We start from the raw sequence: 57,671 nt of genomic DNA, 5'->3' as shown, positions 1-57,671 counted from the left end.
GAAGAAGAAGCTGACATAATTTTTATTGATCCTCCTTATCATGAAGATCTGTACGAGAGAACTTTAATGCAGCTTTCATCTATGGATTATGTTACTGAGCATACCATGATCATTTTGGAAAGCCCTCTTGAAATGGACTTTGATTTCGTAAATGATCTTGGTTTTGAAATCAGAAGAGTAAAAGAGTATAAAACAAATAAGCATGTGTTTATATATAGAAAGGCAGATTAAATGAAGACTGCATTATACCCAGGTAGTTTTGATCCAGTTACTTACGGACATTTGGACATTATAAGACGTGCATCCCGTATGTTTGATACAGTTATCGTGGCTGTCATGTGTAATTCCGCGAAAACTCCATTGTTTACGCTTGATGAACGTGTTAAAATGATAAGAGAGTCTGTAAAGGATCTTGATAATATCATTATTGAGTCTTTTGATGGACTACTTATTGATTATTGCAGGGAAAAGAATATTCATACAGTTGTAAGAGGCCTTCGCGCCATTACAGATTTTGAATATGAACTGCAGATAGCTCAGACTAACAGGGAATTATCCCATGGTGAAGTAGACACAGTTTTCCTTACAACTAATATCAAATATTCTTATCTTAGCAGCTCCGTTGTCAAGGAAGTTGCAAGCTATAATGGGGATATAACACCATGTGTTCCGGATTTTGTAGCAAATGCGCTATATAGTAAATTCGGATTTGACAGATAATTAAGAGACTAATTTAGGGGGATAATAGTATGACAAGTAGGATTGAGCAGCTGATTGATGAAATCGAAACCTATATCGATAACTGCAAGCCTCAGCCACTTTCACAGACGAAGATAATCGTCAACAAAGAAGAAATCGACGAACTTTTAAGAGAACTTAGAAGCAAAACTCCTGAAGAGATCAAAAGATATCAGAAGATCATCAGCAATAAGGAAGCCATTTTAAATGATGCAAGACAAAAGGCTCAGAACCTTATTGATGAGGCTACAGCTCATACTAATGAGCTTATCAACGAACATGAGATCATGCAGCAGGCCTATGCTCAGGCTAATGAGGTTGTATCTCAAGCCGCATCTCAGGCCAAGGAAATCCTTGATAGAGCCATGAATGAAGCCAATGACATGAAGGCTGCAGCTGTACAGTATACAGACCAGCTTCTTGCAGGTGTTGAGGATATTATTTCTCAGTCTATAGATGCAACAAGCAAAAATAACGATGATATTATAGCTAATATCAAACTTAACAGCGAAAATATGGTCAAATCAATCAACCAGAGTAATGACAGCATCCTGTCTGCTCTTACTCAGTACAGCGAAGTCATCAGATCCAACAGATCAGATCTTCGCCCGCCAGAGGTCGTTAAACAGGCTCCTGAGCAGGTTGCAGCTCCAGCTGAGGGTGGAAGCGAGGCTGTTTCCAATACAGCACCTTTAGATATCGATCTTCTTTAATGAGCAAAAGGCTGTCGCCATCGGCGGCAGCTTTTCTTAGATTATAGAAATTAGATTTTTGCTAGAATGATATTTTATAGGGGGATTTATGAAAAGATTTGTATCAGCTTTTTTCAGCTTTATTTGTGTTTTTATACTCGTTTTCTCTGGATATAGCACCACTAGTATTGCTGCTCCAAAGACCTACGTAATAGTTATAGATCCTGGCCATGGCGGAATTGGAGACAGAAATCTTGGAGCTCAGTATAACGGCTTTTCCGAAAAGGAATTAACCCTGATGGTTGCAAATGCCATGAAGGCAGAACTGGAAAAATATGACAATGTATCTGTATACCTTACCAGGGAAACAGACACTATTGTAGGTCTTGATACAAGAGCTGCAATAGCCAAGAATCTTGGCGCTGACTTTGTTTTCAGTATCCACTTCAACGCTTCTTCAGAGCATTTATACTACGGAAGTGAGATATGGACTTCTGCATTTGGCTCTTATTATCAAAAAGGCTATGATTTTGGCCAGATAGCAAGTAATGAACTGGCATCTCTTGGCTTATATCAAAAAGGTGTAAAGACTAAAATAGGAAATTCTGGGAAAGACTATTACGGAATTATCAGAAACTGTGTTGCGAGAGGAATCCCTTGTGATATAATTGAGCACTGCTATTTGGATCATGCTTATGATGTTCAGCACCTTAGTCAAAAGGATTTCTGCACTAAGCTTGGAGTATCAGATGCTACAGCAGTAGCTAAATATTTTAAATTAAAATCATCATCCACAGGGGTTGACTATTCAACCTTCTCTTATAAATCGGTTAAAAAGCCTACTAGTACTGTTTATCATGACACTACAGATCCTGATACATGCCAGATAAAGACTTTGGCCTATGACAGCACTAGCAGAAACGTCCTTGTAGAAATGACAACAAAAGACAAGCAAAGCCCCATAATTTATTTCTCTTATAGTTATGATGGTGGTACAACATTCTCATCTCTTCAAATGTGGGATAGGACCAAAGAGACTCAATCTTTTAACGTTAAGATTCCGGCTTCTGTAAAAACTTCTAAGATAGTATGCAGAGCTTATAATAGCTACGAACTGTTTACACAGAGTAATGAGGTAACAATTGAGACTAGATAAATTTTTAGGACTTATGGGCGTTGGTACCCGTAAGCAGATAAAAGAATATGTAAAAAACGGAAGATGTCAGGTAAATGGCATTGTAGTTTCCAAAGCTGACATCCATGTAAATGAGAATGAAGATGAAATAGCTTTTGACGGAAATGTCCTTGGGTATAGCAAGTACCATTACTTTATGCTGTACAAGCCTCAGGGAGTGGTATCAGCAACAACAGATGGAAGAAACACAACCGTTTTAGATCTTCTTGCAGAAGAAAATGTTAAGGGACTTAGTCCCGCAGGAAGGCTTGATATTGACACTGAAGGTCTTTTACTTTTGACAGATGATGGAGGTCTCATTCATAGGCTTCTTTCTCCAAAAAAGCACGTGGATAAGGTTTACGAGGTGCATCTAGCCAGCTCTTTATCAGAAGATGATATAGATAAGCTTCAGAAAGGTGTAGATATAGGAGATAAGAAAGATAACGGCGATATAGACTATACACTTCCAGCAAAGGTGATAGATAAAGGCCTGGATAGCGAAAATAGGCCCGTTGTGCATCTTATTATCCATGAAGGACGTTTTCACCAGGTTAAACGTATGATGGAAGCAGTGGGCAATGAAGTTCTTTTCCTAAAGCGTCTGTCAATGGGCCCACTTGTTCTTGATGAAAAATTAATGCCCGGAGAATACCGTAAACTAACAGATGAAGAACTTTCATCTCTCGGGGTAAAATAACTTGAAAGGTTTTGTTTTATGAAAAAGATTTATAAAGGGGATTTCGGATATATCAGATATAACAGGAAAAAAGCTATTATCAGGACAGCGATTTCCCTTGCGATTACACTACTTATCTTTGCAGCAGGTCTTATTATTTATCATTCTCAAAAAAGCGTATTTAGTATTATTGCAGCTCTAGGCTGCCTTCCTACAGGTTGGAGCGCAGTTAATATGATAATGCTCCTAAAGGCAAAGCCCTGTTCTGAAGAAGATCACAAGAAAATCTTAAAGCATTGCGGAGAACTGCTCATTCATTATGATCACGTGATCACATCCTATGACAAGAATTTTTACGTAAATGCTTCAACTGTTCTTGATAAAAATATTATTTGTTATACGGCTGATGAAGACATGGATATCGCTGACTGCGAGAAGCATATTAAAAAGATGATGGCCCCAAGCGGTTATTCAAGCTACAGCATTAAAATCTTCGACAATATAGATAAGTTCTGTGAAAGGCTTTCACAGCTTGAAAAGCTTAGAAGCGAAAAGGGCATAGACATGCAGAAGATTGAAGACTCCTGGCAACCTGGTACTGTACAGACGCCTGCGTCCATTCTTTTATCCATATCACTTTAATGGAGATAGCAGATCATGAAAGAAATCGTAATTGGGAATAATGAGGTAGAAAAGCGTTTAGACAGCTTTTTGAAATCATATCTTCCAAACGCATCCGCTGGCTTTATTTACAAGATGCTTCGCAAAAAGAATATTACTCTCAATGGCAAAAAAGCTGATGGCAAAGAAAAACTGTTAAAGGGCGATAAAATTGCAATCTTTTTTGCTGATGAGACCTTAGATAAATTCAGGGGCTCAAGTTCAAATACTAAAGAGTCTTCAAAAATTGCCTCAACAAGCGAATATAAAACTGCCTATGAAAAAATTGGAAATCTTCAGGTAGTATTTGAAAATGATCATGTTTTATTTGTAAATAAGCCTGCTGGAATATTAACCCAAAAGGCGCAAACAGGTGACCTTAGCCTTAATGAATGGCTAATTGGCTATATGCTTGAAAAGAAACAGATTTCTCAAGAGGAGCTTGAAATCTATAAGCCATCTGTCTGCAACAGGCTAGATAGAAATACAAGCGGCCTTGTTATTTGCGCAAAGTCTTTAAAGGGCGCAAGAGTTATGAATAAAATGCTAAAAGACAGAACTCTTGATAAGTATTATAGAACTATAGTTTCTGGGCATATTCAGGAAGGATCAAAGTTAAAAGGCTTTTTGTATAAGGACGAAACTCAAAATAAGGTCATTATCAAAAAAGATGATCCAGGGGATAATAAGTATTCCTATATAGAAACTGAATATATTCCTTTGAAATATCTTAAGGAACAGGATATGACTTATCTTGAAGTTAAACTAATTACTGGTAAACCGCATCAGATCAGGGCACATCTGCAGAGCCAAAATACTCCAATAATCGGGGATCATAAATATGGTGGCAAAAGTGTATATGGCCTTAAATTCCAGCTTCTTCACAGCTACAGACTTATTTTTCCAGATAAGATGGATGCTGAACTATCTGATCTATCTGGAAGAGAATTCATTGCAGAACTGCCAGATATATACGGCAGAATTCTAGAAAAGGGGTAATATGCCTACTTGGAAATCAAGAGGCCTTAGGGGGTCAACCTTAGAGGAACTAATAAACAGATCTAATGAGAGGTATCAAGAGCTATCTCTTGCACTTATCCAGAAGATTCCTACACCTATTACACCCATCAACATCGAAAAAGAAACACGCCACATCACTTTGGCATACTTCGACCAGAAGAGTACAGTTGATTATATCGGAGCTGTGCAGGGTATACCTGTTTGCTTCGATGCCAAGGAATGTGCATCTACAACTTTTACTCTTGAAAATATCCATCCTCATCAGGTCAGATTCATGGAAGACTTTGAAAAACAGGATGGAATCGCTTTTTTCTTAATATATTTCACTTCACTAAATGAATTTTATTATCTGCCCTTTAGACGCTTACTAGAGTTTTGGAAAAGAGCAGAAAACGGCGGCAGAAAGAGCTTTAGAAGGGACGAGCTTGATGACGGATATGTTATCAATTCTCCTGGGGAAAGCGGAATTCTAGTACCATATCTTGATCTTATCCAGAAAGATCTTGATGAAAGAGACTAATTACTTTTTTGTTGACATAGAACCAACCATCAGTTAAACTTTTTACTATGATAACATGCTAATGAATTAGCACTGTGCAGCGCTAAAGCGTTGTTTTTATAGAAAGAGGTGTTTATGACAAAAGTTCTTTTACATACTCCAGATGGCGTAAGAGATATCTATGGCAAGGAATGCAGCGATAGAAAGCTTATCTGTAACAGAATACATGACAAGATAAAAAGCTTTGGTTACAAGGACATAGAGACTCCGACCTTTGAATTTTTTGATGTATTTGCAGAAGAAATCAATGCTGCTGATACCAAGGAACTATACAAATTCTTTGACAAGGAAGGTAATACTCTTGTGCTTAGGCCGGACTTTACTCCTTCCATTGCCCGCTGCGCTTCCAAAGTAATGCTTGAGAATGGTAATCCTGTAAAGGTTGTTTACCAGGGCTCATCATTTCTTAATGTTTCAAACCTTCAGGGGAAGCTCAAGGAAAATTACAATATCGGCGTGGAGCTTATGAATGATCCTTCTGTCTATGCTGATGCTGAGGCCATAGCTCTTTTGATAGAAACTCTTAAATGCTCCGGACTTTCAGACTTTCAGGTCAGCATAGGAGATGCTGATTATTACAAGGGAATCTGTGAGGAAGCCGGCATTGACTCAGATACAGAAGAGGAGATCAGAGCCCAGATAATTGGTAAAAACTATTTTGCTGCCGAAGCTATCATGAGGGAAAAGAACGTTCCTAAGAAATATACCAAGCTTATCGTCAAGGTTTCAGAGTTTATAGGCTCAGACAGCGCTCTGGACAAGGCAATGGATGAAGCTTCTAATGAAAGATCTATATCTGCAGTTAAAAGATTAAAGGATCTCTATAAAGTACTTAGCTACTACGGCGTTGAGAAGTACGTATCCTTTGACCTTGGCATACTTTCAAGATTTAACTATTATACAGGCGTTATTTTTTCTGCCTACACTTACGGCGTTGGTGATGCAATAGCCAAGGGCGGCAGATACGACAATCTTCTTGGCAAATACGGAAAAGAAGTTCCATCTATAGGTTTTTCTATTGTAATAGATGACCTCATGTCAGCTCTTTACAGGCAGGGAATATCAGTAGAAAACAAGGAAGAAATACAAGTTTTAAAATATTCTCCTGATAATTTTAGAGAAGTCCTTGAAAAAGCCACAGAGCTTAGAAGAAGCGGACAAAACGTGAGCATGCAGATGGAATGATGGAGGCATAGGATTATGAGATATTTGACTTTTGCCCTTGGCAAGGGAAGACTAGTGGACTCCACAATGGAGCTTTTGAATAAATGCGGGATTACCTGTGATGAAATATTAGACAAAAAGACAAGAAAGCTTATTTTTACAAATGAGGAGCTAAAGCTTAAGTTTTTCCTTGCTAAGGGGCCAGATGTTCCAACTTATGTAGAATACGGCGCAGCAGATATCGGCATTGTAGGAGCAGATACAATTCTTGAAGAAAACAGAAGAGTATATGAAGTTTTAGATCTTGGCTTTGGAAAATGCAGAATGTGCGTCTGTGGCCCTCATGAAGCAAAAGAGCTTTTAGCCCATAGAGAGATGATACGAGTAGCCAGCAAATATCCTAATATTGCCAAGGATTATTTCTTTAATAAAAAGCATCAGACAGTAGATATCATCAAATTAAACGGATCAGTTGAACTAGGTCCAATAGTTAATCTTTCTGATGTTATCGTAGATATTGTTGAGACAGGCTCCACACTTCGTGAAAATGGCCTGGAAGTTCTTGAGGAAATCTGCCCATTATCTGCAAGAATGATTGTTAATCAGGTCAGTATGCAGATGGAAACAGAAAGAATCAGGAAACTAATAAATGATATGAAGGAGAAGTTAGATACATGAGAACTTTAAAACTTACAGAGGAGACAAAAAAAGAACTTCTCGGAAATCTTTTAAATAGAAATCCAGGAAGTTTTTCGGAATATGAGAATATTGTTAATGATATAATAGAAAATGTCAGAAATAATGGAGATAAAGCTCTTTTTGAGTATACTTCCAAATTTGACAAATGCCAGCTTGATAAGGATTCTGTTAAAGTAACTTCACAAGAAATAAAGGACGCATACAAAAAGCTAAATCCAGACCTTATAGAAGTAATGAAGAAAAGCGCTGAGAATATAAGAGTTTTTCACGAGAAGCAAAAGAGAAATTCCTGGATTGAAACCAGAGAAGATGGAAGTATTCTTGGAATGAGAATTATTCCAATCGAGATTTCAGGTGTATATGTACCAGGTGGAAAGGCAGCGTATCCATCAAGCGTTCTAATGAATGTTGTTCCAGCCAAGGTTGCAGGAGTTGAAAGAATTGTAATGTGCACACCTCCCGGACCAGACGGACTTGTTAATCCAGGAACCCTTGTTGCTGCTGATATTGCTGGGGTAACAGAAGTTTATAAAGTTGGCGGAGCGCAGGCAATAGCAGCTATGGCCTTTGGAACAGAGAGTATACCTAAGGTTGATAAGATAACAGGTCCTGGAAATATCTTCGTTGCCCTAGCCAAGAAAGCCTGCTTTGGACATGTTTCCATTGACTCTATAGCTGGACCAAGTGAGATTCTAGTTCTCGCAGATGAAACAGCAAATGCAAGATATGTAGCAGCAGATCTTTTATCACAGGCTGAACATGACGAGCTTGCAAGTGCGATTCTAGTTACAACTTCAGAAAAGCTTGCTGAAGATGTTTCAAAAGAAATAGATGAGTTTTTAAAGACTTTATTAAGGGCTGATATCATCAAAAAATCTCTTGATAACTATGGATATATTTTTGTTGCAAATAATAAAGAAGATGCCATAGATGCTGCTAATGCAGTAGCTTCAGAGCACCTTGAGATAATAACCAAAAATCCTTATGAGGATATGACAAAGATTAAGAATGCAGGAGCTATTTTCCTGGGAGAATATTCATCTGAGCCTCTAGGAGACTATTATGCAGGCCCAAATCACATCCTTCCAACAAATAGAACCTCTAGATTCTTTTCACCACTTAACGTAGATGATTTCCTCAAAAAGAGCAGCATTATATCCTACTCAAGGCAGGCCCTTTCAAAAGTACACCAGGATATAGAGCTCTTTGCCAAGGAAGAAGGACTTACAGCTCACGCCAATTCTATAGCTGTAAGATTTGAATGATTTACAACATTCATTAACCCAAATAGTCAACAATAAATTTGTTGACCGAGTTGGTTAATACGAATTTAGCTAAATGATAAACTGTTAAATAGCCTTAAATATTGCAAGTTAACTTTCTAAATAGAACATAAACTGCAAGTTATTTAATTTTAATAAATTAATTTAACAATATTTTGTGAAATTAATTTAAGGAGACACAATCTATGGAAAACCGAGAAGCGACAATTGCAAGAAAGACAAAAGAGACTGATATTTCCATTTCTCTTAATATTGATGGAAAAGGTAACAGCAATATTGAAACTGGCAATGGTTTCTTTGATCATATGCTGGATGGATTTGCAAGACATGGCTTTTTTGATCTTACAGTAAAAGCCCATGGAGATTTAAATGTGGATTGCCATCACACAGTGGAAGATACAGGAATAGTACTTGGCCAGGCTATTGCAAAGGCTATTGGTGATAAAAAAGGTATAAAGAGATACGGAAGTATGATCCTTCCAATGGATGAAACTCTTGTAATGTGCGCCATAGACCTTTCCGGAAGACCTTATTTTGTGATGGATGGCGAATTTACAGCGCCTATGGTGGGAGATTTTGATACTCAGATGGTCAGGGAATTCTTTTACGCCATATCCTATAGCGCTGGCATGAATCTCCACCTGCGCATCATAACTGGACAAAATGATCATCACAAAATTGAAGCTTTATTTAAGGCCTTTGCCAAGGCTCTGGATGAAGCCACTACTATAGACCCAAGAATAGAAAATGTACTCAGCACAAAAGGAGCGCTTTAATGTCAGAGTTTAAGAAAATTTATGCATCAATTTATCTGGAAAATGAAAAGGCCACAAAATCCCTCATAAGTTCGGACTATCTTGCCGAGTCTCCTGTTGAACTTGCAATTAGATATTCCAATGACAACGTAGATGGGATAATTGTTTTTGACAAGTCTCCTTCAGGTGATGACAAAGCCCACGAAAAAGCTCTCGATATTATAAAAGAGATCTGCAAAAACAGTGATGTTCCAGTCATAGGTGCTGGAAATGTAAAACGTATGGAGGACATAAAAAAGCTCCTCTACGCAGGCTGTAAAAAGGCTTGTCTTAATTTTTCCAAAGCCGGAAATATAGATATTCTCAAGGAAGTATCTGATAAATTCGGCAAAGATAAAATAGTTATCTGCTACAAGGATGAAGCTCAGATCATAGATAACAAAAGTGCTGTAAAAGAGTTTTCTAACGAGCTTATATATATATCACCTGGAAAGGCAGATACAACTATCAGTGATGAGATTGTCCTTCCTGTAATTGTTTTAAAAGATAACCATGAAGTTTCTCCTCTGGATATTTTTAAAGAAAATGATATAATCTTTGGAATTTCAGGAAATATAATAAACGACAATTCTAAAGACGTTTCAAGCATAAAAGCTGCCTGTCTTAAAGAAGGCCTTAATATGTTCAGATTTATTCCAAAATTTTCCTGGGAAAATCTTAAGAAAAACTCTGATGGAATGGTACCTGTCATTGTACAGGACTACCGCACAGATCAGGTTCTTATGTTGGCATATATGGACAAAGAGGCTTATAATAAAACTCTAAGTACAGGAAAAATGACATATTTTAGCCGCAGCAGAAATGAGCTTTGGATAAAGGGTGAGACAAGTGGCCACTATCAATTTGTTATGTCGCTTACAGCTGATTGCGATCTTGATACAATCCTTGCCAAGGTAAAACAGGTTGGAGCAGCCTGCCACACTGGCAGCTACTCATGCTTCTTTAACGAAATCGCTAAAAAGGATTATAGCGAAAAGAACCCTCAGAAGGTACTTGATAGTGTATTTGAAGTGATAAAAGACAGAAAGGCAAATCCAAGAGAAGGCTCCTATACCAATTATCTTTTTGATAAAGGGCTTGATAAAATCCTTAAAAAGGTAGGGGAAGAGGCCACAGAAATGGTAATTGCCGCTAAAAATGAGGGTTCAAACGAAATAGTTTACGAAATGTCTGATTTCCTGTATCATATGATGGTCCTCATGGCTGAGAAAAATGTCAGCTGGGAGGATGTAACAGACGAACTATCTAGACGATAAGGGAAAAATATGAATTATAATTTAGCACTTTCAGATGAGATACTTCTTAGCATCGAGAAGCCAGAAAGATACATTGGCAATGAGGTCAACAGTGTAGTAAAGGATAAATCCAAGGTTGATATCCGATTTGCCATGTGTTTTCCTGATGTATATGAGATTGGAATGTCTCATCTTGGAATCCAGATTCTTTATGGAATGTTTAATTCTTTTGATGATGTCTGGTGCGAGAGGGTTTATTCCCCTTGGACCGATATGGACAAACTCCTCAGGGAAAAAGACATTCCTCTTTTTGCGCTTGAATCTCAGGACCCTGTAAGGGACTTTGATTTCCTTGGCTTCACAATTCAGTATGAGATGTGTTACACCAACATTTTGCAGGTGCTTGATCTATCAAAGATTCCGCTTCTTTCCAAGGACAGAACCTGGGATGATCCAATTGTTGTCGGCGGCGGTCCATGCACCTATAATCCAGAGCCCATCACTGATTTCTTTGACTTTTTCTACATTGGAGAAGGCGAGACAAGATATAGAGAGATTTTCGAGCTTTATAAAAAAGCCAAAAAAGAAGGCTATTCCAGACAAGAATTCCTAAGAGAGGTATCCCATATTCCTGGAATGTATGTGCCTTCTCTTTATGACGTCAAATACAAGGAAGATGGAACAATCCTTTCCATGGACCCAATCTATGAAGATGTTCCTAAAACTATTTATAAAGAAATGTGCAGAGACCTCTCACATGAATTCTACCCAACAAAGCCTGTTGTGCCTTACATTAAGATCACACAGGACAGAGTTGTTCTGGAAGTTATGAGAGGTTGCATTAGAGGCTGCAGATTTTGTCAGGCTGGCCAGCTCTATAAGCCTCTTAGAGAAAAGGACGTCGATCACCTTAAGAAACTAGCAATTGAATCCCTGAAGAACACAGGTTATGAAGAAATTTCACTGAGCTCCTTAAGTTCTTCTGACTACAGCAAGCTTCCTGAGCTTTTGGATTTCCTTATAGAAGAATGTAATGACAAAAAGGTCAATATTTCTCTGCCTTCTCTTAGAATTGATGCATTTTCACTTGATGTAATGAGTAAGGTGCAGGATGTTAAAAAGAGCTCCCTCACCTTTGCTCCAGAAGCAGGAACTCAGCGAATGCGTAATGTTATAAATAAGGGCCTTACTGAGGAAGATATTCTTAGAGGCTCCCACGAGGCTTTTCTTGGCGGCTGGAATAAGGTTAAGCTTTACTTCATGCTGGGACTTCCTACAGAGACTGACGAGGATATTCTAGGAATTGGCGATATTGCCAATAAAGTTGCTGTTGAATATTTTGAGACTGTTCCCAAGGAAAAGAGAAACGGCAGAACTATAGACATCGTTGCCTCCACCTCTTTCTTTGTTCCAAAGCCCTTTACTCCTTTCCAGTGGGCTCCAATGAACACCAAGGAAGAGTTCCTTGAAAAAGCAAATAAGACAAGAAAAGGCATTATGTCTCAGCTTAATCAGAAGCATATCAAGTACAACTGGCATGAGGCAGATGCTAGTATGATGGAGGGTATCCTTGCCAGAGGCGACAGAAAGCTTAACGAGGTAATTTTAAAAGCCTATCAGAGAGGCTGTATTTACGATGCCTGGGGAGAATATTTCAAGTTTGATGTCTGGATGGATATCTTTAAAGAATGCGGAATCGATCCTTTCTTTTATACAACAAGGGAGCGTGCAGAGGATGAGATATTCCCTTGGGATATCTTAAACTGCGGAGTTACGAAGGCATTTCTTTTAAGAGAGTGGAAAAACGCCCTTGAAGGCAAGCCATCTACCAACTGTAGACAAAGCTGCCTTGGATGTGGAGCTACCTCCTATAAGGTTGGAGTATGTATGGAGGATAGAAATAATGCATAAACTTAGACTTAAATTTTCTAAAAACGGTCCAATCAAGTTCATAGGCCATCTGGATGTTATGCGTTATTTCCAAAAGGCCATAAGAAGGGCTGAAATTGATATTAAATATTCAGAAGGTTTTAGCCCTCACCAGGTTATCTCTTTTGCCCAGCCTCTTAGCGTTGGCGCTACAAGCGATGGCGAATATATGGATATGACCGTAAATACCATGGCTAGCTGCGAAGATATTATGAACAGATTAAATGCTGTCATGAATGAGGGAATTTCAATACTTGCTGTAGAGGAGCTTTCAGATTCCTCTGAAAAAGCCATGACCGCAGCATATGCAGCCAAATATATAATTAAGTTTAGAGAAAGTCTAAAGCCTGATTTTGACTGGATTGCTGACTTTAAAGCTTATTTGTCACAAGATAAGCTCCCAGCCATTAAGAAAACTAAAAGTGGTGAAAAAGAAATAGATATGAAGCCCATGATCTTTGATTATTCCTTTGATGAAGAGCATGAGTCTGTAACAATGCTCCTAAGTATGAGCAGCCTTGCCACTTTAAAGCCAGCACTTTTATTTGGTGGTTTTATGAAATCAAAGGGGCTTGAACTTGACAACAGTGCTCTTGACCTTCACAGAGCTGATATCTATAAACTGTGCGAAGATGGAGAAAAGAGCTATATTGAGCCATTTATAACTGACGATACTAGTAAGAGGTTTTATTTAAATGTCTGACGGACAGATAATTCTTTCAAAATATCATAATGCACCTGTTATAACAGGCTTTATTGATGGAAAAATGGAATTTCTTTCTTTTGACAGAAAAAGCCAGGTACACGAAGTATATCTTGGCAAGGTCGATCATATAGTCAAAAACCTGAACGCTGCTTTTATAAGATATGGTCAGGATAGTATCGGCTATTTGTCCCTTCAGAATATATCAAATGTTTGTGTAACTAACAGAAATATTGAAGAGAAAGCCGCCTTAAAAAGCGGAGACGAAGTTATAGTCCAGATTGAATCTGAGGCCATTAAGAGCAAAAAGTCCAAGCTCACAACCTCAATGTCTATATCTGGTAAATACTCTGTTATAACCCTCGGAAGAAGCGGTGTAGGTGCTTCTTTAAAGCTAAATGATGCTAAGAGAAAGGCCCTCATAGATATAACCAAGCCTGTTTTTGAATCTACGCTTGAAAGATTCCAAAGGGAAAAGAATTTATCTTTTAGCGCAGGACTTATTGTAAGAACAAATGCTGTAGATATTCCGGAGGAAAGCTACATATCCGCCATAACAGAAGATATTGCAGAATGTCTCATGCGCATAAGCTTAATACTTACAGAGGGCAGGAAAAGAACTATCTACAGCCTTCTGTATTCTCCTGAAAATTCAAGTCTTGATAAAGCCAGGGCATTTCTTAGAAACAGAGGTATAACTGACTTTGAAGTCATAGAAGATACTGGTATACATGGTATCAATTCTAAGATAGACAGCCTTCGCCAAAATAAGATCTGGCTTAAAAGCGGAGCATTTCTAATAATTGAGCAGCTTGAGAGCTTTAATGCAATAGATGTAAACACCGGAAAGGCCATAAAGGGCAAAAAAGACATATCTATGGCTGTAAATCTTGAGGCTGCAGATGAGATCATGCGACAGGTAAGACTACGTAATCTTACAGGTATGATTCTTATAGATTTCATAAACATGAAAGATGAAAAGAATTATGAAATCTTGATAGGGCATATGACTGAACTATGCAGAAAAGATCCCATACACACTAACTTTGTAGATGTGACGGGGCTTGGCATTATGGAGCTTACAAGAAATAAAAACGATAAATCATTAAAAGAAATTTTGCAAGAAGTTGAAAATGCTGTTGACAATAGATAAATACAGTGTTATATTATTATGGTATGCCGCTTAACTAGGCTTAAGTGAATCTTTTGATTCCGCCAAAGTTAGCGAGTTTTTTGAAGAAGGAGGTAACTTATGTACGCAATTATTGTAACTGGTGGTAAGCAGTACAAAGTTTCCGAGGGCGACGAGATCAGAGTAGAGAAGCTTGATGTCGAGTCTGGAAAAGAAGTAACATTTGATAATGTTATCGCAGTAAACGACGGAAAGGCACTTAAGGTAGCTGGCGATGTTAGCTCAGCTAAGGTTAGCGCAACAGTTGTTGAGCAGGGCCGTGCTAAGAAGGTTGTTGTTTACAAGTACAAGAGAAAGACTGGCTATCACAAGAAGAATGGTCACAGACAGCCTTTCACACTTGTTAAGATTGACAAGATCACACTGTAATTATTGAAAACGTCTAAATAGCATGACTACTATAACTATTACAAAAAAATCTGATGATACATTTAAGAGCATTGAATGCAATGGACACGCAGGTTACGCAGAGTATGGCGAAGATATTGTTTGTGCTGCAGTATCTGTTCTTACGATCAATCTTGTTAATTCCATCGATTCTTTGACGGAAGACAAGATCATAGTTGATCAAGACGAAGACCAGGGTCTTATCAGGATTAGATTTGAGAATGAGCCTTCTCATGATGCAGATCTTCTTCTTAAATCTTTCGAGTTAGGTGTAGACAGCATATTCAGACAGTATGGTAAGAAATTTTTGAACATTAAATTTAGGAGGGAATAAGTCATGATGAATATGAACCTTCAATTTTTTGCTCATAAGAAGGGTGTTGGATCTACTAAGAACGGTAGAGATTCAGAATCCAAGAGACTTGGAGCAAAAAGAGCTGACGGACAATTCGTAAAGGCCGGTAATATTTTATACAGACAGCGTGGAACACACATTCATCCTGGTGTAAATGTAGGCATCGGTAGCGATGATACATTATATGCACTTGTTGATGGTGTTCTTAGATTTGAGCGCAAGGGCAGAGATAAAAAGCAGGCTAGCGTTCATCCTGTAGAGAATAAGTAATTATTTTTGTTTAATCGGGCTTCAAACATGTTTGTTTGAAGCCCTTTTTCAAACTTTTGTGTTTCTATATAAAAAGGAGTAATATGCCTGTATTTGTAGATAAAGCAAAGATATTTATATCTAGCGGGAAAGGTGGCGATGGCCATATTTCCTTTAGAAGAGAAAAATTCGTAAATAACGGCGGCCCAGACGGCGGAGACGGCGGTAAAGGCGGCGATATTATATTTAAAGTCGATGAGGGTATCAACACTCTTGCCGATTTTCATTATGGTGGAAAATATAAGGCAGAGAATGGTCAGGATGGTAATAAGAGACGTTGCCATGGCAAAAATGGCCAGGATCTTGTCATTAAGGTTCCAGAGGGAACTGTAATAAAAGAAGCTAATAGCGGCCAGGTTATTGCCGATATGAGTGGTGATAACAAAGAAATGGTCATCTTAAAGGGTGGCAGAGGCGGAAATGGAAACATGCATTACGCAACCTCTACAATGCAGGCTCCTAAGTATGCTCAGCCTGGTCAGCCTGCCCTTGAACTTGAAGTTTTACTTGAGCTTAAGGTCATTGCTGATGTAGGTCTTGTAGGCTTTCCTAATGTTGGAAAATCTACTTTCCTGTCCAAGGTTTCAAATGCTAAGCCAAAGATTGCCAATTATCATTTCACAACTCTTTCTCCAATGCTTGGAGTTGTTGATCTTAAGGATGCAAGAGGCTTTGTAGTTGCTGATATTCCTGGTCTTATAGAAGGTGCTTCTGAAGGCCTTGGTCTTGGTCATGAGTTTCTGCGTCACATAGAGAGAACAAGAGTAATGATCCACGTGGTAGATGCAGCTTCAACAGAGGGCCGTGATCCTTTAGAGGATATCGAAGCCATCAATAACGAGCTTAAAAATTACAACGCTGATATCACTCAAAAGCCACAGGTTATTGCAGCCAATAAGATTGATATGCTTCCTGAGGGAGAACAGGCCGAGATCATACAGAAAATCCGTGACAAATATGAACCTCTTGGAGTTAAGGTATTTGCTACTTCCACACTTACTGGTCAAGGGATTCAGGAACTGTTATACTATATTAGTAAGGTATTATCTGATATTAACGAAAAGCCTGTTGTATTTGATCAGGAATTCTTCCCTGAGACAATGGCTAGAACAGCAGATGATGCATTTACAGTAGAGTATGATCCAGAAGAGAAGGAATACGTTGTAGAAGGCCCTAAGATTGAGAAAATGCTTGGCTATACCAACCTTGAATCTGAGAAGGGCTTTGCTTTCTTCCAGAAGTTCATGGCTGACAACGGCATTTTGGATGAACTTGAGAAATTACATATCCAGGAAGGCGATACCGTGCGCATGTACGGCTTTAGCTTTGAGTATTACAGAAATGCTGATACAGCACCTGGAGATTTTGAAGAGGATGAAGAAGAATGACATTAACTAGTAAACAAAGAGCATATTTAAAAAGCCTTGCATCTGATCTTGAGCCAGTTTTTCAGATTGGTAAATCAAGTGTAAGCCCAGAAGTTACAGAGGCTATAACAGAAACCTTTAACACTCATGAGCTTGTTAAGATAACAGTTTTAAAGAACTGCTTAGAGGATGTCAATGAGGTAGCCAGAACAGTATCTGAGCGTACAAGATCAGAACTTGTTCAGGTTATTGGTAGAAGATTTGTGCTTTACAAGCCTTTCAAGGATGATCCTAAGATTGTTTTACCTAAAGCTAACAAGAAGGCTTAAATGAAACTGTCACCTATTTATACCAAAAGGAGGCCTGGCTATGGAATGCAGAAAGATTGGTATACTTGGAGGAACATTTGACCCTATTCACAATGCACATTTGCTATTAGGCGAAGCTGCCAGAGAACAGTTTGGGCTTGACAGAGTTATCTATATTCCCAATTATCTGGCTCATATGCCTAACAGAAAAGAGGTATCTGGAACAGAAGAGCGTTATCAAATGGTCAAGATGGCCATAGAAGATAACCCTTATTTTACATGCTCCAGACTTGAAATCGATAAAGAAGGCGGCTCCTACACCGTAGATACAATTAATGACTTAAAAAACATGTATCCCGGAGATGAGCTTTATCTTATTCTTGGCGCTGATTCTGTACTTGGTATTGACAGCTGGTACAAGGCACCAGAGCTACTTGGCTCATGTATTATCCTTGCAGCCACCAGACGTGAGGATGACACAGCTGCCCTTGATAAAAAGAGAAGTGAGCTTAAAGATTTATATAATGCAGACATCAGACTTTTGACCTTTAATCGTATTGATATTTCCGCTACGGATATCAGAGAACGTATAAAGAGTGGAAAATCTGTAAGATACATGCTACCTGATAAATGCATTGAATACATATGTATAAAGGGGTTATATAAATGAGAACACTTGAGATTTCACAGAAATTAAGAAAAGAGTTACAGGAAAGTCTTAAGCCAGATAGATTTGATCATACCCTTGGAGTAGCTTATACCGCAGCGGCTTTGGCTTTTGCCCATGGGGCTGATGCTGAGAAAGCTCTTATAGCTGGTATGCTTCATGACTGTGCAAAATGCATGAGTCATGACGAGCAGATAAAAATATGCGAAAAGAACAACATTGAAATATCAGATGTAGAGAAAAGAAATCATTCTCTTTTGCATGCTAAGGTTGGAATGTATCTTGCAAGAACTAAATATGACGTGTATGATACAGAAATACTGAATGCAATAAGATGGCATACAACTGGAAGAGAAGATATGTCTCTTTTGGAGAAAATTGTTTACATCGCTGATTTTATAGAACCCAATAGAAAGCCTCTAGAGGGGATGGATATTATCAGAAAAGAGGCATTTACAGATATAGACAGATGTCTTGCTCATATACTTCATGATTCTGTGATCTATTTGGATACAATAGGCAAGGAAGTAGATGAAGCTACAAATAATGCATATCAGTATTACAAAAAGTACTACAAATAAGATTGTTTTAAAGCGAGGTATTTAATGGCAGATTTAAGTGTTTCAAAGAAAATGGCCAGCATGGCTGTAGACGCCCTTGAAGATAGAAAGGGAGAAGATGTTAAGGTTCTTGATATCAGCGAGATTTCAACTCTTGCAGACTACTTCATAATTGCTGGCGGTACTAATATAAATCAGGTTCAAGCTATGGCCGACAATGTACAGGAAGTACTTGGAAGAGCCGGACATATGACCAAAAATGTTGAAGGTTATGAATCTGGAAATTGGATCTTACTTGATTTTGGCGATATTATTGTTCACGTTTTTGACAATGAGAACAGATTATTCTACGATCTTGAGAGAATCTGGAGAGATGGAAAAGTCATCGACAAGGAAGATTTAGATAAATAAATATATTACGCTCAGCCCCAAGGTGTCCATTCGGAAATGCTTGTTTTCGTCTACGGTGTGATTTTCTAAGATTCATAAATGAAGAGAGCTCTCCTCTCAGCGTTGTTCGTATCAGTCGAGCTCCCTTCATTTATTCATCTTGAAAATCATCATCCTCGTCCGAGAACTGCACATTTCCAAACAGGCACCTTGGGGCTGGGTTGTCTATGATATAGTCATTAAACAAAAACCGAGCTTCGAAAAGCCCGGCATTTTGTAAAATATGTTTATGCGACTAAACAAAATCATATAATAAGAATCAATAAAATCTCATAACACCAAAGACTTTACCAAGTATCTGGCAATCATCTACTATAATGGGATCCATAGTGTCATTTTCAGGTTGAAGTCTGATATGTCCCTTTTCTTTGTAAAATGTCTTAACAGTAGCAGAATCGTCAATAAGAGCTACGACCTGTTCACCATTCTTGGCAGTATTACACTGCTCAACAAAAATCTGGTCCCCATCAAAGATTCCAGCATTGATCATTGATTCACCCTTGACCTTAAGGATGAAAGCATTGGCTCCCTTAGGACACATGCTTGCCGGAATAGGAATATATGAATCAATATTCTCCTCAGCAAGAATAGGCTGTCCAGCTGCTACCTGCCCAATAACGGGAATACTAACAATTTCAGATCTAACCATATTAAAGCCATCATCACATATCTCAATAGCGCGGGGTTTAGTAGGATCTCGTCTGATATATCCATTCTTCTCAAGGGTCTCAAGATGAGAATGTACAGAAGATGTAGACTTAAGATTAACAGCCTTGCATATATCTCTTACAGCTGGAGGGAATCCTCTCTGCAGAGTCTGCTCCTTGATATAATCAAGAATCTCCTGTTGTTTCTTAGAAATATTACCTTTCTCCATTGGCACCCTCCTAAAATTTATTAAATCGGTTGAAACTCACGACATCTCTTAATTAGTATAACATTCGCATTTGCAAAAAGCAAATATTTGTTCGGAAAATATGTTCGATTTTTGTTGACAAACAAATGTTTGTTTTATATTATTATATCAGAACAACCGTTCGCAACAAATGTTCGTTTTTTATTAGAGAGGTGATGAGATGAGTAGTGCAATGTATGCAGCAGCAAGTCTTTACAATGATCCCAGATATTTTAGTAAGAGCGAAGTTCGAATTAGAGCCAATAAGATACGCAGGCAGCGCATTTTTAGGAAGCAGATCATTATGCTTTTACTATTAGTAGCAATCATTTTATTCTCTGTAATATTTTTAAATAATTCAATTTCTACAGATGCGCAGTCAGATGATTACGCCCCAGAATTCAAATATTATACAGCTGTGACTATTCATGCCGGAGATTCTTTATGGAGTATAGCTTCAGAGCATTTCAATCCTGATCATTATGAAGATTTGGGCTCTTATGTAGGAGAAATCTGTAGTATAAACAAACTCTCTACAGATTCAGTTGTAAACGCAGGAGAATGTATTATTTTGCCCTACTATGAAACTGAATATAAATAAGGAATGAATATTTTTATCAGCAATTTATCTGCTTCAATGCTCTTATTTTCCCAGATTTAGTTACTAAAATATTTCATTTATTTCAAATTATTAGATTTTCTGTTTATAAAAGTCTCCTTCCTGATATATAATAATATGGTTAAGGAGACTTTTTTTATGAAGCTTTCAGCATTACTAAACTTCAAGTCCATAGTTATCCAGTGTCACGATAATCCTGATGCAGATGCTATCTGTTCAGGATACGTGTTATACAGATATTTTCTGGCACATAATAAAAAGGTTCGATTTATCTATTCTGGTAATTTTAAGATCAGTAAGAGTAACCTTGTATATCTTATCAAAGAGCTTAAGATTCCTATCGAATTTGTGACAACCCTGAAGAACAAGCCAGATTTACTCCTATTAACTGATTGCCAATACGGAGAGGGTAATGTAAGAAAATTCCCTGCTAAAGAGGTCGCCATAATCGACCATCACCAAGTCTACGTCAACCTTCCCAAACTCAACGAAGTGAGGAGTAACCTTGGAAGCTGCTGCTCAGTAATATGGAATCTACTTAAGATTGAAAATGACGAAGACATTGTAGACAAGAATATTGCGACAGCTCTTTATTATGGTCTATATTCTGATACCAACGCATTTTCCGAGATGTCACACCCTCTTGATAGAGATATGGTTGAATCTCTTGACTATGACAAGAACCTCATTCAGAAATTAAAGAACATGAACCTCACTTTAAGAGAAGCGAAGATAGCCGGAGTTGCAATGCTTGGCCTTGAATACCATGCCGAAAACAGATATGCTATTTTGCGCTCAGATCCTTGCGATCCTAATATTTTAGGGCTAATTGGAGATTTCATTGTTGCTGTAGATAATATAGATGTATGCCTTGTTTATAGTATTTTGTCTTTTGGTGTTAAGTTTTCAATAAGAAGCTGTTCCAACGAAACAAAGGCTGATGAGCTTGCAACTTTCCTTGCTCAGAAGATAGGATCTGGAGGCGGACATACTGAAAAAGCCGGAGGAATTCTTAAGAACGAACTTATTATCAAGCAATATCCAGATTATATCGAGATTGATGATGATTCAGCTAAACACTCTATATCAAATATAATAAGAGAGAGAATGGCTGACTATTTTGAAAATGCTGAGATTATCTACGCTAGCAATGCAACTCTCGACGTGTCTCATATGAGCAAGTATGAGAGATCATCGATCACGCTTGGTTACGTAGAAGCATCTGATAGTATTCCTGCAGGAAATATGGCAATCATCAGAACTCTTGATGGAGATAATAATGTCGAGATCAAGGATAATACAATCCTTATCATAGATATGACAGGCAATGTTAAGGCTATTTCCCTTGAGAAATTCAATAATAGCTTTAAGAAATCAAGGAAGAAGTTTAAGCTTAATATTGACTATAGTCCTGTAATCAAGAACGCAGATACAGGCAAATCCATATCACTTCTCCCCATAGCCAAGAGCTGTGAATCTACCAATGATATCAGGATTTATGCCAAGAAACTGACCAAGACCACCAAACTTTTCTCATATTGGGATCTGGACAGATACATGGTAGGACAAAAGGGTGACTATCTATGCGTCAGTCAGGATGATCTTCACGACATGTTTATAGTTGAGAAGAATCTATTTAAGAAAACATATAAAGCAGTGTAAAAAAAAATCTTGAGTAAACCGTATATTTACTCAAGATTTTTTTAGTATTTAATTATCCTCACGTAAGTGTACCATTCTTGCAGCTTTTCGCCTGTTTGCATCCTCCTGGGCTGCATAGTGCTTACGGGTAGTATTAACATCTTTGTGCCCAAGAACATCTGCAACAAGATATATATCGCCAGATTCCTGATATAGATTTGTACCAAAGGTACTTCTGAGCTTATGTGGCGTTATCTTTTTTAGAGTAGTGACATTCTGAGCGTATTTTTTTACAAGTTTTTCTACGGCTCGAACTGAAATTCTCTTATTCTGAAGAGAAAGAAAGAGTGCATTTTCGCTGCCTTCTTCTGGTATTACAGCCTTTCTCTGTTCAATGTAGTCTATGAGTGCTGTACGAACTTCATCAGGAAAATACACTATAGTATTGTATCCACCTTTTCTATGAATCCTAAGGCCGTTAGTATCAAAATCAATATCATCAAGATCAATTCCTACACATTCAGAAACTCGGATTCCAGTACCAAGTAGAAGTGTCAATAGAGCTACATCTCTTAGCTTAGTCTTATTATGGTACCGCAATTGAGCTTTTGTAAGCTTTTCCCCAGCTTCGACCTGATCAAGGAGGGTAGCAACTTCATTGGGTTCAAGGCGAATGATCTCATGTTCATGAAGTTTTGGCATGTTCACAAGTTCTGGTGTATTCTTTTGAATAAGCTCTGCCTTATAGAAATAGTTGTACATGGACCGAAGCGCTGACATTTTTCTCTTTTTGCCCTGCTCAGCGTTAGTGATCTCTTTATCCTCCTTCTCATAAAGAGAGAGGTATTCAAGATATTCCTCAATATCTTCACGCTGTATCTGATCAAGAAGTCCTATATCAAATTCCTTAATATCAGTTTTGGAAAGGGCAGGATTTTGGGTATGAAGATACTCAAAAAAAGTTCTCAGATCGTAGGCGTAGCCAAGCCTTGTCCTTGCTGATGTTGTAGGCTCAATTCCCCTAAAGAACTGCCTGCAGAATTTGGGAAGTGTATCAAGAACCTCACGCATCCTTAAGATATTTATCTTATCTTGCTCTGTATAATATTTTTCTTCGTTTCCATTATTGTTTTTCATAGATTTAAGTATATCACACAAAAGTACCATAACCACAATATTTAGTGCTTTATCATCATTTAAATTATCAGTGTGCACAAATTTTGATTCCAAATTTGTCCATATTATAGGTTGATGAATCTTTTACATAAATGTTACAATTTTAAAGTACTTCATTTTTTGTTGGGTGGTTTTTGTTTTGGGAAATAAAGTTAATTATAGAAAAAGAGACGGCAGTAGGCTGTCTATTTCTGAATATAAAGAGAAAAGAAAAAAAGAAATCATAAGGCGAATGGCACTTCTTTTATCCTCAGTGGTATTAGGAATAGTGCTTATTTCTTCAGCCATAATTCACCATAAAACAAAGAATAGCAGCGTAGTAGAAGCTGCTGAAATAGCATCTGTAGAGGCTTCAGATACTGTAGAATCTGAGATTGTAGATACAGTTGTGCAGGATGTAGAAATAGAGGAAGAGAATCCTTTTATGACAAAATCAGAGGATGCTTCTTCGTTTTTTGAAGGCTACAATGTCGAGCTATCAGAAAACACCTCTTATATAAGCAGTGAGAATGTTCTGAGTACTTATGCCTTATTAGTTAATCTAGATAATGGAACTGCCGTTGCCTCCAAGGATGGAAACGTTAGGATTAATCCAGCTTCTATGACAAAGATTCTTACTCTTTTAGTTGCCTGCGAGCATATAACAGATCTTGATGATACTTTTGAAATGACTCAGGCAATAGGAGATTTTGTGTATAGCAAAGATTGTAGTGCTGTAGGCTTTCAGGTTGGGGAAGTCGTTACAGTAAGAGATCTTCTCTATGGCACAATCCTTCCAAGTGGTGGTGATGCAGCAATGTGCCTTGCTGAGTATGTGGCAGGTTCTCAGGAAGCCTTTGTAGATATGATGAATGATAAATTATCAGAACTTGGCCTTTCTGGCACAGCTCATTTTACTAATTGTATTGGTATCTATGATGAGGATCATTACTGTACTTTGGTTGATATGGCCATGATCTTAAAGGCGGCAGAAGAGAACGCTTTATGCCACGATGTATTACAGGCAAGGACCTATACAACTACCGCTACAGAACAGCATCCAGAGGGTATAACAATTTCAAACTGGTTTATCAGACGTATTGAAGATAAGGATACTCATGGAGAAGTTGTTGGCGCCAAGACAGGTTTTGTAGTACAATCAGGTTGTTGTGGCGCAAGTTACCAGATTTCAAACGATGGATCTCATTATATCTGTGTTACAGCAGATGCCTGGAGTTCCTGGAGGTGCATCTACGACCATGTTGAAATCTACGACACATATACAAGTTAAAGGAAGTGATATAAATGCATTTAAAGAAATACAGTAAGATCATTGCATCCATAGCTCTTTTGCTGATACTGGCTATGGTCCTGGGGTCTGTTGCAGGCTCATTTTTATCTTACTAAGTATCACCAGCCATCAGAGAATATGATGGCTGATTTTTTTTGAACAAAACGTATAATGGAGAAAATTTATATGAGCAAAAACAACGATGAAAAAGAATATGTGGACCTTATCGATAAGCTTTTTCCCGAGAAAGTTGCTATGAAGGTCGCAAAAGTAATAGTCTTTTTATTTATTGTAAGTATCATAATCGCCGGCGGTGTATTTTGTTATAGATGTTATCAAGACAGGAAAGAGTCAAAAGAAAATCGTATTGCGTACTTGTATTACTGTCAAAATAAAGCCTTTGCAATGGACGAGATTGAGCAATTCTATTTGGATAAGACCCATGTACGAGAAATTGAATTACATACTTATCTCTTAGCTTATAAGTTTGATCATCCTGATGAGAATATTACAGTAACCGATATAGAAGAATACCTTGGAAATAGCGAATTTGACGAAAATAAAAAGCTTCGTGTTCTAAACAGGCCAGAAACAATTGAAAATTATATTAAATGGTATAATTCAAATAGCAGTAAATTCTTAGTAAATTATGTATCAGCCCTTGCACGCTACTATAAAGACACTACCGGGAAGGACTTCAATGATATAAATGAGTATGATAGCGATGCTTTAGATAAACTTGGTGAGGATTTCTATAATTATCCAGATAAAGAGAATTATTTATATTTAAGCTCTGACCAGAGAAAATACTTTATTGATAAAGAGACCCTTAGTCTCTTTGAAGGATTTTCAGAAGGCGATACTAGAGCAGTTTTCTCAGCTGCCATATCAGATGAAAGACTTACCTTTAACAAGAATTTTGAAACAGGAAAAGATTATTCCATTTCAGATATAGAAGCTCTTTTTGAGGAAAAAACAGGTGAGGGGGACTTTATCTGTAACAAAGAAGGTATCGAAACAGAGTATGTGGATTTGGGCTGCGATGGGAAATATGAGTATCGCGTAACACTCCCATATTCCAAGATAGGCCAAAATTTAGAACCTCCATATCAATACAATCTGAAAATGCTTCTAAAAAATATAGATGGAAAGCTCCATATTATTTTTGCCTACGGATATTATTGGGATTCAACAACAAACATTGATTCATCCATTGTTTATTCTAACAGTGGCGAGATAAGATTTGAATTTGGAGATAAAGAAGAGCCTTTTAACTACGTGTACTTTTTGTCAACTGATGGAAGCCTTAGCTACTTGTATACAGAAGGGACTACATGGACCACTTCTGAAAATCTCAGCATAATTTATAGAACTGGAGCAGATACTTCATTTACTTTGAAAGGGCAAGATGGATCTGAGACCGCAGTAAATGGCAGAGGATGTCAGCTGGTATATTTCTATGTAGATAAAGACACTCAATATGTACAGACTCTTAATGTGTACAATAATGAAGGAAAAAAATACTCACAAACTAGCGACGAGTACCAGACGGTTCAGCAATTCTATGAGAATGAGGGATATATATTCCTGCCAGATGATGGTGCTTATGAGCTAAAGGAAAGCATTAAGAAAAATGCCGTATTAAACTGATTAAAGAATTCTCAGACTAAATGCAACATCTGTTTTGATATAACTATTCGTTAAACATGTGTTTTGCGAATAGTTATGAGTGTGGTGCAATACACATTGTCCCTTAAATGAAGAATTTATCGCAACTTTAGGCTTTTTAACACCCTAAATTGGTTGCGTTAACCTCTTCACTGTTCGTGGTATAGGTTGCGATCTATAATTTATCTATGGATAAATTATCTAAAGATCAACTTACAATTCAAAAAGCTAACAAAATGATTGATGAGCATATGCCGGAATTTGCCAGAAGGTTCTTTAATGACAAGAAACAAACCATTAAGGCAAGTTCCTATTATGCATATACTTTAGAGCTGAAGGAATTCTTTGATTACCTGGGGACTTCATCTTATGACATAAGTAAGATGAAACTTTCAGACATAAATAAGATTACATCAGAAGTGATTGAAGAATATGTTGAATACTTAAGATCTGCAACTGTAAAAGGAAAGCCAAAGCTATCCTCAGAACAGACTCTTAAAAGAAAGCTATGTGCGCTATCTTCTTTCTTTGACTACTACTTCCGGGAAGGCTTCATTGATTATAATCCGCTTTTGAAGGTAAACAGGCCAATGGTATCTAATAGGCCTTCTGAAGGATCAAATATGCAGGACAACCTTAAGCTACTGGAATATGTCGAGAAAGGTGATCTGCCAAGCGATGATATGATGAAGTATCAGAGTAAACTCAGAAACCGTGATACTGCTATCCTGGCGCTTATTTTGGGAATAGGGATCAAATCATCTGAGTGTATCAATTTAAACATTCAGGATGTCGATCTGGAAAATAACTGTCTTACCATTAAATCCAGGCGAACAACTAATAAGATCCATTTTTCAGCATATATAAGCAAGATTCTTGGAAGATATCTGGATGAAAGACTCGAAATGATAACTTTTTATGGCCATGATGATGCTTTATTCTTGTCTCTCCAAATGAAACGACTTGGCGTAAGATCAGTTGAACTTTTGCTAAAGAAATACTCTTCAATCCTGTTTGGAGCTGAGAACAATATCAGGCCGAAAGATATGCGGAATGCATTTATGAAGGATGTATTTATAGCTAATAAGAATCTTTTTATAACATCTGAACTCACCGGTAATACAACAGGCTCTCTTCTGCTCTCTTACTCGCCGTATATTGAGGACTATGAGGCTGAAAAAGGAAATGATTTTGATCCTGAGAAGTATAGATCATAGACCTGCAAGCTTCTCAATCTGCATGGATTCTAGATAAAATGAGTACTGAGATCAGTGACAATATGAAAAATGCAGACAGTGCAAGCATCGAACCCTGTAGTCCGATCCTGTCTGCCATAAATCCGGTCAGAGCTGTGAAAACAACGCCACCAATTCCGGTTGCCGTAGTTATCATGGCTGTGGCCGTTGCTTTTTTGTTCCCGGAGAATGCTATGAGCGTCGATAATACACTGGGATAGATAGCTCCGCATGCAAAACCAAGCGGGATTATCAAAGCTATAACAAAACGAGCGTCTGTCATCATGGTTATGAGCCAGGTTATCAACGGAATAGCTATTATGGCTGCTATAAGTATCTTTTTTGCATGTCTTGAAAAAAGACCTACCAGTACCCTTGAAGGTATCATTACTACCCAGAACAGCGAAATGGCAAACTTGCCACTTGAAGAATTCAGCACTTCTGCAAACATAGTGTCCACAAAGAACGCAAAACCATTCTCGAATCCTACATATATGCACATGACAACACATAGGAGCAGAACTCCTGTTATTACAAATCTTCCGCCTACGAAATCTGTATCTTCACTCTGCCCCTTCTCTTCTGCTTTATAATTCCTAAGAGCAAATACCCCTAAAAAAGCAATAACAGAACCGACCATCAGTGCCAGGAAAACCAGTCTCCAGCTAAATCCATGATCAAGGAGTCTGTCAACAATCAGAGGAGCTACAAACGCACCCAGAGCATACATAGAGGTCATAAAGCCGATCTTTCTTTTACCGCTTACAGGATACGCCTCCATAAGTGCAGCTATGGAAATAAACTGCAAGGCACTGGTTGTAAGGCCTAAAAAGAAGATGCAGCCTATAAACAAGGGCTCAACGCTGCTGGCAAACAGTGTAAATGCGAATACTATCTGTATTCCCAATAAAACAAGAAGAAATTTAAGCTTATGGCTCCTGTCTGCAAGGCTACCCAGTACCAGAGGCGCCAGCATAGTCGCAAACAGCTCAACGGAGGCAAAGAGCCCCATACTGGTCACCGAAAGGTCATATACCTGGCCAATACTGTACAGACTTGCCTGATATCCTCCGGCTTCAAAGCCATTAAAGAACACTATCAAAAACAGGTATAACCAGAGCATAATTCCCTTCCTTTCATGAAATATATTTATTTATAATTATACTGGAATTTATTGATATTTAATATACTATGCAATGATATTTGGTATACTTAAATCATGGATAATAATGCGATTTTTGAATACGTTACTACTCATATAGACGAAGCTATTGAAAAGGAATGGATCAAGGTTTACTATCAGCCTGTTGTACGTTCTCTTACGGGACAACTATGCAGTGCTGAATCTCTGGCCAGGTGGATCGATAATGAAGTCGGATTCATTCCTCCTGATAAGTTTGTCGGTGCTTTGGAAGAAAAAAAGCTCATCTATAAACTTGACTGTTTCATTGTAGACAGAGTATGCCGTGACATCCACGACCATCTTTCAAATGATCTTCCCACTGTTCCTGTATCCATAAATATGTCCAGACTCGACTTTATCATGTGTGACATGCTTAAGGTCTTGGAAGATGCTGTTGAAAAATATGATATTCCAAGGGATTATCTTCATGTTGAGATAACAGAGAGTATGATCGTTCAGGATGAAGACCTGATGATCGACATAATAACAAAGTTCCGTACCAGAGGATATGAGATATGGATGGATGACTTTGGAAGCGGCTACTCTTCTCTCACACTGCTAAAAGACTATGAGTTTGACCTTCTTAAGATGGATATGCGCTTTCTTTCAGCAATGAACGAGAAGGCCAAGACTCTGGTGCGTTATACAACCGGAATGGCAAAAAGCATCGGTATCAAGACCCTGTGTGAGGGTGTTGAAACAGTTGAACAGATCGAATTCCTTAAATCAATCGGATGTGGAAAACTTCAGGGCTACTATTACAGCAAGCCTCTTCCTCTGGAAGAAATGCTGGAAACAATAGATAAAAAAGGTATCACTATTGAAGAGAGACAATGGCGGAATTATTATGAAGCTGCAAGTATCACTGTCCATGACACTGATTCACCACTGGCTATAGCAGAATACAAAGAAGGTCATTTCAAGACACTTTTTGTAAATGATCCTTTCCTGCAGCAGATAGGGATTAAGACAAAAGACTTAAGCCTTATTGATGCATCTTTATATAATCCGGATTCTCCTTCCATGAAGAAATACATCAGCTTTGTTCAAAAGGTTGTTACAAGCAAAAGCCAGGAAAGCTTTTATTATACAAACAACGGAAACTACTTCCAGTTGAAGATCGGTCTTGTGGCTGAAAATGAAGGAAGCTATCTGTTCAAAGCTTCAATCAATAACATTTCTCATGACGAAAACGCTGTAGAAAAAGACAAGCTGGATCTTAGGCTACGAGAGCTCAATAACCTTTATGAAGTAGTACACCTGGTAAACTACAGGGAAGATGTTATCCTTCCTCTTGTAGGCAATTACATCTACATGAGCGGAATGCCTGTTACTGAGATGCGCATGGAAGATACTCTCCGCCATTTCGCTGAAAACTATGTATATCCTGATGACAGGGAGAACTACCTTGCCTTTATGAACCATGGTAAAAACATTTCCCGCAAAGACATACCATCCCGGGAATTCATAAAGATCTGCATCAGGATCAAGCAGAGAAATGGAGCATATGAATGGCGTGAGTTTTCTCTCCTGGCTATCCCCGGAACTGATGGCGATGAATTCCTTCTAACTGTCGGCAAGGTAGCTGATGATATATCCGAAGCGCTTAATGCAAGAAAATACTCTCATTTATCAGGCTCAGACAATGATCCGAATTCAGTAAGGAAAGAATATGCTCTTATCTGGGATACGCTTAAGAACAACTCTTCTTATAAGCTGTTCTGGAAAGACAGAGACAGGCGCTTTAGAGGCGTCAGCAATGCATTTCTTGATTTCTATGAGATTGATTCTCTGGATGATATCATTGGCAAAACCGATGAAGAAATGCACTGGCATGTAGATGACGGGCCATATCAGGGCGATGAACTTGATGTGCTCGGCAAGGGCAAGGTCGTATATAATGCGCAGGGACAATGCATAGTGAACGGCGTTGTTCATGACATCATATGTAACAAGATGCCCATATATGACGATGGTAAGATCATCGGTCTTGTTGGTACTTTCGATGACATTGACCAGGAAGTATACAGGGTTCAGAAACTGATCAACCCTTCCCGAATGGACACTATCACCAGACTGATGAACAATAAGAGTTTCATCAATGTCATGGTCGATTACTCGGATCAGTATAATGATGGAGGCAGGAACTACGGATACATTGTTCTGCATAACGCAAACCATCATCGACTTGAGGCCACCTACGGAAGTAAGTTCTCTGCAAAGGTCCTAAAAGAGATCGGTGAGCGAATCATCGATGTTGTCGGGCAAGGGGGGGTGGCAGCCAGGATCAAGGAAGCTTATTTTGGTGTTATGCTTTATGAAGATTCCAAGGAAAAGCTAAAAGAATTTGCCATGAGACTCAAGGACCATATCGAAGAGGTCAACGCCATAGAAGGCAAGAATGTAACACTCAAGATGACTACTGTATATCACCTTCGTTCAGATGAAGGTATCACCGATGAGTCAATACACATGATCTCGATCAGTGAGATCGATAACTTAGAATCAAAAAGCACCAAATGATCAAAGCCCCTGATCGGATCAATTCCGTTCAGGGGCTAATCTTTGCGTATGTAAACTCTTCTGTTCACAGTTCAGAGCAAAAGAAATAATTTGATTCTATGATGGCCAAGGGCCTTGCGCAGGCAAAAGCAAACGAAAGCCGCCCGGCATCAGAGGTTCTCTCAGACATAAGAAACAACATCAAGGAGTGGACTAAATGAATGTATTTAACGTGAAAGTTACCACTCAGGCCGAGGAACAGATACTAATAAAAGCAGCCAATAACGGCTGCTTTTATTCTTTATTGTCAACAAAAGTATCAGCGTGAATAATTCCCGCATCAAGAAGTGAAAGAAGTCTTGCAGAGGGGCCATTTGGTATGTTTGTTCCCAACTCCCATGCCTGTACTGTTTTTTTTGATACACCCAGCCATTTAGCCAGGAACCCTTGTGTGGTTCCTGTTTTTTTGCGGATGTCTTTTATGTCTTTTGCAGTATACTCTTTCACCGGTTCTACCATGCAATATGCATTGTACTTATCTTTCATCTCTCACTCTTTATCCGAAAAATGTATTTTGAGCCATAGATTATTAGTATGACTAATATTTGCCTACTCTTAATTATATTTTCTCAGGAGCGTTTTGTATACTCATCAAAACAGTACCATTTAATAGTATTGATTTGCTTTAAAATGTGCCTATGGGGAAATCTAAAACTGCTCAAGATTGGGGGAATATGTCTGAAAAAATATCCAGAATGAAATTTGATGACAGAGAAACTATCGAGATCGGCGTTGCCAGAATGCAGCCTTTACAGCGGATTGCCGAGCTTTTAAATCGCCATGTTGCTTCTGTTGCCCGGGAAATAAAAAGACATCGTATCTTTATTCCTGGCAGCTATTTTGCCGGTAACGACTGCAAAGGAGCAAAAGGATGCACTAAGAGGCACCTATGTGGAGATGATTCATGTCCGATGTACTGTTACACATGTGCAAAAGACTGTCATGTTTATTGTGATGAATATATCAGCACTAAATGCACTAAATATGATTTTCCGCCTTATGTGTGTAACGGATGCGAGAAAAGACGCAACTGTAGCGATGACAGGTATTTTTATGACGCTAAAGTTGCTGACAGAAAATCTATTGATACAAGGAAGACATCGCGCGTGGGTATACATCTGTCAGATGAGGAACTTGCTGATGTGAACAGGATCCTATCAGATGGAATAAAGAAAGGTCAGCCACTTGCTCACATATTTGCAGTACATGAACAGGAAATACCGATAACCAGCCGAACAGCATATATTTACATAAATGATGGCATTCTCGATGTGCGCAACATAGATCTTCGCAGACAGACAAGATACAAGAGAAGAAGGAAAAAGAAATCCGAATCAGGTATCCTTACGCAGAAATTCAGACAAGGACGCACATATTAGGACTTTATGGCTCTTATGAAGAATCGCTCTGAAAAGGGCGTGTGTGAAATGGACACGGTCAAGGGAAAAAGAGGTCAGAAAAAAGTATTGCTGACTATGCTCCTTCGAAGAAACAGCGTGATGATCGCATTTCTTATTCCTGACTGTACAGCTGATTCCGTTATAGACAGAATCAACTACCTTGAAAGAGGACTTGGAAAAGACTGCTTTAACAGACTGTTTGGAATTTGCCTCACAGATAACGGCAGTGAGTTCAAAGTGGTAGATGGACTTGAGGCTTCAATCGAGGTTGAAGGAGCTCTGAGGACCAATGTCTATTTCTGCGATCCGATGCAATCCGGACAGAAAGGGCGACTGGAAAAGAACCATGAATATATCCGCTATGTTATCCCTAAAGGGACCTCATTGAATTCCTACACACAGGAAGATATCACTCTGCTTGTCAATCACATCAACAGCACAAAAAGGCCTGGTCTGAACAACCTATCGCCCTATGAAATGATCCCGGATGATGATGAAGACATGCGCAGGCTTATGAAGCTTCTTGATCTTAAGGAGATTCCTGCTGATAAGGTTAATCTTACAAAAGAACTGCTGAACAAATGATTTTTGATTAAAAGTGTTTTCTGAGCAGTTAATATCCCCACCAATTTCATAATTCGTGATGCAAATGGGTTGCGATAACTTTTTCAAACTTATCGTGAGTCGTCTTCTTAGATTGCGAACTTAACAGGGTGTATTTTTTAAGTTGCCCATTTCTAGGCACTTTTAGAAATAAAAAATGACCTGATCATAACATTTTTCAGGTCATTTCGTAATACATACGCTATTTGGTTGCGTTGACTATTTCATTCAAGCAATACACATTGTCGCACAATACACAATACCCTCATACGAACCTCATACGAACTCAGTAAAATCATTTATTTATCAATACAAATAAAGAGCCCAGAAACATCTCTGTTTCAAAGCTCTTATCATTCGTTATTGTACTTCCAGTTTGTAAAGGCGAATTCTTGAATCTGCCTTGTAGTTCTCATAAGGCATATCCCAATAGTTTTTCAAAGTAACATAGATTATGCTACCTTTTTTATCGCAGTAATAAGCATAGATTCTGTCTGAAGACTTTACGTGATATACCAGCTTCAAGTTTTCATCAAGAATATATATGATCTTATCAAGGATAACTGCGATCATAGTCTTGCCTGCCTGATTCTTAAAGAGAAAACATGAAAAAATCTTTCTTCTGAGTTTTTCCGGGAGTTCACCGATAGCTCTTATCTTTTTTCCTGACAGATCAATACCATAGCCACCTATAAATATAAGGTTTTTCTCACGGTTATAAACATATCCGCTCCAAACAGAATTAAAATCGAATTCACCAGTTATAGGAACTGTTGTCGTTTCCCTAAGAGTATAGTCATGATCATAAAAGTCCACCCTGACATGGCGGCAAACTTTTTTGTAGTCCACGATCATGCCTACTCTCACTACACCTTCGGCGTCTGCGTAAAAGCTATTAGGGCCACTATACTCCATGTCATTATCTTCAAAGAAGTCACCAGTTGGCTCAAATTCTCGCTCTTTACGAATTTCTTTGTAATAATCACCTTCCCTTACAAGGTATCTGGCGTCATATTGGTTGTATGAAACAAGTCCCTCAGGAGATTCTGCTTTGGGGTCTTCACACACATGCATCACCTGAAACATGGGGAGGACCCTCTTTTCTATGGGAACGAGGATTTTATCCCTATACTCGGAACATTTCTCACCCTGCGCAATGTATCCTATCGAATTGGTATCGTCATTAACAAGCAACGCTTCTTGCTGAAACGGAGTTTCCTGATAATACAAAAAACTCTTTATGTTTTTCATCGTTGACAGTTCGTTAAGATTAAGCCTGATATCATGACTTTTTTCGAGACGAGGAATATCATCCTGTATTAGCTGATAGCAGTGAACGTGGCCTCTATCCAATTCTCCGTCCTCTTCAGGTCTCAAGATGGAAAAAATGCCATTCTTGGGGTCTATATATCCATTGAATACTCCTGGGATTTCCTGTAACAACTCTGCTTCTTTTTTCTCACCGAATGAAGCAGATGCCTTCTTTGTTTTTGGAGCAGAGGTATACTTTTTTATCACATCTTCCCTACTAAGCCCTGCAATTTCTACAGCACCAGAGTCATGCATCTTTTTATCCATGAAAAGAGGAATCTGGCTAAGTGCACTGATCAAACCGATAACCTCACTTGCATCAGGCTCTTTTTCTATGATCTTCTTAAAGGCCTTCGTCGCCTTTTCATCGAGCTTAAGAGCCGAAATAATCTGAGGTAAGCCACTCTTTTTGCAGAAACCATTATCCAACAGATATTCGCCTTTCTTGGCTCCATCAACAAACACTGTCAGATTCATGGCTATGTCATCAAAATATGTAACTAGAATAGCAGGACTTCCTACAGCAGTAGATATATTCTTGGCTATTTTTGTCATCATTTTGGGATCAGGAACAGAATCTACCTGAAAAAGAGTGTCCCATTCTTTTGCAATGTTAACTACCGTCAAGTCCTCATTTGTTTCGTATTTTGTTCCATTTGGATTATGAATATTGATATTACAGAATGATGTCCCCATTTATACTCCCCATATCTTTACGATTTTATTGTTCCATCACAGATTAGTACTACGCACCTATCTTAATCATAATCCTTACTTTTCCCTATTCACAGCCTGTAAAAACGCTGTGCTCACAACCAGGTAAATAATGTAAGTGATCAGTGTTCCAAAGCATACATCAGAAAGAAAATGGTTTGTCATATGAATTCTGTTATAGCCGTAAAGCACAACAAAGCATGCTGCAATCACAAAACAGACAATATTCTTTTTCTCTGAACGTTTTTTAAGAACATCCGAGAGCATTGGCAGCGAAAACATCATGCTTGCTATTATCATATTTCCACTGGGCCAGCTCTTATAACTGTCATTTGATCCGGCGAGATTAGGAATCATCTGCCACCAGTTCCTGAACTCCGACATAGGGTCATCAAGGGTTATCAGGTACTTATATCTTGGTCTTGATGCTACCTGCTTGAGCCAGAGGTTTGTATTATCGGCTACAATCCCGGCTACCAGAATAGCTGCACCTGTCATTATCAACTTGTCCGGACTCACATCATCAAATACACGATAGCAGACAAATGGCACCCAGGCATACAGTACTACCCAGAATCCCCAGCTTACTACTGATAAAAGCGGTGATGCATCTCCCGCTGTGTATCCAAACAGCTCTCTTACCTTTGATCCGTTGTAATTATTGCTGTAGTAAACAGCCATAAAGTATGAGATCAGCATTATTGTCCAAGCTAGCATTTTAAATCTGTCGCCCTTTTTCATGAGCCCCTTAAAGATGCACATCCCAGCTGCAGGATATAAGCAATAGGGAAAATAAGAACCATAGGTAGCAAAAAAGGTTCCAATGTCAGTCTTGTTCGCCAGTGCTACGTTAATACTGTAATCAAAAATAGAGCCCACTATAATCCCTAAAATACAAATTACTATCACAAGATACGCACAAATCCTTGGAACAGCCATAACTTTTTTGTTTTCCATAACCAAAATTCTCCTTACCAAACGCTAATTCTATCTTCAGGAGCAAGATACATTCCGTCTCCTTCCTTAACGTCAAAGGCCTCATAAAACTCATCAAACTGCTGTACAACTACATTAACTCTCAGATAATACAGCGGGTGAGGGTTCTGGGTAAGTTGGGAATAGTCTGCTTCATAAGTGCAGATTTCTTTCCACATATTTGCGTAACTTTCAAAAAACAGTTTGTAATTGAAATCTTCCTCCTTTGAAGCAAGGAGCAACATTGCCTTAAGCCCTGCTATATCCGCAACTGCCTCTCCCTGAACAATGCTGCCGTTTACTTTTTCATTTCCAAATGCGGTTATTCCGTTATAATAATCAATCAGCTTTTGTGCTTTTTTCTGAAATGCCGCGGTATCATCTTCGGTCCACCAATTATTATAGTTCCCGTCCTTATCAAACTGAGAACCACTTGGATCAAATGCATGACTAATCTCATGGGCAATAATAGTTCCAACTGAGGCATAAAGCTGCTCCTTTGACATATCTTCCCTGTAGAAATCACCATCAAGGATTCCAAGCAAAATATTTATTGAATTGTTTGTGGCATTGTAAAAAGCATTTGTTTTAAGTGTTGAGTTATCCCATAAATTTCTGTTTACTTCACCTCCGGTATTAGCAGCATTAAGCTTGTAATAGTAATCCTCCACAGCCATACTGGCTTCAAAATATGAAAGATTGTTAAGATCAAGATTGCTCAGGTCCTGATATTCTTTTGGCTCAATAACATTAATCCCGATGGCATCAAGCTTATCCATGGCATACTGCCTTGTTTCATCAGATAGCCATTCTTCATTTGAAAGCATCTCTCTGTAAATCGCACAAGTCTCTTTGCATATTTCCGTGATAGTATTCTTTGTTTCTGTGCAATCATACTTTTGTATATATATTTTTCCGATAGATTCAGGCAAGGACTGAAGTACACAGCGATATGCATATTGTTTATCAGCAAGTACACCTGCCACACCTTCTATTTTATTCGTCGCAGAAATGCTGGCATCAAAAGCCTGCTTGTCAAGATATTCCGCGCATTTAATAACTCCATGAACTATTAAGTATGCTTTGATATTCTCTGCATTTTCATCTGTATATAGCTCAGATATCTTTTTAATATTTTCCGGTAACATGCACCAAATTTTCTTTGTGCTGCCAAAGCCCCTTACTTTAATGAATTCTTCCATAGGAAAATTTGGTGTAAGACTATAAAGCTCTTCCGGATCATAGTAATTGAGTATCGTTTCATATATATCAGGTTGCTGAAGTTCAGCATTTGTTAAGATAGAATCTGCAAGTGCAGTTTCATATGCAATAGCATTATCATAAAGCGCATCAGCTTCTTCCCTGGAATACCCCATTCTTACATATATTTCTGAAAAAAGTTTCCTGTATTCCGTATCTGCTATTTCTCCTACTACACTTTTGTTTTTGTATTCAGCAGAATCATCTAAAATAAGGTCACCAAAATTAAGTGCCGTTACATACTTTGTAGAATCAATAAGATCAGCAGTGTTGACTATTTCAAAAATAGAAGGTAAAAATACAGACCTGTTGGGGTCGCAAAGATATTCTGAAATATCCCTGGTACCGGACAGGGCTTCAATCTCTTTCACAATGACTTCAAGAGGAGCAAGCGCTTCTTCATTCCTCTCATCCCAGTTAAGAAATCCCTGATATACAGCTCTGACCAATTCAGCATCGTGCCCTGTCAGAGTGTCATCATCCAAAGCTGCAATAGCTTTTTCCTCTACAATTTCGCCTATTTTCGTAAAAGAACTATATCTGCTGTATCCTTCAGGAATATCATGGCTAATTATCCAGTCATAATTAATTGCCACGTTAAAATCATCTTTTTCAGATAGCTTTCCGGTATTTATTACATTATCCTTAAGATTGGAATCTATCCATGGGTCACCGCCATTTATAACATATGCTCCGCCATCCGATCCTTCGGCTGTTTCTTCGGCTGTTTCTTCGGCTGTTTCTTCGGATGTTTCTTGCACAGTTTCTTCAACTGGTAACTCATCACCTTCTTCAGTATAATGCTCATCTGATGTGCTTACATCTGCAGCAGAATCATCCTGCGATTTTTCATCAGAAATGGTGTCCGGAGTTTTTTCCCCACAGCCTGCAAGAAACATACTTCCAATCAGCAATATAACCAATATCTTCTTTGCCATCATAATCTCTCCTTACCATTCTCGTCTGATCTTTTCAAAATCAATAGTCTTACCGACTTTCTTCCACACAATAAACGTCAGAACTGCATTTATTGCAGCAATTATAAAGTATGTGATAAGGATTCTCACGCCATCTTCACCGGTATTAATATACGATGAACCTGAATCTCCCGTCGGAACAAACAGACCTTCTGTATAACCGGCAAAAAAATCAAACAGTCCGTGAGCCAGGCCGCAGGCCCAGATATTTCTTGTCTTCCAATACAGTATAAGGAGGGCCAGACCAAAAACGCCTGATTCCAGTGTTTTGGCGACCGCCTGTCCCCATGCAACAGGCGATGAGGCATCAAATCCCAAAACATGTGCAGCTCCGAATACCAGTGAGGAAACCACTGCACTCAGAACAAAGACATATTTCTTTTCCCTGAACTTATAGATAATCGCATCGTTTATAACTGCCCTGAAAGCCAGTTCCTCAAAAAGTCCCACAGAAATAAACATAAGAAATATAATGATAAATCCCAATATCGGATTTTCCTTCAGGGGTACCTTTTCTTCTATATTCGAAATCAGCAATACAGAGCCCATGATAAGGGACATCAATAAAAATCCAATGGCGTTCTTGATGACATATCCTGTAGAAACATAGCAGGAGGCAAGCGTCTTATCTCCGGATATCTGGTACAGGAAAAAGCACGACGCTCCGCAGAGCAAAGTCCTCACTATAAAAAACTGGAAATTTGTCTCTGTAGGTACCGTATTGAAACACACAACCACGTATATTATGCAGAGCGCAGCAGTTATCAGTGGCGATTTTTTCATAAATTCAATATACTTTTTAAGCATTGGTATTCTCCTGCTCTGTACTGTTTTCAGCAATGAAGGAAAGCGCTACAAGGTTTGCGGCATTTTTCTTAAGTCGTCTGAATATGTAGAACTGGAAAAAGAATATCGGAATTACCGCAATTAACACCATACCAGCACCAATATATGTTGTTCTTTGTATTTCCGCTGTCATAGTCTCTACATTATCCCCGGCATGTATGAGCATGTTTGCACCAAAAAAATCAAAAACAGTATGCCAAACCACAGGGACAAAAAAAGCAAGAAGATATTCTTTTAATACAGACCCTCTGCCTGTTACTTTGTTATATCTGGCAAGTCCAAGATGTCTTCCCATGGCAAGCCCCAGCATCATATGCACTGTTATACCCGGCAACCTCATCAAGAGAACAGGAAGACTGACACTATATACAAAGTCTTCTATAAGAATAAACCCGAATCCGACAGCACCTGCTATCAGCATATATTCATATACATTTCTAATTTTTTTCCTATAGATGCATAATACAATAAGCGTAATGATAAGTTTTGCCAATTCTTCATTCAGCGCTGCAGAAAAAAGCGCATGATTGAAACTGGCAAGTAATAGAGGTCCATCTGTAGGTACAAATCCGGTTACAGCCCTGAATGTAAGTCCGATTATCAGGAAAAAGACAAATGAAAGCGGCACTGATAATAGTCCAAGTAATACCGGCAATAATGCCTGTCCTCTTGAAATTCTGTAATCTCCTTCCCAGGCAATCATATTCTTATAAAGAATCCCCACAATAATCAAACTTAGAACAAAACTGATAATCGATGTCATATTTTTCTCCTTTCTTTGTTGGTTGCTATAACTTAATACAAATTATGGATATACTCAGTCAGAGCTTTTCTGCCAAAATAATGCTCCGGCTGATGGATCACCAGATCAAAAGCCTGTCTTCAGGAGCAAGGTACATATTATCGCCTTCTCTTACATCGTAGGTTTCATAAAACTCTTCAAACTGTTGAACAGGGACATTTGTTCTTAGATAGTCTCTTGGATGCTCATCCTGTAAAAGGTTAGTTAATTCAGAACTGTAAATAGCAAGATTAGCATTAATCTGAGCATACTTTGTAAAAAATTTATCATAGTTAAATCCATCTACTTTTGAAGCCATCCTAAGAGCACATTGAAGTCCGGTTATATCAGCCACCATTTCAGTATCAATATTCGTACCTATGCAATTGTAATCTCCAAAGACAACTATACTATCAAGGTAATCATCCAGCTTTTTTACACGTCTCATAAATTCTGCCTTATCATCTTCTGTCCACCAGTCTTTATATTTTCCTTCAGCATCAAACTGTGATCCATAGTTATCAAAAGCATGTGACACTTCATGTCCCACCCAGAATGCTCCAATTGAGGCGTACATCTCTTCCACGTCCATATCACTTGAATAGAAAGGTTCTCCCATCATTCCTATGATCATGTTAATAGTGTTGGCAGACGGATCATACCCGGCATTGCAGGTTAAAATATTAAAGCCTTCTGCCCACATGTCCTTATCAAGGTTTTGACCTAAACAACTCATATCATGCTTTGTCTCAGCCATCCAGATGCGCTTGGTAGCTTCAATAAGTGAACAATCAGAAATATCAATATCGGAAGTGTCTCTGAATTTATCCGGGTAAGCGGCATGAATGGCTATCTTATCCAGTTTTTCAATGGCTTTTTTCTTAACTTCATCCGAAGCCCAGCTATTCTCATTAAGCAGCTCTCTATAAGTATCGATAACCTGCTGACACAAATCTTCCATTCTCTTTTTGTCTTCTTCAGATCCGTACTTTGCAATGTATACTTTCTGCATTGATACCGGAAGTAAATCTGTGACAATATTATAAGCGTTCTCTTTATCGGATAATGTCCCACTTGTACCAAGATACTTGGCATTCAACTCATTTGTTTTATCGTAAGTTTCTTTATCGAGGTATTTTGCATACTTTGAAAAATAATTGAATAGCAAGATTCCCTTGATGCCATCCAAATTGTCATCTGTGTACACCTCATCAAGAGTTTTAAAATAATCAGGAGTAGTAACAAGATATATGCCATCATATTTATATCCGACCGCCTCAATAATGGCTGCTATAGGAAGCTTCACAGAAAGTGCAGCCAGTTCCTCAAAGCTCATCTCATTGTTTACCTTATCCAGATATCCTTCACCTTTCTTCTCCATTGTGGTATATATTGATCCTGAAAGCTTTCCTTCCAATTCAATCGCTGCATCAAAATACTTAACAGCATCCTCCGATGACATTCCCAGTTTCCCCGACATAAACGAAAACAATTCTTTTCCCGAATTATAATAAATATCTCCAATTTCTGTCCTATTAGAATACTCAGCAGAATCTTTCAGAATAAGCTTCGGTGTATCCACGCAAAGCAGGTATTTACTCGGATCATTAAGGCCGCTTCTTACAGCATATGCCATAAAATTGTAATACTCAAAAGCCGTATCTTTGTCCGTGATAAGTCCGCTTATGTCTTCAACACTACTTGCTTCGAGAATTTTCTCATAGCCTTCTTTTATATCCGTATATCCGGCTTCATTTCTGGCATTCCAGTCTAAAAGCAGATTATTATATGTGCGGACTACTTCAGCATCATGGCCTTCTATGGTCTCATCTTTAAGCAGTTCCATGCATTGCTTTTTTATTTCAATTTCCCGCTCATGGTAATGAGACCATATCGTATATCCATCTGGGATATCATTCTCCAAAAGCCATCCTTTATTTACATAGAGATGAAAATCATCCTTAGGAGAAACCTCCATGTCAGGAGTAACATTCTCTTTTATGTCCGAGTTTATCCACGGATATCCTCCTGTCGTTACCGTCTCTTTTTCCTCTTCACCTGCCGGTGCGTCTGAATTTCCTTCACTGACGGACATATCTGTTTCTTCATTTTCAGTGCTTTCTTCCACCACTGATATTGCTTGCGGCGCTTCATCAACAACCTCCAAAGGAGCCACGTTATTACCACAGGCCATAATAGTTTCTAACATAGCCATACATATAATTGATACCACTCTCTTTTTCATGCTAGAAATTCCTTTCTTCTCCACCTGTTAAAATCAGAAGTCCAGCTCTTTCTTCCTAAAGAGCAGATATGCCAGAATGATCTAAATTTCAGAAATTAGACAAACTTAAACACGATTTCTGACTCAATTTCCTGCTGATGATATTCCGCTAAGTTGCATAAATACTACATATTTATTGTAAATGATATTGTTTCATATAGTCTACTAATCGGAACATTGTTTTCCATTTTTAAGAGATTTTTTATATTTTATTTCGTTTTGTTTTGCTTTACACCTTCTGTAGAATGTGCTATGACTCATGCCTGCTGTCTGCCGAAATGAACTCCCTTCTCCTTGGCAATGGCTATAGATTCAGAAACTCACGCAAAATAATTCCTGCTATGCCAACCCTGTCCAAAGCCCTTGCAAAAATAATTTGGATAAAAAAAAGACCAGATTTTACTCTGGTCCGGAAATACATGGTAGTGCCATTCAAAGTACAATTATTCAGCCCCGTTTTTCATATAATTGAACACATTTATTGATTCCAGTGGGCGTCCTTCAAAGTCGAAGAATGCCTGATTATCCCATGAGCATCCACCATAATATACAGCTGCATCCTCAGGATCATAATCAGAAGCATAGCTGCTTGCCCAGCCACTTCCGTACTGTTCCCATATTGCTGAATTGTCAGCACTGGCGGGTCCCACAGGAATCCATGCTCCTTCCCAATAGAACATTCCTATCCCACCAACATTATTTACATACTGGCATATATCATGAAGAATGGTTGCCTGTCCTTCAGGTGATGCCGGATATCCATCAACAAGATCTTTTTCTGTGAGACTGTTCCCTGAACCATCACCATCTTCAGTAGTATAGCAATATGAAGTTTCAGCAAGAAAAGCTTTTTTGCCATATCTTTCCTGGATAAGTTCGAGAACACGGCTCATATTATCCATACCACCATCCCAGAAAGGATAATAGCTCATTCCAATCATATCGAAATCAAGCTCCGCATTAACAAGCTTCTCCACAAGGGTAAGAACATCTGCCTTAGCTGTGATTCTTGTGTAATGAACAACGATGTCAATGTCTTTACCATAATCTTCCGAAACCTCGCGGATAGCTTTGCTTCCGGATTTAAGAAGCTCTATTACATTTTCCAGCCTGGTTTCTCCGGACATACCATAGTTGATCTCATTTCCAATCTGAATCATGCCAACATCAACACCTGCGTCAAAGAGCTTTGTTAAGCTATCTTTTGTGAAGTCATAAAGCGCTGATGATTTTTCCTCCACGCTCATTCCCTCCCAGGCCTTTGGCGCATGCTGTCTTTTAGGATCAGCCCAGAAATCAGAATAATGGAAATCAATCATAACTCTCATCCCATATTCAGTAGCTCTTTTACCAAGTTCTATAGCTGTAGGAAGATCATTGTTACCGCCACCATATCCATTGCCGTTTTCATCATACGGATCATTCCATACACGCAGGCGAATATAGTTAATTCCAGAATCAGCAAATGTTTTGAGCGGATCCTGCTCATTACCATCAAAATCATAATATTTAACACCACTCTTTTCTTCTACAAGAAGTGATGAAGCATCCATTCCAAATATAAAATCATCCGGCAGCCCATCAATCGCGGTTTTCCAGGTTTCCTCCTCTGGCTCCTTTACTTCATTTTCACTAGCTACCTCGCTAGAATTATCGCATGCTTCAACACTTTCCATGGCAACAGGTGTTTCCTGAACGCTTGCCTCTGTATCTGCATTAGCGCTCTCCACATTACTATTGCATCCATTTAAAACTCCCAGCATCAAACCTGCAGTCATAATCAACGAGCAAACTCTCTTCCCTTTCATCATTGCCTCCCACCGTTATTAATAAAAATAGCCTAATATGCATTCTATCAACTATCTATGATAAAAAACATGAACAAAGGTGTATAATATATGCACATTCTTACCAATTGGAGCACCTATGTATATAAACTACGGAAACTATCAGGAAGATATTCAGGAAGGCTATATAAACAAAAGCGTACCTTTATGGATCAATAGCTGTGGAACATATAAGCTAATTACCAAAAAAGAGATGCCTACATTCAGGCCAAAGGGGAGGCTGGATTACCAGCTCATATATATACATTCCGGATGCGGTCATTTTATATTTGAAGGCTCCAATAATGTGACTGTCTCTGCAGGAAACATAGTAATATACCGTCCTGCCGAGACACAGAACTATATTTACTACGGAAACGATACGCCAACCGTGTATTGGATTCATTTCTCCGGTGCCGAAATAGATAATCTGCTCAGAAGGCATGGTCTAGAACCAGACGGCAGAGTTCTGTCCGTAGGTGTAAGCGGAGAATACGTCCAACTTTTTAATAAGATCATTCTTGAATTGCAATTAAAAAGGGACTTCTATGCCACACAAACAGCTATCCTTTTCATGCAAATCTTAATCCTTATGGGAAGAATAAATAGAAGTGGCGAACACAGTATACTTGCAACAGATCGTCTCGAGATTGAACATGCTACAGATTATTTTCACGAGCATTACCATGATCAGATCTGTATAGAAACATACTTAAAAAATAATAACATCGGTAAAAATGCCTTTTTCCATAAGTTCAAGGCATTAACCGGTGTTACTCCTCTGCAATACGTTCTAGATATAAGGCTGTCCACCGCCAAAAGATTATTGGAAAATACTGACTATTCCATATCAGATATAGCTACAATTGTCGGATATGACAACGCTCTTTATTTTAGCAGACTATTTCATAAACACGTCGGAATTTCCCCTCGAGAATACCGCTCAGTACATTTATTTTTTTAATAACAGATGGTTCTGTTCCAGGTCATAAAAAAGAGTACACTCAGCTTCTTCCATGTCATAAACTTTTACGATCTCTTTGTCACTTTCACGGTCAACAAAATCTAAGATTATGTTTCTATAACCGGTAAACTTATCGGGTGAAAAGCTACGTGTCTGGTCATTAGCAAATACGGCTGTATATAAAATATCAGCCTCAACAAGGTCTTGGAAAATATGGCTTCCATAAGAAAGCTCTGGATTATACCCAGCTTCCTTCTCCTCCACTTCACATACCACTTCAAATTCACTAATATCAGAAAAAGACGTTGGAACTCCAAGTTCAGGTGATGAAGTGCCAATACGTCCTGGAACAATCAGCATCATGTGTCTTTTCTGCCCTCTGAATGTCCAGTTCACCTTACCAATAATTCTCGCTATTCGTGTTTTATCTGCGTAAGGCATGTTATAGTATGCCTTAGGATCCACATAAACTACTATATCTATGGAAACGCTTCTTGAAAGCCCCATTGAAGATCCTACACTTTCAAGAATAATGTCCTCTTTAGGAATCTCAGGCACTGATACATTCACTGTATCCTTAGCTACCTGAAGGGGTCTGCATTGTAAAAGATTTATAGAATATTCCCCATTCTCAGAAAGATTCATAGTAAACTCAATATCAACAGGATGTTCATATTCCTGCTGGATTAACTGCATAAGCCTTTGCATCTGCGACATTATTATTTGTTTTTTGACAAGCCCTCTACAGGATATAAACCTTACATCTCGATAGATTCCTCGTTCCTTTAATGAATTCTCAACCTCATAATCATGCTCAAGAAGAGTATTGATCAAATACATCGGCATTTTGCCTTCTATGTCCCTAAGCTCTAGGCGTTTCAATACATGATCACTTACGTCCATAGCCTCTACTGCCCTCTGTGAGAATTGGTGCTTCTCTGCTATTGTAACGGATGAAGTAGCCTCCGGCATATCAAGACTCACAAGTCGTGGGTATGATCCCATTGTCCTATCAACAGCTGATGTTCCAAGTCCCATTACTAGTCGCAGCATTCCGGCTTTTTGATCTATTCCTGCAAGGAATTTGTATGGACTGTAGGAGTAGCCAACTCCTGCAGCACACGGCATATAGTAAGGACCATAATAAGACCCCGATACTCTCTGAATAAGCAGTGCCATCTGTTCATCTCTTTTATCCAAACCTCTTCTTTTTCTGTAATCAAGCGCAGAAAGACTCATAGTACTGGCATATACAGTTCTTATGGCATTCTCAAATTCATCTAGTCGCTCTTCTAAAGTTCCTCTGTTAGCACAAAATACAGATTCATACTTTCCGGCGAAGGCATTTCCAAAACCATCCTCCAGAATACTGCTGGAACGTACGATAAAAGGATCCTGTCCATAGTACTCAAGGATGTGCTTAAACTGTGTCTGAAGATCCTCAGAAAAAGAACCCTGCTTCAATTTTTCTGCAAACTCATCAGCCAGCGAAAAATATTCTTCATCAGTTCTCTGGCGTATACGCATATCCCAAAATTCATTGTCTACAATATAGGTATAATAAACATCCGAGCCCACAAAGAATGAATCGTGAGGTTCAAGTACTTCATTTATCTCCTGACTCATGTTTCGGATTATTGCCCTGGCAAGGAGCATACCACAGGATTTACCACCAATAAGCCCGGTTCCTATCATATGATTTCTGACTGCAAAATAGTCCTTTGGCTTAAAATGCTTTTTTACCATTAGCCTCATCTTCTCATCTCTGGTCATCATGATATTACACATAATATTGCAGGAATCAGTCAAATCCATATTGCTTTCAAACTGCATCTTAGCAGTGTTAAAAAACTTGTCCCAAAAATCAATGTACTGATCTTCTCCGGGTCTCTGACAATCGTCCAGAAGCTGATAGAAACGGCTTGACTGAACTCCATCCAAAATTGGTCTAAATGTCCTCTTCTCCTTTTGGTAAATATGTGGAAGGAACATGGTCTCTGAATTTCTGTTCCAAACCTTCTCCGGACGGACATATACATTTTTTGCATCAGAATACACATCAAGAAATAGCTGCGTTGTATTTAAGATTTTGTTTATTGCATGAAAGGAGTGCTTTCCCCTAATTATTGGAAAGAATGCAACAGTATCAAGAATAAACAAAAATGGACATGTCACTCTGAAGAAATTACCCATCATAAGATCAGTAGCCCAACGTATCTGAAGTTCTGACAGGCAATCGAAAACATAAAAAGCGTCCTTTCCCTCTTTTTCAATAACATTATGAATATCTACGGTAAACGTCTCAAAACGATGAGTCAGAGGCACAGAATATGTCTTTACTTCAGGACAGTCTTCAACTAATGGCTCATGGCTGGCAAATCTGAAATATATAATATTCCGACCGTCTTTTTTAGCCTGTTCTACATAAGGATCTACGAACAGCTTAAACTCTGCAAGGTCAGAAACTCTGAAAACAACATTGTCTCCAAGTCTTATGTTATCAAGAGCTTTATCCATTTCCGGAATTCCAGATAATACTCGTTCAAATGCAGCCATGACTCTTTCCTCCTGTCTTTATTACAAGTTCATTAATGGAAAAAGGCAAAGACCACCATCATCTCTGAAAGCGTCTTTGCCTCTAAACAATAGGATATCACATTTTTAGTTTTTTATTTTACACTCACCATTCTCTCCTTATAGCTTCATCCATGATGGCCTCTACATCTGCCCCTGCAATATCCAGACCGACTGCCTTAAATATTTCCACATTATCTATCCCGTAGAAATTCTGAGCAAGTGTTTTTATATAGCCAAATCCAAACTCCAACGGAACAAAGCTTCCACCTGCCGTCGTAACATAATAAAGCTTATTTGCTCTGCATAAGCCTTTGGGAATTCCTTCAGATGTGTATTCAAAGGTAACTCCAAGCACATTTATGGCTTCAATATACTGTTTCAACATAGCCGGAAAAGACAAATCCCAGAAAGGCGCTGCAATCACAATAGTATCTGCTACTGCAAACTGCCTGGCTAAGGCAAACATATCATCGTCAAACAATCCTTGAGATATCAGATCATCTCTCTTTTTCAGGTAAGCCTCATCTGTCACATCAAAAGAAATCTTCTCCAGCGCTATATGAACAGTCTCATCATTTAGTTTTGACAGCAGAGCCTCCGCAAGCTTTTTCGTCCTAGAATGTGTTCTAACACATGCATCTACAAATAAAATCATATTACTCACCCGCTTCGACCGACCATTTCTACTACAAATTTTAGTCAAAACGAGCTGTATGACAGTAAATATACCATCATACAGCTCGTCAAATATCTTAGTGTATCTAATTATTTAAGCTTAGCATTAAGCTTCTCGATTGCATCCTCATGTCTCTGGATTGCAAAGGTTGCTGATTTGATCCTAAGCTCAGTATTCATACGTTTCTTATGAATTTCATTTCTCTTAACATAGTACTCGTAGATAGCTTCATCAGAAACTTCAAGGAATTTATCAGCAATGCAGCCAGGAAGAACAAACTTCTTGACTACGTCTTTGAATTTAACCTCAATATATTTGCCATCCTGAGTAATAACCTGGCCTTCACCAAACTTCTTGTGAGAAACCTTCATCTTAAGCGCAGATTTCTCACCAAGAGCTTCCTCTTCTTTGTCCAGATCACTCAAAGCAGCTGCAAGATCTTTCTGCTCAGTTTTGAGCTCCTCGATCTTATTAGAATTCTCTTCAAGCATTTCCTTAGTCTTTTTAGTTGGCTTTTTCTTGGTATCAGTGCTTTTTACTTCAACTTCTTCGTTATCCATACTAAGGCCCATAATAAAAGTCTCCTTGTTAAAAAACACAAATAAATTATCGACTTAACAATAATATTTTATCGTATTTCACAGCAAAAGACAAGCCGAAGGCTCGCACAAAAAGCTTGAAAACACGGTATTTTTCTATAATAAAAATATTAAATTTCTGTATATTTTCCTGGAAGTAACTCTACTGCTTTCTTATCTACTTCAATCCAAACAGGAATTGCACTAGGATTATAAGCAAATGTTCCATCTACAGAAACCTGGATTCTGTCAGAAGCATCCATATAGTCAACTATGTCAATATTAGTTGCATACCAGATATCTTCATGTCTTCCGATATCCTTGGCAAATTTCTCCATGATTTCCCAATTATTATCTCTGTCAAACTCATAACTGTGTCCCCATACATAGAACATCTGCAGGTACTGAGTTTTATGGAATTCAGAAAAGGCCTTAGTAAGTCTTTCTAAGTTTGAATCTCCATGTCTGCAGGTAGGATTCCATCTAAGGAAATCTGAAGGCATGTCAAATGAAAGTGTCTGATTTACAGTGCGGGCGTGAACTATTCCGCAGCTCTTAAATACATCAACAACCTTGTCATCAAAAGAGCCATTAGGATAAGCCATTCCTCTTACAGTTCTGCCTAATATCTTTTCAAGCATTCTTCTGTCCTCGAGCACCTGCTGAGCTATCTGTTCTCTAGGGCATCTGGCGATTGTAGGATGTGTAAAAGTATGACATGCGACTTCATGACCTTCGTAAACATCTTTTATCTCTGAAAGAGGTATATGCTCCTGATAGAATTCTGTAAAAGGAGCATTTTCAAGACCACCATTAAGGTTAAAGGTGCCTTTAAGTCCATATTCATTAAAAAGTGCTACAAGTCTCTTATCTGGGATCTTCCCATCATCATAGCTAAGCGTCAGTACTTTGTGTTTACCCTCAGGAAATGCAGTATATATATTTCTCAGCTTCTTATCCATTTTTCAATTTCCTTTTCTATAATGATTTTTTTCATCCTTCTACTCTTTTAGTAAGTGTCTTGGAGGCAAGCTTTATCTTTTCCTCATCAAGAATCTGCCCCCATTTATAAGGAGTATTCTGATATACATAATAGTTAAGCCAGTTTGTGTATAGGTTATTGGCATGTGAGCGCCATAAAAGATCTGGCCTCTTATCAGGATCATTATCAGGATAATAATTTTCAGGAACATGAATATCAAGGCCCTTGGAAAGGTCTCTTCTATACTCACTATCAAGGGTTAATCTGTCGTATTCTGCATGTCCCATTACAAATATCTGACTACCAGATTTATTCATACACAGGAATATTCCAGCTTTTTCTGATTTAGCAAGTACAACAAGGTCTTCACATTTTTCTATATCCTGTGTGGGGGTCTCTGTGTGTCTTGAATGAGGCATATAAAAAGTATCATCAAATCCTCTTACAAGAGGCACTTTTCTGTTCATCACACGGTGCTTAAATATTCCAAAGAGTTTCTCATCTAGGGGCTTTTTGTTAATGCCATAGTGATAATATAATCCTGCCTGTGCCCCCCAACAGATATGAAATGTGGAAGTCACGTTGGTCTTGGACCATTCAAACACTTTGCAAAGCTCATCCCAGTAGTCTACCTGTTCAAAGTCCATCTGCTCAACAGGCGCACCTGTGATAATAAGTCCGTCATAGGTGTTATCCTTAAGTTCATCGAATGTGTTATAAAATCTGTTCAAATGGTTAGGTGATGTATTGCTGGAATGATGGGAGCTCATTTGCATAAAGGATACATCAATCTGCAGCGGTGTATTTGACATGGATCTTAGTAGCTGAAGCTCTGTATCCTCCTTAAGAGGCATCAGGTTAAGGATACAGATCTGAAGAGATCGGATGTCCTGGTGAAGCGCTCTGTTCTCATCTACAGCAAATATATTTTCCTGTTCAAGTATTTCCCTTGCAGGAAGATCATTTTGAATTTTAATTGGCATGTTACAACCACCTCACACATATAAAATCTAGTAATTATCTATTATATCAGCATTGAGCATTATGAATAAGTGATTTATTTAAGCATTTCTAGAAATTCTGCTTCTGTAATAACCTTAATACCAAGATCCTGAGCCTTTGTAAGCTTACTACCAGCTGCTTCTCCAGCCAGAACAAGGCTTGTTTTCTTGGATACGCTTCCAGATGCCTTTCCACCATTTTTAACTATAAGCTCTTCTGCCTCTTTTCTTCCAAGTGTAGGAAGAGTTCCTGTGACAACAATTGTCATTCCTGAAAGCTTATCTGAGGCGTCTTCATCAGGAGTAACTTCCATATTAAGGCCAAGAGACAGCATTTTTTCCAAAATATGGAGATTATTCTCGTCATGGAAAAACTCATAAAGATCATTAGCTGTAGTTTCTCCAATATCTGGTATTTGTAAAAAGCCTTCTCTCGTAACCTTAGCAAGATCCATTAGATTATTAAAATGCTTCATGATCTCTCTGGCTGTTGATTTTCCTACGTTTCTGATTGCAAGACCAGTAAGGAGGCGAACAGGATCATTTTCCTTACTCTTTTCGATTTCTCCAAGAAGCTTTTCTGTATTCTTAACTTTTCCGATTATGCCCTTTTCAATAAGTTCTTCCTTGTGTTCATAAAGAGTGTAAATATCAGCGTAGGTCTTAAGATAGCCTTCAGATACAAGTGCATCTACAAGTGTATCTCCAAGTCCCATGATATTCATGGCATCTCTACTTGTAAAATATGCAATGGTTCTTGTAACCTGTGCAGGGCATGTTGGATTTATACATCTGATATCTGCTGTATCCTCTTCTCTTACAAGGACAGAGCCGCAAACAGGGCACTTTTCAGGAGCCTTATAAACGATTTCAGGAGCCCTTACGCAACCATTTAGTTTTGGAATGATCTCGCCACTCTTAAAGAGCTTGTATTCTCCACCAATACCAATCTGCATCTCGTTTATGTAGTCCTGATTGTGAAGAGTAGCCCTTGATACACTTGTTCCGCAAAGTCTAGCGGGTTTACCAGTTTCTCTGTCGTGGAAGCTACCAGTAAATGTAAGCTTACCAGTTCTGCCTACATCTACTATAATTTCATCCATAACTACGACACGTTCTTCTGGCGGATACTTATAGGCTATATGTCCACTAGAATACTTGGAGCCTGCCGGAAAATCAGATCTCCAATCAGTATGATCAACCTTAATTACCGCACCATCAAGGTCAAAATCAAGTTCTTCTCGCATAGAGCCAATTTTATCGATAGCTGCTATAACCTCAGAAGCCTCACAACATTTTTCGTGATAAACAACAGGAACACCAGCTTTTTCCAGGATATCAAGGCCGCCGCAGTGAGATTCAGTAATTTCTGCCGGACCATCCTGAATATTAAAGATAAACATTCTAAGACCTCTGTCCCTTGTAACTGTAGGATCAAGCTGACGAAGCGTTCCTGCAGCCAGATTTCTTGGATTTGCAGCTATCTTTTTTCCAAGCTTCTCCTGCTCCTCATTAAACTTATCAAAGTTCTCATGAGACATATAAACTTCGCCTCTTAGCTCAAGATAGTCATAAGGGAGGTCGATTACTCTTTTTACATCAGGAATCATAAGAGCATTTGCAGTAACATCCTCTCCAATAAGTCCATCTCCTCTTGTTTCAGCAAGCTCTAAATGAAGCTTATCGTCAGAAGTATCCTTCCTGTATCTTAATGACATACTAAGACCATCTATCTTGATCTCAGCAGAAAATAAAGCCTGTGGGTGAAGAGTGTGAACTTTATTAACCCACTCAATTACAGCTTCCTTGGTAAATACATCTTCAATTGAAAGCATGGGAACATTGTGTGTGATCTTAACTCCAGCTTCTCTCTTGGCAACTCCGCCAATTATCTGACTTGGTGAATCCTTCGATACTAGCTCAGGATAATCTGCCTCATACTTCTTTAATCTGATCATAAGCTGATCATACTCATAGTCTGAGATTTCAGGCTCATCCTGATTGTAATATAGATCCATATGATGCTTTATCTCTTTTACCAGAGCATCATAGGCATTTTTGATTTCATCTGTGATCTGACTCATTTTTCCCCAACCTTTTCGTTTATTATCAGAAGTCAAACTTACTTTTGACACCTGGATTATTAAAATATTCAGGACAGTCTACACTCCCTGTATAGCTTGTCTATTTCAGCCTTTGGAAGTTCTACATATTGGCCGCTTTTCAAATTATAGTCTGAAAGTCTCACAGTCATAACTCTTATTCTCTTAAGAGAAACAACTTCATAGCCAAGAGCCTGACACATACGTCTTATCTGCCTGTTAAGCCCTTGTGTAAGAATAATTTTGAAACTACGCTTTCCGGTCTTTTGAATCTTGCAGCCCCTAGTTGTTCTGTCAAGCTCCTCAAGATAGACTCCGTTAGCCATGCGATTTAGAAAATCGCCGTTTATTTCCCTGTCTACCTCTACCTCATATTCCTTTTCATGCTTATTGGCAGATTTCATCATGGCTTCGATAAGCTTTCCATCGTTAGATAAAAGAAGTAGCCCCTCTGAGTCTTTATCTAGTCTCCCCGCATAGGTTACTCTAGTATGATATTTTATCTCTGAAATTACTGTTCTTTCGGCGTGAGCATCTTTCTCAGTACAGACAACTCCAACAGGCTTGTAGTATGCGAGAACTATTCTAGACTCAACCTTACTGATCACCTTTTTATCAACCTGCACTTCATCCTCAGGCGATACCTGCATTCCAGGGCTTGGAATCACCCCATTTACAAGTACACGACCTGCTGCTATCAGTTTATCCGCTTCTCTTCTGGAACAAACGCCACAAGATGCAATATATTGATTTAATCGCATTTTACTCCAAACCTTTAATTAAGAATCCTATGATATAAAAAGAAGCGGATTAGCTTTAAATCTAAACCGCTTCCAATAATATGCTATAAGCTATCAGCAAACCTTAGAAAGCTCTGAAAGAGCGTTGTCTTTAATGATACACTCAAAATTCTCTTTATAATGGGCAATTACATTTTGATTAGTTGCCTGGAAATGGCCAAACTCATAAGCCATTGTGAAAAGAGCTGCAAAAGCCTTGGGGTCTTCCTCTCCACGAAGAAGATCCAGATAATACTTGCCATCTGTCTCATTCTTATAAAGAGAACTCTTGATCTGAAGATTTGTAGGAGCCTTTCCGCAAAATGAAATAACAGTCCTGATATCATCAAAAGTAAATACATACTCATGGAACTTAAGTCTTGCAGCATCTGAATTCTTGTCAGATGAATTCTCAGGCGCCTTTCTCGTTGCCCCATTGGCTATTGAAGCAGCCTTTTTCCTGCCATCCTCTATAGATGCATTCTGATTGATGATTGCCTTATCATGATTCTCAGCTATACCGCTTTCTTCCATGATATTCTTGACTGAATTAGTAAGCTGCTTAAGACTCTTCAAATACTCATTTAGACGATTAATTCTCTCTTCATCAACAGAATCCCCTATGTCCTCAAGAACATTTTTAGGAATCTTAATTCCTGCCTTGTCTGTGAGATTCTTTAAAATCTCACCAAAAGAAGCAGAAGCATTTTCAGATAATGTAAGCGATATTGAATGGTCTGGAAGAACAGTAATCTGCATTGGCATAAAAGAACCTGTTGGCTTGTAATCAACCTCTTCTTCTGCCTTTCTCATAACCTCATGAAGAAAGTCCATAGCTTCCTTCTTTTTCTCAAAAAGATCCTCGAGCTTGATGCCCTGTTCATCCATATCATCTTCAGTAATGATACAAGTTACTGTATCTTTATTTATTCTCTTAAACTCCATTAAATATATCTATCCTTTCAAAATTCAAAACACAAAAAATCTCTTTTAAAAGTCAAAACATATTGTACAACATTTAGCAAATTCTTGGAAGACCTTCTCCGTACATCAGACCAATTATGCGTTTGCCTCCAATTTTAGTGTTAAGTACCACATTATTATTATCGGCATTTTTCTCATCTTTATGTACCTGGCCAATAATGCAGCAGTTTTCGCCATATTTTGATGATTGTATAAGAGAAACTGCTCTTTGAGCATCGTCCTTATGTACAGAAAGAACCATTTTTCCTTCATTACCCATGTACATTGGATTGAGCCCTAAGATACCGCAAAAATCTCTAACTGCAGCAGATACTGGAATATCTTCCTCATTAAGCTCTATTGAGCACTTTGAAGCTTCGCTAAATTCATTCAAAACAGTTCCAAGACCGCCTCTTGTGACATCTCTCATGGCATGAACACGAATTCCCTCTGAAAGGAGCTTACCTACCATCTCGCACAGAGGCGCTGCATCTGAATGTATATTGGATTCAATGCCCATTCTTGTACCAAGAATAGCTGCATGATGATCTCCGAGATTGCCGGAAATAATGATCCTGTCCTCATCCTGAAGCTTAAATGGTCCAGGAACATCAAGATCATCAGCAATAAAGCCTACTCCGGAAGTATTGATAATAAGACCGCTTTCGCCGCCCTTGTTCTCAATAACCTTGGTATCCCCAGTAATTATCTTAATTCCAGCCTCTCTGGCTGTCTCCGCCATAGAAGCAATTACCTTATCAAGGATCTCAATATCGAGACCTTCCTCTAAGATACAACCACAGGTAAGATACATAGGCTTGGCACCGCTCATAAGTAGGTCATTAACAGTGCCACAAACTGAAAGCCTTCCAATATCTCCACCTGGGAAAAGAACTGGTGTCACCACGAAACTATCAGTAGTAACAGCAAGTTTACCTGATCCTGGAACAACCGCAGAATCCTCGAGTCTATCTAATATTTCATTGTGAAAGTGCTTGGCAAATACATCTCTGATAAGCTTGGATGTAGATTCTCCGCCGCTTCCATGAGCCATTGTAATCTTCATTTTAAAACTCCAAATCCGTTTCTATAGATATCTATATATTTAATACAATAATAATCGTCTTAGTTGTTGCTTGTTATTGCTTATTTGCGGCCTGATACAAAATAGTTGTAGCAGCTTCCCTCAGTAGAAACCATGCATGCTCCATGGGCATTGTCAGGTGTGCAGGCCTTTCCAAATAAAGGACAGTCGCAAGGCTTGATCTTACCAACAAGAACGCTTGCGCAGCAGCATCCAGCCGGCATATGGTCTTCATCCAAAGACATACTACCTGCATCAAACTGACTGTACTCTTCTTTTAAGACCATTCCTGAGCCTTTGATCTTGCCCATACCACGCCAGGAGGCATCAGCAGGCTCAAAGTATTTTTTCACAAGCTCTTTTGCCTTGAGATTTCCCTCTTCAGATACGGCAGCCTTATACATATTCCTGATGCCAGTCTTGCCCTTCATTGAAACCAGCGCATAGATTGTAGCAAGAAGCTGTGGTCCTTCAAAACCAGAAACTACAAAAGGAATTCCAAGCTCCTCTGAAAGCGCCTTGTATTCATCGCTGCCTGTAATGGTTGCCACATGACCAGGTGCAATAAAGCCGTCGATTCCTCCGCCATTTTTCACAACCCATCTGATAACTTCAGGCATTGTCTTAAGAGAAGTAAGGAGCTTCAAGTTCTTCAAATTCTTCTCAATAGCCTTTTCAAGCACTGTTGCGTAAACCGGTGTCGTTGTCTCAAAACCAATTGCCGCAAAAACAAAGGTGTGGGCTGGATCTTCTTCCGCAAGCTTAACTGTCTCCATAGGGGAATACACCATCTTTACATGGGCGCCCTCTCCCTTTGCATCAGCAAGAGACATGTTTGTTCCCTTAACTCTTATTAGGTCACCAAAGGTACAAACAATGGTGTTTTCCTGCATCGAGAGCTCTATAAGCTTGTCAATTACTGCAGTTACAGTAACACATACAGGACAACCTGGCCCTGAAATAAGCTTTATCTTATCAGATAGCATTGAAGGAATGCCGTTTTCAGAGATTGCTGCTGTATGAGTTCCGCAAACCTCCATAATACGGACTTCTTCGCCATCGTATTCCTTCAAAGCCTTGACTATATCCTTAAGTTCTGTATTTGCCATATCAAATAGTGAGTCCTTCTATTTCATTAAAAAGTTCATTCATCTCATGGGCCATCTTGTCATCCATCTTCTGGATTATGCAGCCTGCGTGAACAAGAACATTATCGCCAACACTTACATCAACAAGGCCGGAATCAGCCTTAACAATATTGCCGTTGAAATCAACTGTGGCAATTCTTCCATTCATTTCAATTACTTTTCCGGGAAGTGCAACGCACATATATAACCCTCCTTAAGACTGAGCCAATAAGCCTGGCCCACTGAAATTCCAGCATCTCCCGCTGGAACAAATCTATTACAATATACTTCAAATCCAAGTTTATCAAGCTCAGAAATGGTCTTTGACAGCAAAAGCCTGTTTCCAAAAACTCCGCCGGAGAGACATATCTTTTTCTCAGAAGTCTCCTGACTGACTCTAGCGCAAACCTTGCAGATAGCTGAAACTATTGCCATATGGAAACCATAAGCAAGTTCTTCTCTGGTATATTTGCCACTTTCAAAAGCTTCGCTAATATCCTCAAAGAGTTTAACTTGATCCAGTAACAGACATCCGTCAGCATCTTCTGTGACGTCAAAAGATAAGTCTGCATTTCCACCAGGATAATTCCTGCTTTCATTACTCTCCAAATAGTCCCAGGCTGCCTTTTCGAGAGCTATAGCACATTCTCCCTCGAAGGAATTAGCC

Annotated in this window: 56 protein-coding genes (2 of these 56 running past the window's edge); 33 read left to right on the top strand and 23 right to left on the bottom strand. The window is 38.6% G+C overall.

Annotation, left to right across the window (positions count from 1 at the left end):
- The 24 genes from rsmD to rsfS all read left to right on the top strand — a co-directional run.
- Nucleotides 1–231: the 3' portion of a 16S rRNA (guanine(966)-N(2))-methyltransferase RsmD gene (gene rsmD, locus G631_RS0100795; RefSeq protein WP_026487801.1), read on the top strand. Its footprint begins 324 nt before the window's first position; 231 of the gene's 555 nt are visible here — the last part of the coding sequence; its start codon lies beyond the left edge, outside the window; the stop codon is at nt 229–231.
- Nucleotides 232–720 (top strand): pantetheine-phosphate adenylyltransferase, encoded by a 489-nt coding sequence (gene coaD, locus G631_RS0100790; protein ID WP_026487800.1) that lies wholly within the window; start codon nt 232–234, stop codon nt 718–720. It abuts the gene before it with no gap.
- 29 nt (nt 721–749) lie between these two features.
- Nucleotides 750–1,451 carry an ATPase gene (locus tag G631_RS0100785; RefSeq protein WP_026487799.1) on the top strand — a complete coding sequence of 234 codons (702 nt, stop codon included), beginning with the start codon at nt 750–752 and terminating at the stop codon, nt 1,449–1,451.
- Between the two features lie 88 nt (nt 1,452–1,539).
- Entirely contained in the window at nt 1,540–2,586 is a 1,047-nt protein-coding gene (locus G631_RS0100780; RefSeq protein ID WP_026487798.1) for an N-acetylmuramoyl-L-alanine amidase family protein, read from the top strand.
- A complete protein-coding gene (locus tag G631_RS0100775; protein WP_026487797.1) occupies nt 2,573–3,304 on the top strand; it encodes a pseudouridine synthase in 732 nt (243 codons plus the stop codon). Before G631_RS0100780 ends, G631_RS0100775 begins: the two co-directional genes overlap by 14 nt.
- A gap of 18 nt (nt 3,305–3,322) precedes the next feature.
- On the top strand, nt 3,323–3,925 hold the full coding sequence (locus G631_RS0100770; protein WP_026487796.1) for a hypothetical protein: 603 nt from the start codon (nt 3,323–3,325) through the stop codon (nt 3,923–3,925).
- Nucleotides 3,926–3,940: 15 nt separating this feature from the next.
- Nucleotides 3,941–4,942, top strand: coding sequence for an RluA family pseudouridine synthase (locus G631_RS0100765; protein WP_026487795.1), 1,002 nt, complete (start codon nt 3,941–3,943; stop codon nt 4,940–4,942).
- 1 nt (nt 4,943) lies between these two features.
- Nucleotides 4,944–5,483, top strand: a complete 540-nt coding sequence (locus tag G631_RS0100760; protein ID WP_026487794.1) for a Holliday junction resolvase RecU — start codon at nt 4,944–4,946, stop codon at nt 5,481–5,483.
- 114 nt (nt 5,484–5,597) lie between these two features.
- Nucleotides 5,598–6,707 carry an ATP phosphoribosyltransferase regulatory subunit gene (hisZ, locus tag G631_RS0100755; protein ID WP_026487793.1) on the top strand — a complete coding sequence of 370 codons (1,110 nt, stop codon included), beginning with the start codon at nt 5,598–5,600 and terminating at the stop codon, nt 6,705–6,707.
- A 15-nt stretch (nt 6,708–6,722) separates the two neighbouring features.
- On the top strand, nt 6,723–7,364 hold the full coding sequence (gene hisG, locus G631_RS0100750; protein WP_026487792.1) for an ATP phosphoribosyltransferase: 642 nt from the start codon (nt 6,723–6,725) through the stop codon (nt 7,362–7,364).
- On the top strand, nt 7,361–8,650 hold the full coding sequence (gene hisD, locus G631_RS0100745; protein WP_026487791.1) for a histidinol dehydrogenase: 1,290 nt from the start codon (nt 7,361–7,363) through the stop codon (nt 8,648–8,650). The genes hisG and hisD overlap by 4 nt, the downstream gene beginning before the upstream one ends.
- Before the next feature lie 203 nt (nt 8,651–8,853).
- On the top strand, nt 8,854–9,444 hold the full coding sequence (hisB, locus tag G631_RS0100740) for an imidazoleglycerol-phosphate dehydratase HisB (protein WP_026487790.1): 591 nt from the start codon (nt 8,854–8,856) through the stop codon (nt 9,442–9,444).
- Nucleotides 9,444–10,739, top strand: a complete 1,296-nt coding sequence (hisIE, locus tag G631_RS21480) for a bifunctional phosphoribosyl-AMP cyclohydrolase/phosphoribosyl-ATP diphosphatase HisIE (RefSeq protein WP_026487789.1) — start codon at nt 9,444–9,446, stop codon at nt 10,737–10,739. The genes hisB and hisIE overlap by 1 nt, the downstream gene beginning before the upstream one ends.
- Before the next feature lie 9 nt (nt 10,740–10,748).
- Complete coding sequence (locus tag G631_RS0100730) at nt 10,749–12,629, top strand: TIGR03960 family B12-binding radical SAM protein (RefSeq protein WP_026487788.1); 1,881 nt, start codon at nt 10,749–10,751, stop codon at nt 12,627–12,629.
- On the top strand, nt 12,622–13,350 hold the full coding sequence (locus G631_RS17575; RefSeq protein ID WP_051196690.1) for a TIGR03936 family radical SAM-associated protein: 729 nt from the start codon (nt 12,622–12,624) through the stop codon (nt 13,348–13,350). The genes G631_RS0100730 and G631_RS17575 overlap by 8 nt, the downstream gene beginning before the upstream one ends.
- On the top strand, nt 13,343–14,503 hold the full coding sequence (locus tag G631_RS0100720; protein WP_026487787.1) for a ribonuclease E/G: 1,161 nt from the start codon (nt 13,343–13,345) through the stop codon (nt 14,501–14,503). The genes G631_RS17575 and G631_RS0100720 overlap by 8 nt, the downstream gene beginning before the upstream one ends.
- A 99-nt stretch (nt 14,504–14,602) precedes the next feature.
- Entirely contained in the window at nt 14,603–14,911 is a 309-nt protein-coding gene (gene rplU, locus G631_RS0100715; RefSeq protein ID WP_026487786.1) for a 50S ribosomal protein L21, read from the top strand.
- Between the two features lie 22 nt (nt 14,912–14,933).
- Nucleotides 14,934–15,263: a ribosomal-processing cysteine protease Prp gene (locus G631_RS0100710; protein WP_026487785.1), complete on the top strand. Its 330-nt coding sequence runs from the start codon at nt 14,934–14,936 to the stop codon at nt 15,261–15,263.
- Nucleotides 15,264–15,266: 3 nt separating this feature from the next.
- Nucleotides 15,267–15,554: a 50S ribosomal protein L27 gene (gene rpmA / locus G631_RS0100705; RefSeq protein WP_022774002.1), complete on the top strand. Its 288-nt coding sequence runs from the start codon at nt 15,267–15,269 to the stop codon at nt 15,552–15,554.
- A gap of 83 nt (nt 15,555–15,637) precedes the next feature.
- Nucleotides 15,638–16,981 (top strand): GTPase ObgE, encoded by a 1,344-nt coding sequence (gene obgE, locus G631_RS0100700; protein WP_026487784.1) that lies wholly within the window; start codon nt 15,638–15,640, stop codon nt 16,979–16,981.
- Entirely contained in the window at nt 16,978–17,289 is a 312-nt protein-coding gene (gene yhbY, locus G631_RS0100695; protein WP_026487783.1) for a ribosome assembly RNA-binding protein YhbY, read from the top strand. The genes obgE and yhbY overlap by 4 nt, the downstream gene beginning before the upstream one ends.
- A 40-nt stretch (nt 17,290–17,329) precedes the next feature.
- Nucleotides 17,330–17,938 (top strand): nicotinate-nucleotide adenylyltransferase, encoded by a 609-nt coding sequence (gene nadD / locus G631_RS0100690; RefSeq protein ID WP_026487782.1) that lies wholly within the window; start codon nt 17,330–17,332, stop codon nt 17,936–17,938.
- The gene (yqeK, locus tag G631_RS0100685; RefSeq protein ID WP_026487781.1) at nt 17,935–18,516 is read left to right on the top strand and encodes a bis(5'-nucleosyl)-tetraphosphatase (symmetrical) YqeK; all 582 of its coding nucleotides are present in this window, start codon (nt 17,935–17,937) and stop codon (nt 18,514–18,516) included. The genes nadD and yqeK overlap by 4 nt, the downstream gene beginning before the upstream one ends.
- Nucleotides 18,517–18,540: 24 nt before the next feature.
- Entirely contained in the window at nt 18,541–18,906 is a 366-nt protein-coding gene (rsfS, locus tag G631_RS0100680) for a ribosome silencing factor (protein ID WP_026487780.1), read from the top strand.
- 298 nt (nt 18,907–19,204) lie between these two features.
- Here the strand turns inward: rsfS and lexA are convergent, their stop codons facing one another.
- On the bottom strand, nt 19,205–19,822 hold the full coding sequence (gene lexA / locus G631_RS0100675; RefSeq protein WP_026487779.1) for a transcriptional repressor LexA: 618 nt from the start codon (nt 19,820–19,822) through the stop codon (nt 19,205–19,207).
- A 199-nt stretch (nt 19,823–20,021) separates the two neighbouring features.
- Here lexA and G631_RS0100670 point away from each other — a divergent pair, with 199 nt between their 5' ends.
- The gene (locus G631_RS0100670) at nt 20,022–20,441 is read left to right on the top strand and encodes a LysM peptidoglycan-binding domain-containing protein (RefSeq protein ID WP_051196688.1); all 420 of its coding nucleotides are present in this window, start codon (nt 20,022–20,024) and stop codon (nt 20,439–20,441) included.
- A gap of 156 nt (nt 20,442–20,597) precedes the next feature.
- Nucleotides 20,598–22,121: a DHH family phosphoesterase gene (locus tag G631_RS0100665; RefSeq protein ID WP_026487777.1), complete on the top strand. Its 1,524-nt coding sequence runs from the start codon at nt 20,598–20,600 to the stop codon at nt 22,119–22,121.
- Between the two features lie 48 nt (nt 22,122–22,169).
- Here G631_RS0100665 and G631_RS0100660 read toward each other — a convergent pair whose 3' ends face one another.
- Nucleotides 22,170–23,237, bottom strand: a complete 1,068-nt coding sequence (locus G631_RS0100660) for a tyrosine-type recombinase/integrase (RefSeq protein WP_026487776.1) — start codon at nt 23,235–23,237, stop codon at nt 22,170–22,172.
- Nucleotides 23,238–23,415: 178 nt separating this feature from the next.
- Between G631_RS0100660 and G631_RS0100655 the strand changes: the two genes are divergently transcribed.
- From G631_RS0100655 to G631_RS0100645, 3 genes are all read left to right on the top strand, one after another.
- Complete coding sequence (locus tag G631_RS0100655) at nt 23,416–24,546, top strand: D-alanyl-D-alanine carboxypeptidase family protein (RefSeq protein WP_026487775.1); 1,131 nt, start codon at nt 23,416–23,418, stop codon at nt 24,544–24,546.
- Between the two features lie 186 nt (nt 24,547–24,732).
- The gene (locus G631_RS0100650; RefSeq protein WP_026487774.1) at nt 24,733–26,196 is read left to right on the top strand and encodes a hypothetical protein; all 1,464 of its coding nucleotides are present in this window, start codon (nt 24,733–24,735) and stop codon (nt 26,194–26,196) included.
- A gap of 254 nt (nt 26,197–26,450) precedes the next feature.
- Nucleotides 26,451–27,431, top strand: coding sequence for a tyrosine-type recombinase/integrase (locus tag G631_RS0100645; RefSeq protein WP_026487773.1), 981 nt, complete (start codon nt 26,451–26,453; stop codon nt 27,429–27,431).
- A 13-nt stretch (nt 27,432–27,444) separates the two neighbouring features.
- Here G631_RS0100645 and G631_RS0100640 read toward each other — a convergent pair whose 3' ends face one another.
- Nucleotides 27,445–28,572 (bottom strand): MFS transporter, encoded by a 1,128-nt coding sequence (locus G631_RS0100640; protein ID WP_026487772.1) that lies wholly within the window; start codon nt 28,570–28,572, stop codon nt 27,445–27,447.
- 96 nt (nt 28,573–28,668) lie between these two features.
- Here G631_RS0100640 and G631_RS19790 point away from each other — a divergent pair, with 96 nt between their 5' ends.
- Complete coding sequence (locus tag G631_RS19790; protein ID WP_026487771.1) at nt 28,669–31,155, top strand: EAL domain-containing protein; 2,487 nt, start codon at nt 28,669–28,671, stop codon at nt 31,153–31,155.
- Between the two features lie 273 nt (nt 31,156–31,428).
- Here G631_RS19790 and G631_RS17565 read toward each other — a convergent pair whose 3' ends face one another.
- Nucleotides 31,429–31,680, bottom strand: a complete 252-nt coding sequence (locus tag G631_RS17565; protein ID WP_051192086.1) for a helix-turn-helix domain-containing protein — start codon at nt 31,678–31,680, stop codon at nt 31,429–31,431.
- 188 nt (nt 31,681–31,868) lie between these two features.
- Between G631_RS17565 and G631_RS20830 the strand changes: the two genes are divergently transcribed.
- Both G631_RS20830 and G631_RS20825 read left to right on the top strand, forming a co-directional pair.
- Nucleotides 31,869–32,573 (top strand): helix-turn-helix domain-containing protein, encoded by a 705-nt coding sequence (locus tag G631_RS20830; RefSeq protein WP_051196686.1) that lies wholly within the window; start codon nt 31,869–31,871, stop codon nt 32,571–32,573.
- A 6-nt stretch (nt 32,574–32,579) separates the two neighbouring features.
- Nucleotides 32,580–33,179, top strand: coding sequence for an IS30 family transposase (locus G631_RS20825; RefSeq protein WP_051196684.1), 600 nt, complete (start codon nt 32,580–32,582; stop codon nt 33,177–33,179).
- Between the two features lie 378 nt (nt 33,180–33,557).
- Here G631_RS20825 and G631_RS0100615 read toward each other — a convergent pair whose 3' ends face one another.
- From G631_RS0100615 to G631_RS17555, 7 genes are all read right to left on the bottom strand, one after another.
- Entirely contained in the window at nt 33,558–35,204 is a 1,647-nt protein-coding gene (locus G631_RS0100615) for a hypothetical protein (RefSeq protein WP_026487770.1), read from the bottom strand.
- A 75-nt stretch (nt 35,205–35,279) separates the two neighbouring features.
- Nucleotides 35,280–36,179 (bottom strand): phosphatase PAP2 family protein, encoded by a 900-nt coding sequence (locus G631_RS0100610; RefSeq protein ID WP_026487769.1) that lies wholly within the window; start codon nt 36,177–36,179, stop codon nt 35,280–35,282.
- 14 nt (nt 36,180–36,193) lie between these two features.
- Nucleotides 36,194–38,398, bottom strand: coding sequence for a M13 family metallopeptidase (locus tag G631_RS0100605; protein ID WP_081671174.1), 2,205 nt, complete (start codon nt 38,396–38,398; stop codon nt 36,194–36,196).
- Between the two features lie 9 nt (nt 38,399–38,407).
- Entirely contained in the window at nt 38,408–39,241 is an 834-nt protein-coding gene (locus G631_RS0100600) for a CPBP family intramembrane glutamic endopeptidase (protein ID WP_026487767.1), read from the bottom strand.
- A complete protein-coding gene (locus tag G631_RS0100595) occupies nt 39,234–40,043 on the bottom strand; it encodes a PrsW family glutamic-type intramembrane protease (protein ID WP_026487766.1) in 810 nt (269 codons plus the stop codon). Before G631_RS0100595 ends, G631_RS0100600 begins: the two co-directional genes overlap by 8 nt.
- 97 nt (nt 40,044–40,140) lie before the next feature.
- Entirely contained in the window at nt 40,141–42,306 is a 2,166-nt protein-coding gene (locus G631_RS0100590) for a M13 family metallopeptidase (RefSeq protein WP_026487765.1), read from the bottom strand.
- 482 nt (nt 42,307–42,788) lie between these two features.
- A complete protein-coding gene (locus G631_RS17555) occupies nt 42,789–44,156 on the bottom strand; it encodes a glycoside hydrolase family 53 protein (protein ID WP_081671173.1) in 1,368 nt (455 codons plus the stop codon).
- Nucleotides 44,157–44,271: 115 nt separating this feature from the next.
- Between G631_RS17555 and G631_RS0100580 the strand changes: the two genes are divergently transcribed.
- Complete coding sequence (locus tag G631_RS0100580) at nt 44,272–45,135, top strand: AraC family transcriptional regulator (RefSeq protein WP_026487764.1); 864 nt, start codon at nt 44,272–44,274, stop codon at nt 45,133–45,135.
- On the opposite strand, the gene G631_RS0100575 is transcribed toward G631_RS0100580, so the two are convergent.
- From G631_RS0100575 to hypF, 12 genes are all read right to left on the bottom strand, one after another.
- Nucleotides 45,124–47,691 (bottom strand): PEP/pyruvate-binding domain-containing protein, encoded by a 2,568-nt coding sequence (locus G631_RS0100575; RefSeq protein WP_026487763.1) that lies wholly within the window; start codon nt 47,689–47,691, stop codon nt 45,124–45,126. The two genes, G631_RS0100580 and G631_RS0100575, sit on opposite strands and share 12 nt — an antisense overlap.
- A 124-nt stretch (nt 47,692–47,815) precedes the next feature.
- Nucleotides 47,816–48,367, bottom strand: coding sequence for an NAD(P)H-dependent oxidoreductase (locus G631_RS0100570; protein WP_035789077.1), 552 nt, complete (start codon nt 48,365–48,367; stop codon nt 47,816–47,818).
- A 110-nt stretch (nt 48,368–48,477) separates the two neighbouring features.
- Complete coding sequence (locus G631_RS0100565) at nt 48,478–48,960, bottom strand: hypothetical protein (protein ID WP_026487761.1); 483 nt, start codon at nt 48,958–48,960, stop codon at nt 48,478–48,480.
- 137 nt (nt 48,961–49,097) lie between these two features.
- Nucleotides 49,098–49,928 carry a polysaccharide deacetylase family protein gene (locus G631_RS0100560; RefSeq protein WP_035789076.1) on the bottom strand — a complete coding sequence of 277 codons (831 nt, stop codon included), beginning with the start codon at nt 49,926–49,928 and terminating at the stop codon, nt 49,098–49,100.
- A gap of 31 nt (nt 49,929–49,959) precedes the next feature.
- Nucleotides 49,960–50,931, bottom strand: a complete 972-nt coding sequence (gene metA, locus G631_RS0100555; RefSeq protein ID WP_026487759.1) for a homoserine O-acetyltransferase MetA — start codon at nt 50,929–50,931, stop codon at nt 49,960–49,962.
- A 74-nt stretch (nt 50,932–51,005) separates the two neighbouring features.
- Nucleotides 51,006–53,033, bottom strand: a complete 2,028-nt coding sequence (ligA, locus tag G631_RS0100550) for an NAD-dependent DNA ligase LigA (RefSeq protein WP_035789075.1) — start codon at nt 53,031–53,033, stop codon at nt 51,006–51,008.
- Between the two features lie 68 nt (nt 53,034–53,101).
- Nucleotides 53,102–53,812 carry a pseudouridine synthase gene (locus tag G631_RS0100545; RefSeq protein ID WP_026487757.1) on the bottom strand — a complete coding sequence of 237 codons (711 nt, stop codon included), beginning with the start codon at nt 53,810–53,812 and terminating at the stop codon, nt 53,102–53,104.
- Nucleotides 53,813–53,905: 93 nt separating this feature from the next.
- Entirely contained in the window at nt 53,906–54,775 is an 870-nt protein-coding gene (locus G631_RS0100540; RefSeq protein ID WP_026487756.1) for an adaptor protein MecA, read from the bottom strand.
- A 73-nt stretch (nt 54,776–54,848) separates the two neighbouring features.
- The gene (gene hypE, locus G631_RS0100535) at nt 54,849–55,859 is read right to left on the bottom strand and encodes a hydrogenase expression/formation protein HypE (RefSeq protein ID WP_026487755.1); all 1,011 of its coding nucleotides are present in this window, start codon (nt 55,857–55,859) and stop codon (nt 54,849–54,851) included.
- 80 nt (nt 55,860–55,939) lie between these two features.
- Nucleotides 55,940–56,986: a hydrogenase formation protein HypD gene (gene hypD / locus G631_RS0100530; RefSeq protein WP_026487754.1), complete on the bottom strand. Its 1,047-nt coding sequence runs from the start codon at nt 56,984–56,986 to the stop codon at nt 55,940–55,942.
- Nucleotide 56,987: 1 nt separating this feature from the next.
- Nucleotides 56,988–57,206, bottom strand: a complete 219-nt coding sequence (locus G631_RS0100525; RefSeq protein ID WP_026487753.1) for a HypC/HybG/HupF family hydrogenase formation chaperone — start codon at nt 57,204–57,206, stop codon at nt 56,988–56,990.
- Nucleotides 57,179–57,671 carry the 3' end of a carbamoyltransferase HypF gene (gene hypF, locus G631_RS17550; protein ID WP_051196680.1) on the bottom strand. The gene runs 1,895 nt beyond the window's last position, so 493 of the gene's 2,388 nt are visible here — the last part of the coding sequence; its start codon lies off the right edge, out of view; it ends in the stop codon at nt 57,179–57,181. Before hypF ends, G631_RS0100525 begins: the two co-directional genes overlap by 28 nt.

The sequence above is a fragment of the Butyrivibrio sp. XBB1001 genome (assembly GCF_000424505.1).
Classification (GTDB): Bacteria; Bacillota; Clostridia; order Lachnospirales; family Lachnospiraceae; genus Butyrivibrio.
The sequence above is the reverse complement of the archived record's forward strand: the minus strand, read 5'-3'. Positions and strand labels throughout refer to the sequence as shown.

Coding starts and splice junctions, on each gene's coding strand:
- coaD (WP_026487800.1), top strand. CDS start 232: ATGAAGACTGCATTATACCCAGGTAGTTTTGATCCAGTTACTTACGGA.
- G631_RS0100785 (WP_026487799.1), top strand. CDS start 750: ATGACAAGTAGGATTGAGCAGCTGATTGATGAAATCGAAACCTATATC.
- G631_RS0100780 (WP_026487798.1), top strand. CDS start 1,540: ATGAAAAGATTTGTATCAGCTTTTTTCAGCTTTATTTGTGTTTTTATA.
- G631_RS0100770 (WP_026487796.1), top strand. CDS start 3,323: ATGAAAAAGATTTATAAAGGGGATTTCGGATATATCAGATATAACAGG.
- G631_RS0100765 (WP_026487795.1), top strand. CDS start 3,941: ATGAAAGAAATCGTAATTGGGAATAATGAGGTAGAAAAGCGTTTAGAC.
- G631_RS0100760 (WP_026487794.1), top strand. CDS start 4,944: ATGCCTACTTGGAAATCAAGAGGCCTTAGGGGGTCAACCTTAGAGGAA.
- hisZ (WP_026487793.1), top strand. CDS start 5,598: ATGACAAAAGTTCTTTTACATACTCCAGATGGCGTAAGAGATATCTAT.
- hisG (WP_026487792.1), top strand. CDS start 6,723: ATGAGATATTTGACTTTTGCCCTTGGCAAGGGAAGACTAGTGGACTCC.
- hisD (WP_026487791.1), top strand. CDS start 7,361: ATGAGAACTTTAAAACTTACAGAGGAGACAAAAAAAGAACTTCTCGGA.
- hisB (WP_026487790.1), top strand. CDS start 8,854: ATGGAAAACCGAGAAGCGACAATTGCAAGAAAGACAAAAGAGACTGAT.
- hisIE (WP_026487789.1), top strand. CDS start 9,444: ATGTCAGAGTTTAAGAAAATTTATGCATCAATTTATCTGGAAAATGAA.
- G631_RS0100730 (WP_026487788.1), top strand. CDS start 10,749: ATGAATTATAATTTAGCACTTTCAGATGAGATACTTCTTAGCATCGAG.
- G631_RS17575 (WP_051196690.1), top strand. CDS start 12,622: ATGCATAAACTTAGACTTAAATTTTCTAAAAACGGTCCAATCAAGTTC.
- G631_RS0100720 (WP_026487787.1), top strand. CDS start 13,343: ATGTCTGACGGACAGATAATTCTTTCAAAATATCATAATGCACCTGTT.
- rplU (WP_026487786.1), top strand. CDS start 14,603: ATGTACGCAATTATTGTAACTGGTGGTAAGCAGTACAAAGTTTCCGAG.
- G631_RS0100710 (WP_026487785.1), top strand. CDS start 14,934: ATGACTACTATAACTATTACAAAAAAATCTGATGATACATTTAAGAGC.
- rpmA (WP_022774002.1), top strand. CDS start 15,267: ATGATGAATATGAACCTTCAATTTTTTGCTCATAAGAAGGGTGTTGGA.
- obgE (WP_026487784.1), top strand. CDS start 15,638: ATGCCTGTATTTGTAGATAAAGCAAAGATATTTATATCTAGCGGGAAA.
- yhbY (WP_026487783.1), top strand. CDS start 16,978: ATGACATTAACTAGTAAACAAAGAGCATATTTAAAAAGCCTTGCATCT.
- nadD (WP_026487782.1), top strand. CDS start 17,330: ATGGAATGCAGAAAGATTGGTATACTTGGAGGAACATTTGACCCTATT.
- yqeK (WP_026487781.1), top strand. CDS start 17,935: ATGAGAACACTTGAGATTTCACAGAAATTAAGAAAAGAGTTACAGGAA.
- rsfS (WP_026487780.1), top strand. CDS start 18,541: ATGGCAGATTTAAGTGTTTCAAAGAAAATGGCCAGCATGGCTGTAGAC.
- lexA (WP_026487779.1), bottom strand. CDS start 19,822: ATGGAGAAAGGTAATATTTCTAAGAAACAACAGGAGATTCTTGATTAT.
- G631_RS0100670 (WP_051196688.1), top strand. CDS start 20,022: ATGAGTAGTGCAATGTATGCAGCAGCAAGTCTTTACAATGATCCCAGA.
- G631_RS0100665 (WP_026487777.1), top strand. CDS start 20,598: ATGAAGCTTTCAGCATTACTAAACTTCAAGTCCATAGTTATCCAGTGT.
- G631_RS0100660 (WP_026487776.1), bottom strand. CDS start 23,237: ATGAAAAACAATAATGGAAACGAAGAAAAATATTATACAGAGCAAGAT.
- G631_RS0100650 (WP_026487774.1), top strand. CDS start 24,733: ATGAGCAAAAACAACGATGAAAAAGAATATGTGGACCTTATCGATAAG.
- G631_RS0100645 (WP_026487773.1), top strand. CDS start 26,451: ATGATTGATGAGCATATGCCGGAATTTGCCAGAAGGTTCTTTAATGAC.
- G631_RS0100640 (WP_026487772.1), bottom strand. CDS start 28,572: ATGCTCTGGTTATACCTGTTTTTGATAGTGTTCTTTAATGGCTTTGAA.
- G631_RS19790 (WP_026487771.1), top strand. CDS start 28,669: ATGGATAATAATGCGATTTTTGAATACGTTACTACTCATATAGACGAA.
- G631_RS17565 (WP_051192086.1), bottom strand. CDS start 31,680: ATGAAAGATAAGTACAATGCATATTGCATGGTAGAACCGGTGAAAGAG.
- G631_RS20830 (WP_051196686.1), top strand. CDS start 31,869: ATGTCTGAAAAAATATCCAGAATGAAATTTGATGACAGAGAAACTATC.
- G631_RS20825 (WP_051196684.1), top strand. CDS start 32,580: ATGGCTCTTATGAAGAATCGCTCTGAAAAGGGCGTGTGTGAAATGGAC.
- G631_RS0100615 (WP_026487770.1), bottom strand. CDS start 35,204: ATGGGGACATCATTCTGTAATATCAATATTCATAATCCAAATGGAACA.
- G631_RS0100610 (WP_026487769.1), bottom strand. CDS start 36,179: ATGGAAAACAAAAAAGTTATGGCTGTTCCAAGGATTTGTGCGTATCTT.
- G631_RS0100605 (WP_081671174.1), bottom strand. CDS start 38,398: ATGATGGCAAAGAAGATATTGGTTATATTGCTGATTGGAAGTATGTTT.
- G631_RS0100600 (WP_026487767.1), bottom strand. CDS start 39,241: ATGCTTAAAAAGTATATTGAATTTATGAAAAAATCGCCACTGATAACT.
- G631_RS0100595 (WP_026487766.1), bottom strand. CDS start 40,043: ATGACATCGATTATCAGTTTTGTTCTAAGTTTGATTATTGTGGGGATT.
- G631_RS0100590 (WP_026487765.1), bottom strand. CDS start 42,306: ATGAAAAAGAGAGTGGTATCAATTATATGTATGGCTATGTTAGAAACT.
- G631_RS17555 (WP_081671173.1), bottom strand. CDS start 44,156: ATGATGAAAGGGAAGAGAGTTTGCTCGTTGATTATGACTGCAGGTTTG.
- G631_RS0100580 (WP_026487764.1), top strand. CDS start 44,272: ATGTATATAAACTACGGAAACTATCAGGAAGATATTCAGGAAGGCTAT.
- G631_RS0100575 (WP_026487763.1), bottom strand. CDS start 47,691: ATGGCTGCATTTGAACGAGTATTATCTGGAATTCCGGAAATGGATAAA.
- G631_RS0100570 (WP_035789077.1), bottom strand. CDS start 48,367: ATGATTTTATTTGTAGATGCATGTGTTAGAACACATTCTAGGACGAAA.
- G631_RS0100565 (WP_026487761.1), bottom strand. CDS start 48,960: ATGGGCCTTAGTATGGATAACGAAGAAGTTGAAGTAAAAAGCACTGAT.
- G631_RS0100560 (WP_035789076.1), bottom strand. CDS start 49,928: ATGGATAAGAAGCTGAGAAATATATATACTGCATTTCCTGAGGGTAAA.
- metA (WP_026487759.1), bottom strand. CDS start 50,931: ATGCCAATTAAAATTCAAAATGATCTTCCTGCAAGGGAAATACTTGAA.
- ligA (WP_035789075.1), bottom strand. CDS start 53,033: ATGAGTCAGATCACAGATGAAATCAAAAATGCCTATGATGCTCTGGTA.
- G631_RS0100545 (WP_026487757.1), bottom strand. CDS start 53,812: ATGCGATTAAATCAATATATTGCATCTTGTGGCGTTTGTTCCAGAAGA.
- G631_RS0100540 (WP_026487756.1), bottom strand. CDS start 54,775: ATGGAGTTTAAGAGAATAAATAAAGATACAGTAACTTGTATCATTACT.
- hypE (WP_026487755.1), bottom strand. CDS start 55,859: ATGAAGATTACAATGGCTCATGGAAGCGGCGGAGAATCTACATCCAAG.
- hypD (WP_026487754.1), bottom strand. CDS start 56,986: ATGGCAAATACAGAACTTAAGGATATAGTCAAGGCTTTGAAGGAATAC.
- G631_RS0100525 (WP_026487753.1), bottom strand. CDS start 57,206: ATGTGCGTTGCACTTCCCGGAAAAGTAATTGAAATGAATGGAAGAATT.